52 protein-coding genes, 1 tRNA gene and 1 riboswitch are annotated in these 56,548 nt (G+C 67.7%); of the genes, 34 read left to right on the top strand and 19 right to left on the bottom strand.

Features of this window, described 5'->3' with window-relative positions; all coding sequences use genetic code 11:
• Positions 1-43 precede the first annotated feature (43 nt).
• A complete protein-coding gene (locus tag GGR25_RS24145) occupies positions 44-454 on the bottom strand; it encodes a DUF2000 domain-containing protein (RefSeq protein WP_183401463.1) in 411 nt (136 codons plus the stop codon).
• Positions 455-507: 53 nt separating this feature from the next.
• Between GGR25_RS24145 and GGR25_RS24140 the strand changes: the two genes are divergently transcribed.
• Entirely contained in the window at positions 508-1,323 is an 816-nt protein-coding gene (locus GGR25_RS24140; protein ID WP_183401462.1) for an AraC family transcriptional regulator, read from the top strand.
• 55 nt (positions 1,324-1,378) lie between these two features.
• On the opposite strand, the gene GGR25_RS24135 is transcribed toward GGR25_RS24140, so the two are convergent.
• The gene (locus GGR25_RS24135) at positions 1,379-1,780 is read right to left on the bottom strand and encodes a DUF1398 domain-containing protein (protein ID WP_183401461.1); all 402 of its coding nucleotides are present in this window, start codon (positions 1,778-1,780) and stop codon (positions 1,379-1,381) included.
• Between the two features lie 31 nt (positions 1,781-1,811).
• A complete protein-coding gene (locus GGR25_RS24130) occupies positions 1,812-2,162 on the bottom strand; it encodes a MarR family winged helix-turn-helix transcriptional regulator (RefSeq protein WP_343068162.1) in 351 nt (116 codons plus the stop codon).
• A 416-nt stretch (positions 2,163-2,578) separates the two neighbouring features.
• Here GGR25_RS24130 and GGR25_RS24125 point away from each other — a divergent pair, with 416 nt between their 5' ends.
• From GGR25_RS24125 to GGR25_RS24110, 4 genes are all read left to right on the top strand, one after another.
• Positions 2,579-2,791 carry a ParD-like family protein gene (locus GGR25_RS24125; RefSeq protein WP_183401483.1) on the top strand — a complete coding sequence of 71 codons (213 nt, stop codon included), beginning with the start codon at positions 2,579-2,581 and terminating at the stop codon, positions 2,789-2,791.
• Entirely contained in the window at positions 2,788-3,555 is a 768-nt protein-coding gene (gene map / locus GGR25_RS24120; protein WP_183401459.1) for a type I methionyl aminopeptidase, read from the top strand. The genes GGR25_RS24125 and map overlap by 4 nt, the downstream gene beginning before the upstream one ends.
• A gap of 68 nt (positions 3,556-3,623) precedes the next feature.
• Positions 3,624-4,544, top strand: coding sequence for a lipid kinase YegS (gene yegS / locus GGR25_RS24115; RefSeq protein WP_183401458.1), 921 nt, complete (start codon positions 3,624-3,626; stop codon positions 4,542-4,544).
• 11 nt (positions 4,545-4,555) lie between these two features.
• Complete coding sequence (locus GGR25_RS24110) at positions 4,556-5,098, top strand: gluconokinase (RefSeq protein WP_183401457.1); 543 nt, start codon at positions 4,556-4,558, stop codon at positions 5,096-5,098.
• A gap of 160 nt (positions 5,099-5,258) precedes the next feature.
• On the opposite strand, the gene GGR25_RS24105 is transcribed toward GGR25_RS24110, so the two are convergent.
• Positions 5,259-5,645, bottom strand: a complete 387-nt coding sequence (locus GGR25_RS24105) for an SgcJ/EcaC family oxidoreductase (RefSeq protein WP_183401456.1) — start codon at positions 5,643-5,645, stop codon at positions 5,259-5,261.
• A 160-nt stretch (positions 5,646-5,805) separates the two neighbouring features.
• On the opposite strand from GGR25_RS24105, the gene GGR25_RS24100 reads away from it, so the two are divergent.
• The 6 genes from GGR25_RS24100 (at position 5,806) to GGR25_RS24075 (ending at position 11,763) form a co-directional block, all read left to right on the top strand.
• Positions 5,806-6,198, top strand: coding sequence for a hypothetical protein (locus GGR25_RS24100; protein WP_210300101.1), 393 nt, complete (start codon positions 5,806-5,808; stop codon positions 6,196-6,198).
• A gap of 129 nt (positions 6,199-6,327) precedes the next feature.
• The gene (locus GGR25_RS24095) at positions 6,328-6,855 is read left to right on the top strand and encodes a YcnI family copper-binding membrane protein (protein WP_183401454.1); all 528 of its coding nucleotides are present in this window, start codon (positions 6,328-6,330) and stop codon (positions 6,853-6,855) included.
• 60 nt (positions 6,856-6,915) lie between these two features.
• Positions 6,916-8,544 (top strand): copper resistance CopC/CopD family protein, encoded by a 1,629-nt coding sequence (locus GGR25_RS24090; protein WP_246410306.1) that lies wholly within the window; start codon positions 6,916-6,918, stop codon positions 8,542-8,544.
• A 70-nt stretch (positions 8,545-8,614) separates the two neighbouring features.
• Positions 8,615-8,844: riboswitch (cobalamin riboswitch) on the top strand.
• A gap of 36 nt (positions 8,845-8,880) precedes the next feature.
• Positions 8,881-9,558 (top strand): energy-coupling factor ABC transporter permease, encoded by a 678-nt coding sequence (locus tag GGR25_RS24085; RefSeq protein WP_183401453.1) that lies wholly within the window; start codon positions 8,881-8,883, stop codon positions 9,556-9,558.
• 128 nt (positions 9,559-9,686) lie between these two features.
• Positions 9,687-10,157, top strand: coding sequence for a Cif family virulence factor (locus tag GGR25_RS24080; protein ID WP_183401452.1), 471 nt, complete (start codon positions 9,687-9,689; stop codon positions 10,155-10,157).
• Between the two features lie 22 nt (positions 10,158-10,179).
• The gene (locus tag GGR25_RS24075) at positions 10,180-11,763 is read left to right on the top strand and encodes a gamma-glutamyltransferase family protein (protein WP_183401451.1); all 1,584 of its coding nucleotides are present in this window, start codon (positions 10,180-10,182) and stop codon (positions 11,761-11,763) included.
• Here the strand turns inward: GGR25_RS24075 and GGR25_RS24070 are convergent.
• Positions 11,745-12,584: an IclR family transcriptional regulator gene (locus tag GGR25_RS24070; RefSeq protein ID WP_183401450.1), complete on the bottom strand. Its 840-nt coding sequence runs from the start codon at positions 12,582-12,584 to the stop codon at positions 11,745-11,747. The genes GGR25_RS24075 and GGR25_RS24070 overlap by 19 nt on opposite strands.
• Before the next feature lie 117 nt (positions 12,585-12,701).
• Here GGR25_RS24070 and GGR25_RS24065 point away from each other — a divergent pair, with 117 nt between their 5' ends.
• From GGR25_RS24065 to GGR25_RS24055, 3 genes are all read left to right on the top strand, one after another.
• Positions 12,702-13,382 carry an RraA family protein gene (locus GGR25_RS24065; protein WP_183401449.1) on the top strand — a complete coding sequence of 227 codons (681 nt, stop codon included), beginning with the start codon at positions 12,702-12,704 and terminating at the stop codon, positions 13,380-13,382.
• A gap of 405 nt (positions 13,383-13,787) precedes the next feature.
• Positions 13,788-14,693 (top strand): dihydrodipicolinate synthase family protein, encoded by a 906-nt coding sequence (locus tag GGR25_RS24060; protein WP_380147631.1) that lies wholly within the window; start codon positions 13,788-13,790, stop codon positions 14,691-14,693.
• Entirely contained in the window at positions 14,690-17,542 is a 2,853-nt protein-coding gene (locus GGR25_RS24055; RefSeq protein ID WP_183401447.1) for an FAD-dependent oxidoreductase, read from the top strand. Before GGR25_RS24060 ends, GGR25_RS24055 begins: the two co-directional genes overlap by 4 nt.
• 6 nt (positions 17,543-17,548) lie before the next feature.
• On the opposite strand, the gene GGR25_RS24050 is transcribed toward GGR25_RS24055, so the two are convergent.
• Positions 17,549-18,271: a GntR family transcriptional regulator gene (locus tag GGR25_RS24050; RefSeq protein ID WP_183401446.1), complete on the bottom strand. Its 723-nt coding sequence runs from the start codon at positions 18,269-18,271 to the stop codon at positions 17,549-17,551.
• A gap of 253 nt (positions 18,272-18,524) precedes the next feature.
• On the opposite strand from GGR25_RS24050, the gene GGR25_RS24045 reads away from it, so the two are divergent.
• From GGR25_RS24045 to GGR25_RS24005, 9 genes are all read left to right on the top strand, one after another.
• Positions 18,525-20,084 (top strand): ABC transporter substrate-binding protein, encoded by a 1,560-nt coding sequence (locus GGR25_RS24045; protein WP_183401445.1) that lies wholly within the window; start codon positions 18,525-18,527, stop codon positions 20,082-20,084.
• A 25-nt stretch (positions 20,085-20,109) separates the two neighbouring features.
• Positions 20,110-21,117 carry an ABC transporter permease gene (locus GGR25_RS24040; protein WP_183401444.1) on the top strand — a complete coding sequence of 336 codons (1,008 nt, stop codon included), beginning with the start codon at positions 20,110-20,112 and terminating at the stop codon, positions 21,115-21,117.
• 4 nt (positions 21,118-21,121) lie between these two features.
• Positions 21,122-21,952 carry an ABC transporter permease gene (locus GGR25_RS24035; protein ID WP_183401443.1) on the top strand — a complete coding sequence of 277 codons (831 nt, stop codon included), beginning with the start codon at positions 21,122-21,124 and terminating at the stop codon, positions 21,950-21,952.
• A 13-nt stretch (positions 21,953-21,965) separates the two neighbouring features.
• Positions 21,966-22,961: an ABC transporter ATP-binding protein gene (locus GGR25_RS24030; protein ID WP_183401442.1), complete on the top strand. Its 996-nt coding sequence runs from the start codon at positions 21,966-21,968 to the stop codon at positions 22,959-22,961.
• Complete coding sequence (locus GGR25_RS24025; protein WP_183401441.1) at positions 22,961-23,740, top strand: ABC transporter ATP-binding protein; 780 nt, start codon at positions 22,961-22,963, stop codon at positions 23,738-23,740. Before GGR25_RS24030 ends, GGR25_RS24025 begins: the two co-directional genes overlap by 1 nt.
• An 11-nt stretch (positions 23,741-23,751) precedes the next feature.
• The gene (locus tag GGR25_RS24020; RefSeq protein ID WP_183401440.1) at positions 23,752-25,788 is read left to right on the top strand and encodes a hydantoinase/oxoprolinase family protein; all 2,037 of its coding nucleotides are present in this window, start codon (positions 23,752-23,754) and stop codon (positions 25,786-25,788) included.
• A gap of 2 nt (positions 25,789-25,790) precedes the next feature.
• Entirely contained in the window at positions 25,791-27,467 is a 1,677-nt protein-coding gene (locus GGR25_RS24015; RefSeq protein ID WP_183401439.1) for a hydantoinase B/oxoprolinase family protein, read from the top strand.
• Positions 27,454-28,692 carry a metal-dependent hydrolase family protein gene (locus tag GGR25_RS24010; protein WP_183401438.1) on the top strand — a complete coding sequence of 413 codons (1,239 nt, stop codon included), beginning with the start codon at positions 27,454-27,456 and terminating at the stop codon, positions 28,690-28,692. Before GGR25_RS24015 ends, GGR25_RS24010 begins: the two co-directional genes overlap by 14 nt.
• A gap of 152 nt (positions 28,693-28,844) precedes the next feature.
• Positions 28,845-29,462 (top strand): DUF805 domain-containing protein, encoded by a 618-nt coding sequence (locus tag GGR25_RS24005; RefSeq protein WP_183401437.1) that lies wholly within the window; start codon positions 28,845-28,847, stop codon positions 29,460-29,462.
• A 16-nt stretch (positions 29,463-29,478) separates the two neighbouring features.
• Here the strand turns inward: GGR25_RS24005 and GGR25_RS24000 are convergent, their stop codons facing one another.
• Positions 29,479-30,222 (bottom strand): SDR family oxidoreductase, encoded by a 744-nt coding sequence (locus GGR25_RS24000; protein ID WP_183401436.1) that lies wholly within the window; start codon positions 30,220-30,222, stop codon positions 29,479-29,481.
• A 99-nt stretch (positions 30,223-30,321) separates the two neighbouring features.
• Here GGR25_RS24000 and GGR25_RS23995 point away from each other — a divergent pair, with 99 nt between their 5' ends.
• Positions 30,322-31,278 carry a cupin domain-containing protein gene (locus GGR25_RS23995; protein WP_183401482.1) on the top strand — a complete coding sequence of 319 codons (957 nt, stop codon included), beginning with the start codon at positions 30,322-30,324 and terminating at the stop codon, positions 31,276-31,278.
• 31 nt (positions 31,279-31,309) lie between these two features.
• On the opposite strand, the gene GGR25_RS23990 is transcribed toward GGR25_RS23995, so the two are convergent.
• Positions 31,310-32,305, bottom strand: coding sequence for an isopenicillin N synthase family dioxygenase (locus GGR25_RS23990; protein ID WP_183401435.1), 996 nt, complete (start codon positions 32,303-32,305; stop codon positions 31,310-31,312).
• 163 nt (positions 32,306-32,468) lie between these two features.
• Here GGR25_RS23990 and GGR25_RS23985 point away from each other — a divergent pair, with 163 nt between their 5' ends.
• A complete protein-coding gene (locus GGR25_RS23985) occupies positions 32,469-34,274 on the top strand; it encodes an ABC transporter substrate-binding protein (RefSeq protein WP_183401434.1) in 1,806 nt (601 codons plus the stop codon).
• A gap of 9 nt (positions 34,275-34,283) precedes the next feature.
• Here the strand turns inward: GGR25_RS23985 and GGR25_RS23980 are convergent, their stop codons facing one another.
• The 7 genes from GGR25_RS23980 to GGR25_RS23950 all read right to left on the bottom strand — a co-directional run bounded on the left by GGR25_RS23980 (position 34,284) and on the right by GGR25_RS23950 (position 44,208).
• Positions 34,284-36,605 carry a penicillin acylase family protein gene (locus GGR25_RS23980; RefSeq protein WP_183401433.1) on the bottom strand — a complete coding sequence of 774 codons (2,322 nt, stop codon included), beginning with the start codon at positions 36,603-36,605 and terminating at the stop codon, positions 34,284-34,286.
• 13 nt (positions 36,606-36,618) lie between these two features.
• Positions 36,619-37,488 carry a polysaccharide deacetylase family protein gene (locus GGR25_RS23975; protein ID WP_183401432.1) on the bottom strand — a complete coding sequence of 290 codons (870 nt, stop codon included), beginning with the start codon at positions 37,486-37,488 and terminating at the stop codon, positions 36,619-36,621.
• An 84-nt stretch (positions 37,489-37,572) separates the two neighbouring features.
• Positions 37,573-38,571: an ABC transporter permease gene (locus GGR25_RS23970; protein ID WP_210300100.1), complete on the bottom strand. Its 999-nt coding sequence runs from the start codon at positions 38,569-38,571 to the stop codon at positions 37,573-37,575.
• Positions 38,568-40,106 (bottom strand): sugar ABC transporter ATP-binding protein, encoded by a 1,539-nt coding sequence (locus tag GGR25_RS23965; protein WP_183401431.1) that lies wholly within the window; start codon positions 40,104-40,106, stop codon positions 38,568-38,570. Before GGR25_RS23965 ends, GGR25_RS23970 begins: the two co-directional genes overlap by 4 nt.
• A gap of 23 nt (positions 40,107-40,129) precedes the next feature.
• On the bottom strand, positions 40,130-41,182 hold the full coding sequence (locus GGR25_RS23960; protein WP_183401430.1) for a sugar ABC transporter substrate-binding protein: 1,053 nt from the start codon (positions 41,180-41,182) through the stop codon (positions 40,130-40,132).
• Positions 41,183-41,374: 192 nt separating this feature from the next.
• Positions 41,375-43,138: an ABC transporter substrate-binding protein gene (locus GGR25_RS23955; protein ID WP_183401429.1), complete on the bottom strand. Its 1,764-nt coding sequence runs from the start codon at positions 43,136-43,138 to the stop codon at positions 41,375-41,377.
• A gap of 485 nt (positions 43,139-43,623) precedes the next feature.
• On the bottom strand, positions 43,624-44,208 hold the full coding sequence (locus GGR25_RS23950) for a TetR/AcrR family transcriptional regulator (protein WP_183401428.1): 585 nt from the start codon (positions 44,206-44,208) through the stop codon (positions 43,624-43,626).
• 77 nt (positions 44,209-44,285) lie between these two features.
• On the opposite strand from GGR25_RS23950, the gene GGR25_RS23945 reads away from it, so the two are divergent.
• Positions 44,286-45,317, top strand: a complete 1,032-nt coding sequence (locus GGR25_RS23945; RefSeq protein WP_183401427.1) for an SDR family oxidoreductase — start codon at positions 44,286-44,288, stop codon at positions 45,315-45,317.
• A 232-nt stretch (positions 45,318-45,549) separates the two neighbouring features.
• Here GGR25_RS23945 and GGR25_RS23940 read toward each other — a convergent pair.
• Both GGR25_RS23940 and GGR25_RS23935 read right to left on the bottom strand, forming a co-directional pair.
• Positions 45,550-45,626 (bottom strand) — tRNA-Arg (locus GGR25_RS23940).
• 448 nt (positions 45,627-46,074) lie between these two features.
• Positions 46,075-47,535, bottom strand: a complete 1,461-nt coding sequence (locus GGR25_RS23935) for a sensor histidine kinase (protein ID WP_343068161.1) — start codon at positions 47,533-47,535, stop codon at positions 46,075-46,077.
• Positions 47,536-47,895: 360 nt separating this feature from the next.
• On the opposite strand from GGR25_RS23935, the gene rpmH reads away from it, so the two are divergent.
• The 4 genes from rpmH to yihA are packed head-to-tail and all read left to right on the top strand — an operon-like array spanning position 47,896 to position 51,320.
• The gene (rpmH, locus tag GGR25_RS23930; RefSeq protein WP_183401426.1) at positions 47,896-48,030 is read left to right on the top strand and encodes a 50S ribosomal protein L34; all 135 of its coding nucleotides are present in this window, start codon (positions 47,896-47,898) and stop codon (positions 48,028-48,030) included.
• Positions 48,031-48,073: 43 nt separating this feature from the next.
• Entirely contained in the window at positions 48,074-48,520 is a 447-nt protein-coding gene (gene rnpA, locus GGR25_RS23925) for a ribonuclease P protein component (protein WP_246410302.1), read from the top strand.
• Positions 48,510-50,654, top strand: coding sequence for a membrane protein insertase YidC (gene yidC, locus GGR25_RS23920; RefSeq protein WP_210300099.1), 2,145 nt, complete (start codon positions 48,510-48,512; stop codon positions 50,652-50,654). Before rnpA ends, yidC begins: the two co-directional genes overlap by 11 nt.
• A gap of 24 nt (positions 50,655-50,678) precedes the next feature.
• A complete protein-coding gene (yihA, locus tag GGR25_RS23915; RefSeq protein ID WP_183401425.1) occupies positions 50,679-51,320 on the top strand; it encodes a ribosome biogenesis GTP-binding protein YihA/YsxC in 642 nt (213 codons plus the stop codon).
• A 63-nt stretch (positions 51,321-51,383) separates the two neighbouring features.
• Here yihA and GGR25_RS23910 read toward each other — a convergent pair whose 3' ends face one another.
• Positions 51,384-51,749 (bottom strand): hypothetical protein, encoded by a 366-nt coding sequence (locus tag GGR25_RS23910; protein WP_183401424.1) that lies wholly within the window; start codon positions 51,747-51,749, stop codon positions 51,384-51,386.
• A gap of 10 nt (positions 51,750-51,759) precedes the next feature.
• Positions 51,760-52,356 (bottom strand): hypothetical protein, encoded by a 597-nt coding sequence (locus tag GGR25_RS23905; protein WP_183401423.1) that lies wholly within the window; start codon positions 52,354-52,356, stop codon positions 51,760-51,762.
• 272 nt (positions 52,357-52,628) lie between these two features.
• Here GGR25_RS23905 and argB point away from each other — a divergent pair, with 272 nt between their 5' ends.
• The 4 genes from argB to GGR25_RS23885 form a co-directional block, all read left to right on the top strand.
• Positions 52,629-53,534 carry an acetylglutamate kinase gene (gene argB / locus GGR25_RS23900; protein ID WP_211200363.1) on the top strand — a complete coding sequence of 302 codons (906 nt, stop codon included), beginning with the start codon at positions 52,629-52,631 and terminating at the stop codon, positions 53,532-53,534.
• A 10-nt stretch (positions 53,535-53,544) separates the two neighbouring features.
• Positions 53,545-54,282, top strand: coding sequence for a pyrimidine 5'-nucleotidase (locus GGR25_RS23895; protein WP_183401422.1), 738 nt, complete (start codon positions 53,545-53,547; stop codon positions 54,280-54,282).
• 212 nt (positions 54,283-54,494) lie between these two features.
• Entirely contained in the window at positions 54,495-56,057 is a 1,563-nt protein-coding gene (locus GGR25_RS23890) for a hypothetical protein (RefSeq protein ID WP_183401421.1), read from the top strand.
• Positions 56,058-56,162: 105 nt separating this feature from the next.
• Positions 56,163-56,548 (top strand): glycosyltransferase (locus tag GGR25_RS23885; RefSeq protein ID WP_183401420.1); only part of this gene is annotated, 386 nt, incomplete at its 3' end.

Genomic DNA, 56,548 nt, shown 5'->3' with positions numbered 1-56,548 from the left:
GTGCATGCCGATTTTGCGACGCACAATCGCCGCATTCCGACGGTCAGCCGAGACGCTTCAGCCCGTTGATGACCTTGTCGACGATCTTGCGCTCGCCATGCAGGCCGAGCCCGACCAGATCGAGCGCCGCAGCCGGGGTTGCGGCCACTTCGGCGCGGTTGTCGGCGTCGTGGGTGGTCTCGAACAGCGGCCGCGTAAAGATCGCGAAGCGCAGATCCCGCGAGACGGCGCGCTCATAAGTGCGCCGCATCGTGTCCGGCTCGGCGCCGAAGACGAAGACCGGCTCGCGGATGAGCGCGGTATAGGCGCGTCCCTCCGCATCGGCATAGGGCTCGCCGGCCATTTCGGGGAAGGCCTGGACGAGGCCGCCGGCGAGGAAGGCGGCGACATTGACCTTCTGCCAGGTCGGCAGGTCGGTCGCGAGGACGATGGCGGTTTTGGTGGCGTAGATCATGGCCGGGAGACTAGGATCGCCGAAGGCCCCGGTCTTGAACGTTTGTGCAGGCGATGGACGGCGACTTCATCCGCATCGATGCGCCCGAAGGCGGCGTCCAGAGGCTGGTCGCCGGCTTCCACGGCCACGCCTATGACCCGCATCGGCACGAGACCTATGCGATCGGCGTGACGCGGGCCGGCGCACAGGGCTTTCGCTATCGCGGCACCGGCCGGGTGAGCCATGCCGGACAGATCATGGTCCTGCACCCCGACGAGATGCATGACGGTCGCTCCGAGGCTGCCGAGGGCTTCGTCTACCATATGGTCTATATCGAGCCGGCGCTGGTGGCCGCGGCCGGCGGGATCGGCGGCCCCCTCCCCTTCGTGCCGGATGCCGTGCTGCGCGACGCCGCGATCACCACCCTCCTCGCCGAAATCTACGAGTCCTTCCCGGCGCCGCTCGAACCGCTGGAGCGCGACGCCTTCGTTGCCCGGCTCGCCGAACTGCTCCGTGCCCGCAGCGATTCGCACGCGCCCGAACGCGCGCGCGATCCCATCGCCAGCACGCGGCTGGCGCGCGTCATGGCCTTCATCCGCGAGTGCCACGCCGATCCGATCGTCTCGGAGGATCTGGAGCGCGTCGCAGGCCTCGACCGCTTCGAGATCGCGCGCCAGTTCCGCCGCGTGAACGGCACCTCGCCGCACCGCTACCTGATCGGCCGCCGGCTCGAGGCGGCGCGCGCGCGCATTCTGGACGGAGAGCCGCTGGCCGCGGTCGCGAACCGCACGGGCTTCGCCGACCAGAGCCACATGACGCGCCATTTCAAGGCGCGCTTCGGCATGACGCCGGGCCGCTTCGCCGCGCTCGCGGCGTCCGACGGCCGTTGAGAGCGTAACCCGAGATGGATCCGCTCCGCCGGCATCGGCCCGTCCGGATCTCTGCCTAGTTCGGAAAATGCTCGGTATGGGTCTCGCCGGAGCGGCCGAAATAGAGCACGCGTCGCCCGGAGATGGACACCAGATAGCCCGCGCATCCCGCGGCAGCGACCTTGTCGCAGAAGCCGACATAGCTGTAGCCGGCAAGCTGCTGCTGCGCCTCGCGGATGGCCTCCCGCACCCTGGCCGCATCGAAGAGCAAAGCAACGGGCACGGCGGACGCATGCATCGGCAGATCGGCGCTGTCGCCGTCCGGCAGGTAATAGGTCGTGGCCGCGCGGCGGAAGTCCACGAGATAGCCGTCGAAGCCGGCCTGCATCAGTTGCCCCACGACGGCCGGGAAAGTCATCGTCCCGCCCACTGCACCATCGAGACATGCGCGCGCCAGCGCGACCATGCGCTCGTCCATGTTGTTGCTCCCTGTTGGGTCCGTACGAAAATCAGTCGGTCGGCATCGCCGACAGGCCGCCGCGCTCGATCAGCAGCCGCAGCAGAGCCTCCAGATCGGCACGCTGGCCTGCAGAGAGGGGGCCGAAGAATTCCGCATCGTTGCGGTCCGCCAGTGCCGCCAGCACGGGCACCAGCCGAACGCCCTCGGCCGTCAGCGACAGGGTCTGGGCGCGACCGTCTCGGGGATCGGCCGTTCGCACGACAAGTCCCTTGCCAATCAGCCGCTCGGCCAGACGCGTGATGGCCCCACGCGTCATGCGCATCGTCTCGGCCACCCGGCTCGGCGGCATCGGATCGCGGCCATGCAGCGTCCGCAGCATGACCCATTCGGCGACGGTCACACCCTCCCCCGCGAGCTTGGCCGCAAAGGCATGGGACACATGATTGGAAACAGCGCGAAGCCAGAAACCGAGATGGCTCGAAAGCTCCGATGGCGGTCCTGCGTCCTGCATCACGCCCCCCTGGCGTCCATAAGGCGAATTATTTGATTGCCTAGTCAACTATATCCGTTTTGTTGCCTAGTCAACTATCGTCTTGTCGACAGGGCATGAGCCTGTTTCGGGATGCATCGGCGCCACCATCGGGCGCCCGCCCTCGCCGGGATCGAGTCATGGCGAGGCTTTCTTTGCGGCGTGCCTCGGCGCGGACAGGCGCGGGCGGAAAGCGGCCGACCGACATCGGCGGCTTGCCAAGTCGGCCGGACGGTCGCTATACGATCCGTATATGGTTCATATGCGATCCGCATGGAGAGAGCACGATGGGTATCGTCAGCATCGAGGACGACCTGCACGATCAGGTGCGCCGGGCGAGCCGGGTGTCGTTCCGGTCGATCAACGCGCAGGCGGCCTACTGGCTCAAGATCGGCATGCTCTGCGAGCTCAACCCGACCCTGAGCTTCGCCGAGATCATCGAACGCGAATTCAGCTCCGCCGGCGTTTCGGCGCCCTCGCTGGCCCCGATCGACGCATGACCAAGCAGCCTGCAGAACTGGCACTGCTGGCCGAATCCGGCCGCCTGCTCGCCTCCGTCTTCGCGCTGCTGGATCGGACGCCGCTTGCCGGCCTGTCGACGCTCGCGGTCGACGAGCTGGTGGAACGCTTCATCGTCGATGAGCTCGAGGCGCGGCCCGCGAGCAAGGGGCAATATGGCTATGGCTTCGTGCTGAATGCGTCGGTGAACGACGTCGTCTGCCACGGCGTCCCGTCGCGATCCGTCGTGCTTCGCGACGGCGACATCGTCAATTTCGACATCACGCTCGAAAAGAACGGCTACATCGCCGATTCCAGCAAAACCTATCTCGTCGGCGCGGTGAACCCGGCCGCCAAGCGGCTGGTGCAGGCGACCTATGAAGCGATGTGGCAGGGCATCCGCGCGGTCCGCCCCGGCGCGCATTTGGGCGATATCGGCTTTGCGATCGAACGGCACGCCAAGCGAAACGGCTATTCCGTCGTGCGCGAATATTGCGGCCACGGCATCGGGCGATCCATGCACGAGGAGCCGCAGATCCTGCATTTCGGCAAGCCCGGAACCGGCCTCACGCTGCGCGAGAGCATGGTGTTCACCATCGAGCCCATGCTCAATCGCGGCCGGCGGAGCGTGAAGACCGAGGCGGATGGCTGGACGGTCGTGACGCGGGACGGATCGCTCTCCGCCCAGTTCGAGCACACGGTCGCCGTCACCGCCTCCGGCGTCGCCGTGCTGACGCTGCGCCCCGACGAACGGGCACCGGCCTGAGCGGCGCCCGCCCCCCTTGAGCGCCGCCGCGTTCTCCCCTCCTATGGCCGGGAACATGGAGGGAATCGATGCGGCTGAGGCTGATCCTGCACGGCAAGGCGGCAGGCGATGCGCGGGTGCGCGCCGCGATCACGGCCGTCCGCGGCGACCGGCATGAGGTCGAGGTCCGCGTGACCTATGAGGCCGGCGATGCGACGCGCTTCGCCCGCGAGGCCACCGAGGCCGAGGGGCTGGACGCGATCGTGGCGGGCGGCGGCGACGGCACGGTCAACGAGGTGTTCGCGGCCGCCTTCCTCGCCAACCCGCCGCCGGGCCTGTCCTTCGGCGTGCTGCCGCTGGGCACGGCCAATGATTTCGCGCATTCGACGGGCATTCCGGTCGACGACCTGACCGCGGCGCTCCGCCTCGTCACGACCACGCCCGCCGTGCCGATCGATGTCGGTCTCCTGAACGGGCGCCCCTTCGTCAATCTCGTCTCGGGCGGCTTCGGCTCGCGCGTCACCGTCGAGACCGATCCGGATCTGAAGCGCCGGCTCGGCGGCTTCGCCTATGTCGTGACCGGCGTCGCGCGCTTCGCCGAGATCGCGTCCAGTCGCGGCCTGTTCCGAGCCGAGAATTTCGAATGGGAAGGCTCGTTCCTGGCGCTCGCCATCGGCAATGGCCGGCAGGCCGGCGGCGGCATCCCGCTCTGCCCGGCGGCGCGCCTCGACGATGGCGCGCTCGACCTGATGATCCTGCCGGACGTTCCGCCCGAGGCGCGCTTCGACGTGTTCACGCAGCTGCTGAGCCAAGGCGCGGCGGCGATCCAGAACCTTCAGGTGACGACGCGGAGTACCTGGATCGAGTATCATTCCGACGAGGATCTCTACGTCAATCTCGACGGCGAGCCGATCCGCACGCGCAAGTTCCGCGCCGAATGCCGCCCGCGCGCGCTGCCCGTGCATCTCGGGCAGCGTGATCTCCTTTGCGACCCCGCCGTCCCCGGATAGAGCCCGAACCCATGTCCGAAACGTCCCCCGTCCTGAAGCGCAACCTCATCGTCATGGGCGTCTCCGGCTCCGGCAAGACGACGGCCGGCGAGACCCTCGCCCGCCATTTCGGCGCGCCCTTCATCGAGGGCGACGCGCTGCATCCGGCGTCGAACGTCGCCAAGATGGCGGCCGGCACGCCGCTGACCGACGCGGACCGCCTGCCCTGGCTGGAAAAGATCGCCGAGCGGCTCGCCGAGGCCGATGACGGCCCGAATGGTGTGGTCGCCGCGTGCTCGTCGCTGAAGCGGACCTATCGCCGCATCCTGACCGCGAAGACGAAGCGTCGGACGAGCTTCGTCTTCCTCGACGGCTCGCGCGCTCTGCTCGCCCAGCGCATGGCGACGCGCAAGGGCCACTTCATGCCGGCCTCGCTGCTCGACAGCCAGCTCGCGACGCTGGAGAAACCCGGCGCCGACGAAGACGTCATCCGCATCGACCTCGACGGCGACATCGACGCGGAACTCGCCAGCGCGATCGCACGGATCGAGGCCGAGGACGCGGAGATCGCCTAGCGGCGGGCCGAATCGCTCTTCACCTCTCCCAGAGGGAGAGGTCGGACCGCAGGTCCGGGTGAGGGGTTACGGCCTCATCCGGAGAATTCCCTAACCCCTCACCCGCCGGCTGCGCCGTCGACCTCTCCCTCCGGGAGAGGTGAAGGCCTATCATCCCCCTTCACGCTCCGGTGCGGGGCGAGCCGTGGTGCTGCGCGATGCGCCAGTTGCCGCCGCTGCGCACCAGCAGCCATGTCATGCGATAGGGCATCGGCGCGTCGCCATCGACGAATTCGACATGGCCGGCCGTGCTCGCGACATCGGGCGTGATCATGGCGACGCGCGGCAGCGGATAGGCGACCACGCGCACGTTTGGACCGCGCCCCGAGAAATAGGTGCGGATCCGGTCGCGCCCGATCTGGAGTTCGTCGACCGAGCCGAACAGCACGGCATCCTTTTCATAGAGCGCCATATGCGCGTCGAGATCGCGGCTGTTGAAGGCGGCGATCCATTGCTCGAGCAGGCTTTCGATGGTTGGCGTGTTGGCGCTGATCGACGTCGTTGACATGGCATCCTCCCGTTTTTTCGCGAGCGTGCACGGCCCCGCATCGGCCGGCAAGCCCCCGATGCGCAGAAGCCCCGTTGGAGAAGTTGAGCCCGTCGTTCAGCATGGTCAAAGCGCGCGCGGGGTGCTAGTCGAGGACAGGGTTAGGAGACGGGGGACGGCCTTGAGGACCTGGCGGGCGAACGGCCGCGGGAGCTGGATGGCGCTGGTGGCGGCCTATGTGCTGCTGATCCAGGCGCTTTTTGGCGCCTTCGCGATCGGCGCGAGCGCGGGGCCCCTCATCGACCAGCCCGGCAGCGCCGTCCTCTGCGCCCCGCTCGGCGCGGAACCGGCTCCCGACGGCACGCCGCTGGCTCCCGGCCATCATTTGCCCGATTGCTGCCTGACCGGCTGCATGATGTTCGGCGCGGCCATCCTCCCGCCGCTCGGCGCCGGCGGCATCTTCGTCCCGGCCGAGATCGATGCCGCGCCGGCGCGCCCGGCCGCCATCGTCCTTTCCGTGCCGCCCCGGCGCGGGACGCCCATCCATCCGAGAGCTCCACCGGCCACGGCCTGAACCGCCGCGCCCCGCGCGCGCAGGACGACAGACCGATCCGGCGTCGTGCCCGGCCGAAGAGCCGCGCGCATGCGCCGGTCATGCCGGCCGCATCCATGCTGGCCGGCCCCCAAGCTCAAGGATTTCATCATGAAGACGATCAAGACGCTGCTTTTCGCCGCCACCGCCCTCGCGCTCGGCACGGCCGCCGCCTCGGCGCATGTGACGCTCGAAACGCAGGAAGCGCCGGTTCCCTCGACCTATAAGGCGGTGTTCCGCGTCGGACATGGCTGCGAGGGCAAGCCGACCATCAAGATCCGCGTCCAGATCCCGGAAGGCGTCATCGCGGTCAAGCCGCAGCCCAAGCCGGGCTGGACGATCGAGAAGGTCAAGGCCCCCTACGCCAAGTCCTATGACTATTACGGCACGCCGACGAGCGAGGGCGTGAAGGAGATCGTGTGGAGCGGCGGCAGCCTCGCCGACGACGAATATGACGAGTTCGTCCTCCGCGCCTATCTGACCGGCGATCTGAAGCCCGACACGGTGCTCTATTTCCCGGTCGTGCAGGAATGCCCGGATGGCGCGGCCGAGCGCTGGATCGAGATCCCGGCTGCCGGCAAGAGCGCCGACGACTACGAGACGCCCGCCCCGGGCGTGAAGCTCGTCCCGAAGAAGTAGTCGCTCGCCATTACGGGGCGCGCCGATCAGGCGCGCCCCTCTTCCCGGCCGGAGATGACCATGCGCCGCACCCCATTGCCGGCTTCTGCCCGGTGGCAGCCCCTTGCTGTCCTGATGCTCGTCCTCACCGCGACCGCGCTGCTGCTCGGCCTCGGCAGCCAGGCCCATGCCCATGCCGCGCTGGTCGATATCCAGCCGGCCGACGGCGCCGTGGTCGCCCATGCGCCGCAGGGCTTTTCGCTCAGTTTCAGCGAGCCGACATCGCCGCTCGTCCTGAAGCTCGTCCGTCCGGATGGATCGAGCACCGTGCTCGACCGCTACACGCTCCGCGACGCGACGCTCGACATCATTGCGCCCGCGGATCTCGGCACCGGCACCCATGTGCTGACCTGGCGCGTCATCTCCGAAGACGGGCACCCGGTCGGCGGCTCGTCGATCTTCTCGATCGGCGCACCGAGCGCCGGCGGCCTGGTCGCGCCGCAGGAGGCCGTCGACTGGCCGCTGCGCATCGCGATCTGGGCCGCGCGCACGCTGCTCTATGCCGGGCTGTTCATCGGCGTCGGCGGCGTCTTCTTCACGAGCTTCGTCGGCGGCGGCACACGGCCGGTCCAGCGCACGCACGCTGTGCTGATGCTCGCCGGCCTTGCGGCTGTCCTCCTCTCCGTCGGCCTGCAAGGCCTCGATGCGCTCGACCTGCCGCTCGGCTCGCTCGTCGCGGCGCTGCCATGGAAGACCGGGCTTGCGACCAGCTACGGGCTGACAGCGGAAATCGCGGCCGCCTCGCTCGTCGCCGGTCTCGCAGCACTGGCGGTCCCGCGCCAGATTGGCCGGCTCCTCACCGTTCTGGCCTTCATCGGCATCGGCCTCGCGCTTTCGGCGAGCGGCCATGCGAGCGCCGCCCATCCGCAATGGCTCACGCGCCCGGCCGTCTTCCTGCACGCCGTCGGCATCGCCTTCTGGGCCGGCGCGCTGCTGCCACTCGGGGTCGCCTTCGCCAGCCGCACGAGCGACGCCACACCGATGCTGCGCCGCTTCTCGCGCCTCATCCCGGTCGCGCTGCTGCCGCTCGTCGCCGCCGGGCTGCTCCTCGCCGCGATCCAGCTCGCGAGCCCTTCGGCGCTGTGGACGACCGCCTATGGCCGCGTGCTGCTCGCCAAGCTCGTGCTGCTCGCCGCCCTCTTCGCGCTCGCCGCCCTCAATCGCTTCCGCCTGACCGGGCCGGCGGAGGCAGGCGACGGCGTCGCGGCGGGCCGGCTGGCGCGCTCCATCCGCGTCGAGATCATTCTGGTCCTGGCGATCTTCGCCGTCGCGGCGGCCTGGCGTTTCACCCCGCCGCCGCGCGCGCTCGCCGAGGCGGCCGCCCGCCCCGCGGAACTGCACATCCACACCGAGAAGGCGATGGCGGAGGTGACCGTCAAGCCCGGCCATGTCGGTCCCGTCTCGGTCGGGATCGTCATCATGACCGGCGATTTCGGCCCGCTCGACGCCAAGGGGCTGACGCTGGTCGTCTCCAATCCGGCGGCCGGCATCGAGCCGATCCGCCGGACCGCGACCAAGGGCGCGGACGCCGTCTGGCGCGTGGGCAAGCTCGACCTGCCGCTGCCCGGCCGCTGGCAGATCCGCCTCGACATCCTCGTCTCGGATTTCGAGCTGGTGAAGATCGAAGACGCGATCGACATCCGGCCATGAAGGCGGAACGCTCTGGAGGTCACGGTGCACAAAGGGCAGTGCTTTGCTTGACAGGCGCCGTCCGGTATCGGCTCCTGTCGGCGTGCATGGTGTCCTGCGGCGCGGCGACGCGCCGAGGGATTAAACGGGAACGGGGAAGGACCATTTCGGTCCGAAGCCCCGACCGCCCCCGCGACTGTGAGCGGCGAGCGTCCATCCGATGCGCCACTGGAACGGCCCGTAAAAAGGGTTCGCTCCGGGAAGGCGGATGGCGCGCTGTGACCCGCGAGTCAGGAGACCGGCCAGGCACGAAGATGCAACCAAAATCCGTCGGGTGAGACGGCAAAGGAGACTTCCATGCATATCGAACCGGGCCTCGTATCGCCCGACAAGATCTGGCTGAGCTATGTGACCGGCGCGGCCGCAGCCGGCTACGGCCTCAAGCTGGCCGCCGACGCCGTGCGCGAGCGCGGCCTCGTCTCTCTGGTGACGCGCAGCGCACTCGCCACCGCGCTCGTGTTCTCGTTCTTCGAGATCCTGCCGCATGTTCCGGTCGGCGTCTCCGAGGTGCATCTTATCCTCGGCTCGACGCTGTTCCTGATCCTCGGCGTCGCGCCGGCGGCGATCGGCCTCGCGCTCGGCCTGCTGGTCCAGGGCCTGTTCTTCGCGCCCTTCGACCTGCCGCAATACGGCATGAACGTCACGACGCTGCTCGTGCCGCTGTTCGGCCTCTCGCTGCTGGCGACCAAGGTCATCGCGGCGGGCACGCCCTATGTCGAACTGAAATACCGCCAGGCGCTGGCGCTCTCGGCGACCTATCAGGCAGGCATCGTCGCCTGGGTGGCATTCTGGGCCTTCTACGGCCAGGGCTTCACCGCCGAGAACACGGCGGCGATCACCACCTTCGGCGGCGCCTATCTGCTCGTCATCCTGGTCGAGCCGCTCGTCGATCTCGCCGTGCTGGCCGCGGCCAAGACGCTCAACGGCCTCAAGGGCAGCTTCCTGGTCGAGCGCCGCCTGTTCGAGCACGCGTAACCCGCCTTCCGGCGGAGGGCCGATGCCCTCCGCCGATCACCCCGCTGCGGCCCCGACACTGGACGTGAAGCCGCAAACCCCGGATGCTGCACTGCACCGGAAATGACACGCCTTCAGGAGAGACGAGGATGACGACCCAGCACGTTGCGGGAACCAAGGTTCATGACGAGGACCTCGCGCTCGTCCGCGACTGGTTCACCGAGCTTGCCGGCTATGTCCGCGCCGTCGATTTCGCTCCGGCGCGCAAGCTCATGACCGAGGATCTCGTGATCTTCGGCACGATCAAGGATTTCGTGGAGAGCCAGCCCGAGGCCGAGGCGAACCAGTGGCGCCATGTCTGGCCCTCGATCGACGATTTCGTCTTCCGCGACGATATCCGCGCCTTCGTCTCGCCGGACCGGCTGTTCGCGGTCGGCCTCGCGATCTTCGATTCGACCGGCTACGACAAGGAAGGCGGCACCTTCTCGCGGCCCGGCCGCGCGACCATCTCGTTCGTGCGCGCCAAGGTCGGCGATCCCTTCGTCGCCAACCACACCCATATGTCGCTCTTCCCCGGAACGCCGCCGCTTTCCTACGCCAAGAAGCCGTCGAAGAGCTGACCCAGCGAGGATTGAGCCGACCATGGACGTCTCCCTGCCCTACGCCTCGCAGCGCTCGCCGGTCCTCGGCGACAACATGGTCGCGACCTCGCAGCCGCTCGCCGCGCAGGCCGGCCTCGCCATGCTGGCGCAGGGCGGCAACGCCATCGACGCCGCGATCGCGACCGCGATGGCGCTCACCGTCGTCGAGCCGACCGGCTGCGGCCTCGGCAGCGATGCCTTCGCGATCCTGTGGGACGGCGAGGAACTGCACGGGCTGAACGCCTCCGGCCGCGCGCCTGCGGCCTGGACGGCCGAGCGCTTCGCCGGCGGCAAGATGCCCGAGCGCGGCTGGGAGAGCGTGACTGTGCCGGGCGCCGTCTCGGCCTGGATCGCGCTGTGGCGCCGCTTCGGCTCGCTGCCGCTCGCGACGATCGCCGCGCCCGCTATTGGCTATGCCCGCAACGGCTTTCCCGTCTCGCCGATCATCGCCGTGCTCTGGGACAAGGCGGCGCAACTGCTCGCCCGCGAGCCCGGTTTCGCCGAAGCCTTCCTGCCCGAGGGCCGCGCCCCGCGCGCCGGTGAGCGCTTCCGCCTGCCCGCGCTCGCGGCGAGCCTCGAGGCGATCGTCGAGACCGAAGGCGAGAGCTTCTATCGCGGCGCGCTGGCCGAGACGATCGCCGCGCATGCTGATGCGCATGGCGGCGCGCTCGGCGCCGAGGATCTCGGTACGCATGGCGCCGACTGGGTCGGCACCATCGCCATTCCCTTCGCCGGCGCGACCGTCCACGAGATCCCGCCGAACGGCCAGGGCATCGTGACGCTGATGTCGCTCGGCATGCTGGAGCGCGTCGGCATCGGCGACGCGCCGGTCGACGATCCGCGCACGCTCCATCTCGCCATCGAGGCGACCAAGCTCGCGCTCGCCGATGCGGCACGCCATGTTGCCGACGCCGACCACATGGCGTTCCCGCATGGCGACCTGCTGGACGACGGCTATCTGACCGAACGGGCGAAACAGGTGCATCGCAGCCGCGCCGGCGATCCCGGCCACGGCACGCCCAAGCCCGGCGGCACGGTCTATCTCGCCGCCGCCGACGCGGCCGGGCGGATGGTCTCGTTCATCCAGTCCAACTATATGGGCTTCGGCTCGGGCGTCGTCGTGCCCGGCACCGGCATCAGCCTGCAGAACCGCGGTGCGGGCTTCTCGCTCGAGGCCGGCCATGCCAATCGCGTGGCGCCCAAGAAGCGCCCGTTCCACACCATCATCCCCGGCTTCGCGCTCGACGCCGCCGGGCAGCCGCTCTCGGCCTTCGGCGTCATGGGCGGGCCGATGCAGGCGCAGGGCCATACCCAGATGATGCTGCGCATGCTCGCCTATGGCCAGAACCCGCAAGCCGCTGCCGATGCGCCGCGCTGGCGCGTGATCGGCGGGCGCAAGGTCGCCGTCGAGGCAAGCTTCGATCCCGCGCTCGCCGAGGCGCTGCGCGGCATGGGGCACGAAATCGTCGTCGAGCCGCCGGACGCCGTCTTCGCTTTCGGCGGCGCGCAGATCATCTCCCGCCTCGGCGACAGCTATGTCGCCGGCTCCGACCCGCGCAAGGACGGTCAGGCCGTCGCGTTCTGACGCCGCGCCCCGCGCCGGGAGGGCTCTATCTCCGCACCGGGATCGTCGGTTTCACTCCGCGCCATGCGCTGCGTGATCGCGCGGGCGGCCTCGACCACCGCCTGCGGGATGTCGAGGCCCAGGCGATCCGTCAGCCGCGCGGTCGGTACGGAGACGCTGATTGCGGCGACGGGCTGCCCGTCGCCCGCGAAGATCGGCGCCGCATAGCAGACGCAGCCGATCTCGTTCTCCTCATCGTCGATCGCGTAGCCGAAGCGCCGCGTCTCCGCGAGCGCGATATCGAGCGCCCGCCGCGTGACGAGCGTATGGGCTGTGAAGCGCTGCAGTTCCGCGTTCAGATAATCCGGCACCCGCTCGCGCGGCACGAAGGCGAGGATGGCCTTGCCGACCGCCGTACAATGGAAGCACTCGCTGTCCCCCTCTTCCGAGCGGAAGCGAAGCGGCTTCGCCGTCTCCTTGATGCGGATATAGCGAAGGCGCTTCCCGTTCGGCACGGCAAGGTTCACCGTCTCGCCGAACCGCGCGCCGAGCGCGTCGACATGGCGCTCCGCGATCGCGAGCAGCGGCCGATCCGGGCCGGCATCGCGCCCGAGCGCGGCGGCCGCCGGCCCGATCTCATAGAGCCCCGGCCGGATCATCTCGGCAAAGCCGAGCAGGACCAGCGTCTTCAGATGGCGGAACGCCGTTGTGCGGCTCGTCCCCGTCATCGCCGCGAGCTCGGCGGCAGCAAGCGGCCCGCCGGCCCGCGCCAAAGCCTCCAGGATGCGGAGCGCGGCGATCACCGGCTTGACGCCATAGCGATGAGGATCGGCATCCGCCATTTCGTGTCGTGAACCCGCCTGTTCTTGTCGGGGAACCGGATACGCCTAAGGTCGGACAGACGCAACGAAGGCGCCGGCGAACCGATCCGAACCGGCGCAGCCAATGGAGACGAGAACATGAGCGATGCGACGCGCGACGATCTGGCGGACCTCTTCGCCGGCTGCCGGGCCGAACTCTATTCGGCCGTGATCGCCGACACGCTGGACAGCTTCGGCTATCGCCGGCAGGTGCTGCCGCGCGCGCTCCGCCCGCTCGACGAGTCCCTTATCCTGTGCGGGCGCATCCGCGTCGGCGTGTTCATGCCGATCTTCCATGACGACGAGACCGTCAATGTCTACGAGAACGAGATCCGCCTGGTCGACGATCTCAAGGTCGACGACGTGCCGGTGCTCATCTGCCACGGCAATCTCGACATCGCGCCCTGGGGTGAATTGCTGACGACGCGCGCCATGCAGCTGAACGCGGCGGGCTGCGTCACGGATGGCTGCGTGCGCGATGTGGCGCGCATCCGCGCGGCGCGGTTTCCCCTCTTCTGCGGCGGCTTCAATCCGTCCGACACCAAGTATCGCGGCAAGCTGATGTGGCTCGACGTGCCCGGCAAGATCGGCAATGTCGAGATCGAAAGCGGCGACATGATCTTCGGCGATGTCGACGGCATCGTCGCCGTGCCACAGGCCATCGCGCGTCAGGTCGTCGCGGCGGCGCTCGACAAGGTCCGCGCCGAAAACAAGGTCCGCGACGCCCTGCTCTCCGGCATGTCGCTGGCAGAGGCCTTCGAAACCTTCGCCGTGCTCTGAGGGAGCGATTGCGGCTGTCTTTCGCGTTCGTTGGAGGCTTCCTCTGCGAAAGGCTGATTTTCAGGCGTCTACCCATTCTCCGGCGTCATCCCGGCGGAAGCCGGGATCCATACAGCAGAGGCTTATGACGATGGGCGCCTCAGGCTGAATGGATCCCGGCTTCCGCCGGGATGACGGCAATTTGGACCGAGGCCGAATCCATAATCTCAGGAGGCAGGCACCTTCCTTCAGCAAACGAATCCCCAACGGAACAGGCAACGACGACCCGACCCGCTGGTCCCTTTCGCCCGCATCGCCGCTCTTGTGCGGTGCGGGAAGCGGCTTGCATTCGTGTCGTATACCATGAAGTATGTTCGGTATACCGAAAGGGCGCTAAGGACGCGCTCTGGTTCAGGAGAAGACCGGATCATGACGGAACTGCGCGGCACCTATACGGTGATGGTGACGGCGTATGACGCGGCGGGATCGGTCGATCTCGGCGCGATGGCGCGCTTCACCGATTGGCAGGTGCGCGAAGGCATTCACGGTCTCATCCCGCTCGGCTCGACGGGCGAGTTCCTCTCCATGACCGCGGAGGAGCGGCGCGCGATCGCGAAATGCGTGATCGACACCGCCGCCGGCCGCGTGCCGGTGCTGATCGGCGCCGGCGCCGAGCGGACCGAGGACGTGATCGACAACTGCCGCATGGCTGCCGAGCTCGGTGCGGACGGCGTCATGATCATTCCGCCGTTCTATTCGACGCCGACCCATGACGAGCTGCTGCGCCATTATGAGCGCATCGCCGCGGCGACCGATTTGCCGATTATGCTCTACAACAATCCCGCGACGGCCAATGTCGACCTGACGCCGCCGCTGGTGGCGCGCCTCGCCGAGATCGAGCATGTCGATTACATCAAGGAATCGACGATGGACGTGACGCGCGTGCGCGACATCATCGATCTCTGCGGCGACAAGATGGGCGTGTTCGGCGGCATCATGGGCTTCGAAAGCTTCGTCAACGGCGCAATCGGCTGGGTCGCGGTCGGCTCCAACATCATGCCGGCGGCCTTCGCCCGCCTGTTCACGCTGACTGCCGACGACAAGGACTATGACGCGGCGCGGGCGCTCTATCGCGAGATCCTGCCGATCATCCGCCTCGTCGGCGGCCATCGCTATGTCTCGGCGACCAAGGCCGCGCTCGCCATCATGGGCCTTCCCATGGGCGAGCCGCGCGCCCCGCGCCTGCCGCTGCCCGAGGCCGACCGGCCGGAACTGCACGCTGCGCTGAAGGCCGTGGGGCTGATGCCGGAACGCATCCCCGCCCTCGCATGAGCGTGCGCTTCCTCTGGAACGGCCGACCGGTCGAGGCGCGTCCCGGCGACAGCATCGCCGCCGCGCTGACGGAGGCGGGCGAGCGCCAGCTCGGCGCGGACCGCGCCGGGCGCGAGCGTTCGTTGTTCTGTGGCATGGGCGTCTGCCAGGACTGCCTCGTGACCATCGACGGCGTTCCGAGCCGGCAGGCCTGCATGACGGTCGTCGCTCCGGGCATGGATGTCCGCCGGCAGGACGATGCGGCGATCGTGCCGCGGGTCCTGCCCGAGCCGCGGCCGCGGATCGCCGACGCGCAGATCGACCTCGCGATCGTCGGCGGCGGCCCGGCGGGTCTGAACGCGGCGCTCGCCGCCGCGGCGGCCGGGCTTTCGGTGCTGGTGATCGACGAGCGCGGCGAGACGGGCGGCCAATATTATAAGCCCCGCACGACCGGCTATCGCGGCGAAGCGCCGCCCGACGCGCAGCACCGGCGCGGCAGCGCGCTGCGGGCAAAGGCCGAGGCGGCCGGGATAGCGCTGCGGCTCGGCGAGATGGTGTGGTTCGCGCGGCGCGAGACGGACGGGCGCTTCGATATCCGCACCAGCGGCCCGCGCGGCATCGCGCGCATCCTCGCCCGCGCGCTCATCATCGCCACCGGCGCCTATGAGATGCCGACACCGGTGCCCGGCTGGACGCTGCCCGGCGTCATGACGATCGGCGCCGCGCAGACGCTGGTCCGCAAATATGGCACCGCGCCCCGCGGCCGAATCCTGATCGCCGGGCACGGCCCGCTCGGCCTGCAGCTCGCCGCCGAGATCACGCGGATCGGCGGCACCGTCGCGGCCGTGGCGGAGCGCGCGACGCTGGCCGATCCGCTCGCGCTCGCGCGCGCCACATTCGCCGATCCCCGCCTCGTCGCCGACGGCGTCGCCTATGCCGCCGGCCTGATGCGCCACGGCGCGCCACTGATGCGTGGCTGGGAACTCGCTGCGGTCGAGGGCGAGACGCAGGCCGAAGCCGCCATCCTCCGCCGCATCAAGGACGGGGCACGCCGCCGCATCGCCGCCGACACGATCTGCATCGGCGAAGGCTTCGCGCCGCAGACCGAGCTTGCACGGCTGCTGGACGTGCCGATGACGCTCGATCCGCGCGGCATCGCGGTGCCGGAGCGCGACCAGACTGGCGCGACGGATATCGACGGCGTCTGGATCATCGGCGATGCCGGCGGCCTCGGTGGCGCGCGGCTCGCGGAGGCGCAGGGCCTGCTCGCCGGGGAGGCGGCGGCCGCAAGGCTCGGCCGGACGCCGGCCCCCGCCCCCGGCGCGACGGAACGGCTGCACAAGGCGGCAGCCTTCCAGAAGCAGCTTTGGCGGCTCTACGACGCGCCGCCGCGCGCGGCCCCCGAGGACGAGACGGTGGTCTGCCGCTGCGAGGGCGTGCACGCCTCCGACGTGCGCGAGGCGATCGCTGCCGGCGCGCGCGATCCCGGCGCGATCAAGCGGGCGACGCGGCTCGGCATGGGGCGCTGCCAGGGGCGCTATTGCCTCGCCACCGCGATGCGCCTGCTCGCCGAGGCGGGCGAGAAGATCTCGGCCGACATGCTGTTCGCGCCGCAGCTTCCGGCGAAGCCCGTGCCCGTCGCGGCGCTCGCCGACGAGAAGGCCGAATGGAGCGGGCATCGCGAGAGCCATCCGGGCGCCCGCCCCTCTTCGCCGCGCACGGAGCCGCTCGGCGCCACGCGGGTCGACCTCGCCATCATCGGCGCCGGTATTACCGGGCTTTCCGCCGCCTTGTTCGCTGCCCAGAAGGGCGCGCGCGTCGTGGTGCTCGATCGCGGTCGCATCGCCGCCGAGGCCTCGGGCGGCAATGCCGGCAGCCTGCATCTCCAGCTCCTCTCCTGGGATTTCGGCGGCAAGGCGGTCGGCGGCGGCGATCTCCAGCTCCGCACCCTGCCGCTGCAACAGGAATCGATCGCGCTCTGGGGCGCGCTCGAAGCCGAACTGGGCGCCGATTTCGAAATGGCGGTGACGGGCGGGCTGATGGTCGCCGAAAGCCATGACCAGATCCGCTTCCTCGAGGCCAAGGCCGCGGCCGAGGCGCGGGTCGGTATCACCACCGAGGTGATCGACGCCCGGCGGATCCGGGCGATCGCGCCGTCGATATCCGAACGCATGGTCGCCGCCGCCTGGTGCCCAGGTGAGGGAAAGATCAATCCGCTCGCCGCGTCGAATGCGGTGGCAAACGCCGCACGTGCGGCGGGCGTCATCATCGAGGAATTGACGCCCGCGACCGGTCTCATGGCAGAGGGTGACGGCTACCGGATCGCGACGCCGCGCGGGACGCTTCTGGGGGATCGTGTGCTCATCGCGGCCGGCGGCTGGTCGGCGGCGTTCGGCGCCATGCTCGGCGCGCCGATCCCCGTGCGCGGCGCGCCCTTGCAGATGGTGGTGACCGAGCCGACGGCGCCGATCCTGCCCTGCCTCGTGGCCCATGCCGACCGTCACCTCACCATGAAGCAGACCGCCGATTCCACGATCCTGATCGGCGGGGCCTGGACTGCGCGCACCAGCGCGGCGGGCCAGCCGCTGGTGCTGCCGGAGAGCCTCGAAGGCAATGTCTGGGTGGCGGCACGCACCGTTCCGGCGGTCTCGGGCCTTCGCGTCGTGCGCAGCTGGGCCGCGATGAACATCGACATCGACGGTGCGCCGCTGATCGGCGCCCTGCCCGGCCATCCCCGCGTCACCGTCGCGGCCACGGCAAACGGCTTCACGCTCGGACCGCTGATGGGCCGCGAGGCCGCGCATCTCGCGCTCGGCGGCAATACGCGCGACGGTCTGGAGGCGTTCGGCTTCGCCCGCTTCGGGGCGTGAGGACGGTCAGATGACCGTGTCGATCGCGAACTGGAACAGCGACTTGATGTGATCCGACATCGCCTTGCGCGCCCCAGCCGCATCGCGATGCTCGATCTTGTCGAGGATCACCTCGTGCTGGCGCGCATCCGGCTCCAGCCGCTCGGCGAGCCGCTCGATCTCGAACAGCTTGGTGGTGACGCGCAGCGACTTGACGATGTTGCCCACGACCTGGTTGCCGCAATAGTCGGCGACGATGTCGTGGACCTCCTTGTCGGAGGCCCAATGCGCCTCCTGGTCATAGTGGTCGCTCGCCTTCAGCCGCTTCAGCGTCGCCTTGGCTGCGGCGATCTTCTCGGCCGGGGCGAGATCGACGCACATGCCCGCCGCCGCGGCCTCGATGATCTCGCGCGCCTTGAGGCTCTGGAGATATTCCTTCAGGTCGACCTTGCGCACGAAGAACGACTTCGTGTTCGACTTGATCAGCAGGCCTTCGAGCTCGAGGCGCTGCAGCGCCTGGCGCACCGGCGTGCGCGATATGCCGAGATAGGCGGCGAGGTTCTGCTCGACCACCACCTCGCCGGCCTGCAGCTCCTTCTTCTCGATGAGCCGCGCGATCTCGCCATAGGCCAGCGCCGCCAGGTTCTTCGAGGCCGCCCGGGTCGCGAAGGCCACCGGCTCGACGCCGGCGTGTCTTTCGTCATCCGCCCGCGTGGCCGGCGCGTCGACCTCTTCGATCCGTGTAACCATGGCGTTGCAATCCATTCCCGTCGCAATTTCTGCCTAGTGCATCAGCCGTCAAATGTCCACGGCGTAGACCCTTGAAATTCCGTCACTTTCCCGCGCCGATCCACGCCACACGCCCGGGCTTCTCACCGTGTCCGGCGGCTCCCGCCACCCCGCTCCGGTGTACCGCATCGCAGCAAGAAAGGCGTTGACAGCATGCCCTCGGATGCTAGCATCGGATACAGTCGGTATACAGAAAAAATCCAGAGGGTCGTCAATGCGCTTCAAATCCGGACTTATTCCGCTCTGTGCCGTCCTGCTCGCCAGCGTCGCCGTGCCGACGATGGCCCTTGCTGCGCCCACGGGAACGCTGGTCATCGCCGAGAACGAGACGCCGGAGAATCTCGATCCGGCCAACGCCACCAACTCGACGGTCGACGAGCTTCTGCTCGGCGCCTATGACCCGCTGGTCCAGTTCTCCGCCGGAGCCACCGAGGTCACGCCGCGGCTCGCCAAGAGCTGGGAGATTTCGCCGGACGGGCTCACCTACACCTTCAAGCTGCGCGACGACGTGCTCTTCCATGACGGCAGCAAGCTGACCGCCGAGGACGTCAAGTTCACGCTCGACCGCCTCAAGGCCGCGGCTGCCAATGTGCTCAACGATATGGGCCCCTATGCCTCGGCCGAGGTGGTGGACCCGACCACGGTCAAGCTGCACCTCTCGGCGCCGTTCGGCCCGTTCCTCTCGGCGCTGTCGCGCATCTATGTCGTCAACAAGGCACTGGTCGAACCGCATATGGGCGACGACCATGCCCGCCAGTGGCTGTCGGTGAACGAGGCCGGCTCCGGCCCCTACATGATCACCGCCTACAACCCGACCGAGTCGGTGACGCTGAAGGCGTTCGACAAATATTGGGGCGGCTGGGACGGCAATCACGTCGCGGAAGTCGTCTTCCGCTACATCACCGAGCCCTCGACGCAGCTCAGCCTGCTGAAGAGCGGCGAGGTGCACATCGCCCCGGACATCACGGTCGAGGACAAGATCGCGCTCAAGACCGAGCCCGGCTTCGTCGTCGATGTCGGCGCGGCGGCGACGCCGCTCTTCTTCGATTTCAACACGGCTTCGAAGGGCCCGACCGGCAACAAGAAGTTCCGCGAGATGCTGTCGAAGACCTTCGATCGCCAGCTCCACCTCGACCAGGTCCTGATGGGCTTCGGCGCGCTGCCGGACGGCCCGCTGCCCGCCAACTGGATGGGCCACGAGGCTGGCACCGAGCAGGCCTTCGACCTCGAGGCGGCCAAGAAGATGGTCGAGGAGAATGGCTGGAAGGGCACGACGCTGACCGTGCGCTATCTCCCGGCGATCCTCGAGGAGAAGGCGGCTGTCGAGCAGCTCCAGTCGAACCTCGCCGAGATCGGCATCACGCTGAACGCCGAGGGCATGACCTGGCCGGCGCAGGCGGCGACGCTGCAGAAGGTCGAGACGACCGCCGACATCAACATGATCTATTCCTTCCCGGTCTTCCCGGACCCGCACGCCATCCTCAACGCGACCTTCAACGGCGCGCTCACCGGCGCCAAGGGCGGATACAACTGGGCGCAATATTCCAATCCGGACGTCGATGCGCTGCTCAACGAGGCGGCGTCCTCCTCCGATAGCGCCAAGCGGGCCGAGCTCTACAAGAAGGCGCAGAAGCTGATCGGCGAGGACTATGTCGTCATCACCGTCTCCAATCCGGGCTCGGTCGTCGCGCTGTCGGACAAGGTCGAGGGCTACAAGTACAATGTCGCCCATCACCAGACCTTCAACTACATGGATATCGGTCTGAAGCCGTAAGAACAGACGGGTTCAGGGACAGGTTATGGCTTACGTCGCACAGCGGATCGTTTTCTCGATCCTGTCCCTGTTCGTCCTGCTGTTCATCACCTTCCTGCTCAGCCACGTCGTGGCGGGTGACCCCGCGATCGTGGCGGCAGGGCCGAATGCCGGCGCGGCGAAGATCGCGCTGCTGCGCGAGCAGATGGGCCTCGACAAGCCGCTGCTGACGCAGTTCGCGATCTATTGCGGCCAGATCCTGCAAGGCGATCTCGGCACGTCCTGGTTCACGCGCCAGCCGATCGCCTCCGATGTCCTGCGCGAGCTTCCGCCCTCGCTGGAGCTCGTCTTCATCGCCATGCTGATCAACCTCGCCGTCTCGCTGCCACTCGGCCTCCTGACGGCGCGCTATGCCGGCAGCCGCTTCGACGATCTGGTCCGGCTCGGCGTGATGGCGGGCGCGGGCCTGCCGGTGTTCTGGATCGCGATCATCCTGCAGCAGATCGTCGCCGGCCGCTGGCAGCTCCTGCCGACCGCAGGACGGCTCGGCTTCGCCAATCGCGAATTCTCCGGCGCCACGGGCTTCTATCTCTTCGACAGCCTCGCCGCCGGCAATATGAACGTCTTTCTCGATACGCTCGCCCATCTCGTGCTGCCGGCCTTCGCGCTCTCGCTGCTGTTCACGGCGGTCGGCGTGCGCATCACGCGTACCGCGATGATCGGCGAGTTCCGCAAGGACTATGTGACGCTCGCCCGCGCCAAGGGCGCTAGCGAGCCGCGCATCATGTTCCGCCACGTCTTTGCCAATGGTGCGACCCCCGCGCTCACCGTGTTCGGCATGCAGTTCGGCTGGATGCTGGGCGCGACCGTTCTGGTCGAGGAGATCTTCGGCCGGCCGGGCATCGGCCGCTATGCCGTCAAGGCGGTCACCCAATCCGACATCCATGCCGTGGTGGCGGTCGTGTTCGTCGTCGGCGTCGTCTTCCTCCTCGCCAATCTCCTGGTCGATATCGCGCTCTACGTGCTGAGCCCGCGCAAGCAGCAGAGGGCCTGAGGCGATGCTACGACTTCTCACGCTTCCCAAAACCAATATCGAGCGCGCGGCGGTCATCCTCGCGCTCATCGTCATTCTCGTTGCGATCATCGGCCCGTTCGTGACGCCCTATGACCCGATGCAGATCAGCTTCCGCTCCAAGCTGCTGGCGCCCTCCTCGATGCACTGGTTCGGGACGGACGGCTCGGGCCGCGACGTGCTGAGCCGGCTGCTCCATGGCGCGCAGCTCACCCTGTCGGCGACCTTCTTCGTGCTGATCGCGGGCGTGGTGATCGGCTGCACGATCGGCATTTTCTCCGCCTTCGTCGGCGGCGCGGCCGACAATGCGCTGATGCGCCTCGCCGATATCTGGCTCGGCTTTCCGCCGCTCATCCTGGCGCTCGGCTTCGCCTCCGCGCTCGGCGCCAGCCTCCAGGCGGCGATCTGGGCGCTCGTCTTTTCCTGGTGGCCGAACTATGCCCGCCTGTCGCGCATGGTGACGGCCGACATCCTGTCGCAGAAGTTCATCGCCTCGGCCGACGCGCTCGGCGTGCCGCTGCATCGCAAGGTGTTCCGCTACGTGATCCCGAACGCCTTCGACGTGCTGATCGTGCAGGTGACGCTCGACATCTCGGCGGTCATGCTCGCCATTTCCGGCCTCTCCTTCATCGGCGTCGGCGCGCAGATTCCGCAGCCCGAATGGGGCGCGATGATCGCGGATGGACGCTCCTATGTGGCGAATGGCTGGTGGATCGTGCTGGCGCCCGGCGTCGCGATCTTCCTGACCGCCCTCGCCTTCAACGTGATCGGTGACATGCTCCGCCGCGAGCTCGACCCGACCTCCCGCCGGCGATGAGGGGAGGACGCGGATGACACACCCGACGCTTGCCCCCGAGGAGCCGCTGCTCAAGGTCGAGGATGCCACCATCGCTCTGCGGGTCGGCGGCCGCACCATGGTGAGCGGCGTCTCCTTCGCCGTGAACCGGCGCGAGGTGTTCGGCGTGGTCGGCGAGAGCGGCTCCGGCAAGACGCTGCTGACGCGCACCCTCTTCGGCCTTCAGGACGATGCCCGCCTCACCGCCGGCCGCGTGACCTTCGAGGGGCGGACGCTGCCGCTCGAAGGCTATGGCGCGGCCGTGCGGGGGTTGCTCGGACACGCCATCGGCTATGTGCCGCAGGATCCTTTCTCCTCGCTCAATCCGAGCATGCGCATCGGCAAGCAGATCACCGAGGCAATCTATCTTGCCAAGGGCTGGCCGATGGGCGCGGAGCGCACGCGCGAGGCGGCGATCGCGCTGATGGCCGAGGTCGGCATCCCCGAGCCGGCGCTGGCCTTCGACCAGTATCCCGACCAGTTCTCCGGCGGCATGCGCCAGCGCATCGTGTTCGCGATCGCGCTGTCGCAAGAGCCCAAGCTGCTCGTCGCCGACGAGCCGACAACCGCGCTCGACGCGATCACGCAGCGCCGCGTCATCGAGATGATGCTGGATCGGAGCCGCCGCCACGGCCTCGCCGTGATCCTGATCAGCCACAATCTCGAACTCCTGCGCCAGAGCGTCGGCCGCATCGCAGTGCTCTATGGCGGCCAGTTGCTCAACATCGTGCCGGCCGCCGATGTCGGCACGCACGCAGCCCATCCCTATACCGAGGCGCTGTTCGCCTGCATCCCGACACGAGAGAAGGCGCTCGCCGACATCCGCTCGATCCCGGGCGAACCGGTCGGCGCCGGCTTCGGCACGAGCGGCTGCGCCTTCGCCTCGCGCTGCGCCTATGCCGAGCCGGTCTGCCTGACCGCGCCGCTCCCGCTCAATGCCGGCATCACCAGCGGCTTCAGCGCCTGCCTGCTCGGACGAGGCGCGCAGTGATGGCCGGCGCGGAACCCCTCGTCGCGCTCGAAGGCGTCGCCAAGAGCTTCGCCCGCCGCCTCCTGGTGCAGAACCGCTCCTTTGCGCTGTCCGGCATCGACATCACCATCAATCGCGGCGAGGTCGTCGGCATTCTCGGCGAATCCGGATCGGGCAAATCGACCGTCGCCAACATCATCACGCGCCTCACCGGCTATGATTCCGGCCGCTATCTCTTCAAGGGTCGCGACGTCGCCACGCTGACGCGGAAGGAAAGCTTCGCCTTCAAGTCCGACGTGCAGATCGTGTTCCAGGATCCCTATGGCAGCCTCAACCCGCGCGCGACGGTGCAAAGCTCCGTCATGGAGAGCCTGCTGCTGCACAAACGCGAACTCGGCAAGGCGGAGCGCATCGCGCGCGCCGGCCAGTTGCTCGAGGAAGTCGGGCTCAACGCGGCCTGGGGCGACCGCTATCCGCATGAATTCTCCGGCGGCCAGCGCCAGCGCGTCGCGATCGCGCGCGCCCTCGCCGTCGAGCCGGAACTCCTCGTCTGCGACGAGCCGCTCTCCTCGCTCGACGTGTCGATCCAGGCGCAGATCCTCGAACTCTTCGTGCGGATGATCCGCGAGCGCAACCTGACGATCGTCTTCATCTCGCACGACGTGAACGTGGTGCGCCTCCTCTGCGACCGCGTCTACGTCATGAACCAGGGCCGGATCGTCGAACAGGGACAAGCGCGGGACGTGCTGAGCCGACCGCAGAACGAATACACGGCCCGCCTTCTGGAAGCCGTCTACTGATTGAGGCAGACATGAGCAGATACAAGCTGGCCATCGATATCGGCGGCACCTTCATCGACGTCGTGCTGTTCGACGCGGAGAAGAAGCTGCTCCGCGCCTTCAAGCTGCCGACCACGCCGCATGATCCGGCGGAAGGCGTCGTCGCGGCCGTCGGCAAGCTCGGCGTGCCGGCGGAGGCGATTTCCGATTTCGTGCACGGCACGACGCTCGGCCTCAACGCGATCCTGGAGCGCAAGGGCGCCAAGGTCGGCATCATCACCAATGCCGGCTTTCGCGACATCTTCGAGATCGGCCGCGGCGCGCTCGATTTCGTCAACATGTACCGCTTCGACTATTGCCCGCCGCCGCCGATCGTCGAGCGGCGCAACATCGCCGGCGTCGGCGGTCGCATGGATTTCGAGGGCAACGCGGTCGAGCCGCTGGATGGCGCGGCCGTCGTCGCGGCGGCGAAGGCGCTGTTCGAGGTGGAAGGCTGCGAGGCGATCGCCATCAGCTTCCTGCATTCCTATGCCAATTCGGCGCATGAGCGCGAAGCGGTCGAGCTGATCCGCGCGCAGCATCCGGACGGCATCGTCTCGGCCGGCGCGCTGCTCGCCAATGAATATCGCGAATATGAGCGCACCAGCACGGCGGTGCTCGACGCCTATATCAAGCCGGTCCTCAAGAACTATCTCGGCCGCGTCTCCGCCGGCATCGAGGCGAAGGGCTTTGCGGGCCAGAAATTCGTCATGAACTCCTCCGGCGGCGCGCTGACCTTCAGTCTCGCCGAAGCCGAGCCGATCGCGACCGTGCTCTCCGGCCCGGCCGGCGGCGTCTCCGGCGCGCTGCATGTCGCCCGCGAGACGGGCCGGCGCAACGTCCTCTCCGTCGATGTCGGCGGCACCAGCCTCGATGCCTGCCTCATCGTCGATTTCGAGCCGACCGACGTCTTCGAGGCGCGGATCGAGAACCTGCCGATCCTGCAGCCGATCTATGACCTCCGGACGCTCGGCGCGGGCGGCGGCTCGATCGCCTGGATCGACAACAAGCTGCTGCGCGTCGGACCGGAAAGCGCCGGCGCCGTGCCGGGCCCGGCCTGCTATGGCCGCGGCGGCACGCAGGCGACCGTCACCGACGCCGCCGTCATCCTCGGCTATATCGACACCGGCAATTTCATGGGCGGCGCGATGAATGTCGCGCAGGACCTCGCCGCCAATGCCATCCGCGAGACCATCGCCGATCCGCTCGGCATATCCGTGGAGGAGGCCGCGCGCTCGATCTTCTCGGTGCTGATCTCGCGCACCGCCTCCTCGATCAAGGAAATGATGCTCGAGCGCGGGCTCGATCCGGCCGAATTCTCCATGCTCGGCTTCGGCGGCTGCGGCCCGCTGCTCGGGCCGATGCTGCAGAACGAGCTCGAAATGGCCGAACTCGTGATCCCGCCCCTCCCCTCGGTCTTCTCGGCCTGGGGCATGCTGGCGAGCGACCTCTCCTTCTCCGATTCCGTCTCCGTGCTCGCGACGATCTCGGACGCATCGCTGACGCGCCTCGCCGCGGTCGCGGAGGATCTGAAGACGCGCAGCACCGCCGAACTCGCCGCCAAGGTCGGCCGCGCCATCGACCCGGCCGTCGCCTTTACGACGCGCATCCGCTTCATCGGCCAGGAGCATACGCTCTCGGTGCCCTATGCGATCAGCGATACGCCAGCCGCCCTGTTCGAGCGCTTCTCGCAATTGCATCTCGACCGCTTCGGCCATTCCTTCGACAGCGAAGCGGAGATCGTCTCGCTGATGGTGAAGCTCGTCGTCACCGCGGAAAAGCCGGACCTTGCTACGCGGATCGGCACGTCGATGGATCTCGCCGACTCGGCGCCGCACCGCATGTTCGACCAGGCGAGTGGCGCCCATGTCGACTGCCTCAAGATGAACCGGAACGCACTCGAAGCGGGGCAGAGCTATCCGGGGCCGCTCCTCGTCGTCGACGAGGGCTCCTCGCTCGCGATCCACGGCAACCAGACCCTTATCGTCGATCCCTACGGCATGCTGTCCGTACGCCGCGTGGAGGCTTGATCATGACCATCAGCAAGGCCGCGGAAATCGAGATCATCTCCGCTCTGTTCTTCTCGGCGGCGGAGCAGATGCGCCGCACGCTCGTGCGCACCGCCTTCAACGCCGTGATCTACGAGGTGCTCGATTTCGGCATCTCGATCGCCGATGCCGAGGGGCGCATGGTGGCGGAGGCCGCGGGAATCACCTCTTTCATCGGCGGCAATGACTATGCGCTGAAGATGCTGCTCCAGAACATGGAGATCGCCTCGCTCCGCCCCGGTGACGTGGTGATCCTCAACTATCCCTACTGGAACTCGGCGCATATGTCGGACGCGCTTCTCATGGCGCCCGTCTTCCTCGGCGGCGACAGCCCCGACATGTATCTGTGCGTCAGGGCGCACTGGCTCGATCTCGGCGCCAAGGATCCGGGCTATGTGATCGACTCGACCAATATCCACCAGGAGGGGCTGATCCTTCCGGGCGTGCGCATCATCAAGGAAGGCAAGCTCGACGCCGACCTCTGGAAAGTGATGGAGGCGAATTCGCGCCTGCCCGAGGCGATCCGCGGCGATTTCGGCGCGCAGGTCGCCTGCCTCAGGACCGGCGAGAAATGCGTGCGCGACATCTATGCGAAGTTCGGCAAGGCGCGCGTGCTCGCCGCGATCGAGGCCTTCTTCGCCCATGCGCATGAGAAGACCCGCACAGCGCTGAAAGATCTGCCCAAGGGCTCCTGGTCGGCCGAGGAATGGCTCGACGATGACGGCGTCAGCTCGGACATGATCAAGATGGCGGTCGACGTGACCATCACCGAGGATCGTTTCAGCGTCGACTATAACCGCTCGGCCCCGATGGTCGCCGGACCGGTCAACGTGCCCTATGGCGCGACGATCTCCATGGCGAAGACCTATTTCAAGTTCCTGACCTCGCCGGACAGCCCGAGCAATCACGGCAACTTCATGGCACTCGACGTGAAGGCCGATCCCGGCAATCTCTTCCACGCCGTCTACCCGTCCTCGACCTATATGCCGTGGACGCACATGGTCGCCTTCGAGCTGATCGCCAAGGCGCTGGCGCCGGCGCTCGACTGGCTGCCGGCGGCTTCCGGCGGCGACGAGCCGGGCTTCATGGCCATGGGCCGGCATCACCGCACCGGCAAATATTACGTCATCTCCAACAATGAGGGCATCGGCTGGGGCGCGACGCGGGACCATGATGGCGCGACAGCGCTGCAGCACCCCTCGACCAGCACGGTGCGCAACACGCCGATCGAGGTGCTGGAGCGGCAGGCCAATCTCTTCCATGAAGGGCTGGAACTCGTCCCGAACTCCGGCGGCGCGGGCCGCCATCGTGGCGGGCTCGGCGTGCGGCGGCAGATCCGCATGGTCGGCGACACCGAGATCATCTCGATGAAGAAGAAGGCGAAGACCGGCGGCTGGGGCCTGGAGGGCGGCGCGCCGTCGGCGGTCCAGAATCATATGGTTCTCTGGCCGGGCGAGGACCGCGAAAAGAAGGTCGGCATGTATCGCGCGCATCTGAAGGCGGGCGAGCGCTTCGTCAATTTCAGCGCCGGCGGCTCCGGCTGGGGCAATCCGGCGGAGCGCGATGCCGCGGCGCTCGCCCATGACGTCGCCAACGGCTATGTCGATCCGGCCGCGCCTGCGATCGAGCCCGTGGAGGCCGAGACCTATGCCAAAGACTGAATACGTCATCACCGACGCGAAGATCGTCGATGTCGTCGCCGGAGCGATCATCGAGGGCAAGGCCGTCGTCATTTCCGGCGGCAAGATCGCGCGCCTGGCCGATGATCGGCTGATCGATCCCGCGCTGCCGCGCACCTCGCTCGGCGGGCGCTATCTCTCGCCGGGCCTGATCGACTGCCACGCCCATTGCTATATCGGCCAGTTCTCGGACGGCCGCTCGGTGCTGCCGTCGGAAATGACGGCGCGCGCCGGCGTCCATCTCGCCGGCATGCTGATGCGCGGCTTCACCACCGTGCGCGATGCCGGCGGCGCCGATTACGGCCACAAGGCCGCGCTGGAAAAGGGTCTCTTCAAGGGGCCGCGCCTCTTCGTCGCCGGCCGCGTCCTGTCGCAGACCGGCGGCCATGGCGACCATCGCGGCCGCGCCGAGACGTGCAACTGCCAGGAAGCGCTGGGCGGGCTCACCTGTGTCTGCGACGGTGTCGACGAGGTGCGCAAGGCCGTGCGCGAGAACATCCGCCAGGGCGTCGACCACATCAAGATCATGGCCGGCGGCGGCGTTTCCTCGCCGGGCGACAAGCTGGTCCATCCGCAATATTCGCTGGAGGAAATCTCCGCGATCGTGGAAGAGGCCGAGCGGGTCGGCCGCTATGTCATGGCCCATGTCTATAGCGACATCGGCATGCGCCGCGCCGTCGAATGCGGCGTGCGCTCGATCGAGCACGGCAATTTCATCTCGCCCGATACGGCGCGGGTGATGCGCGAGCGGAACGCGCATCTCGTGCCGACGCTGATCACCTATGAGGCCGACGCGAAATACGGCCCGAGCTTCGGCTTCACGCAGGAGAACCTCGACAAGAATGCCGAGGTGCTGGCGACCGGCCTCAAATCGCTGGAAATCGCGCTCTCGGCCGGCGTCAATGTCGGCTACGGCACGGATCTCTGCTGGTCGCCCAAGACCTATCAGGGCGACGGGCTGCTGATCCACGAGAAGGTCTGCGGCGCCGCCGAGGCGCTCCGCCACGCGACGATCAACAATGCGAGGGTGGTGCGGATGGAGGGCCTGATCGGCGAGATCAGCGAAGGTGCCTTCGCCGATCTCCTGGTCGTCGAGGCCAATCCGCTCGACAGCCTCGCCTGCTTCGCGCAGCACGAAAACCGCGTCGTCGCCGTGCTGCAGTCCGGCGCGGCCGTGCGCGACGACCGGGCCCTGTTCGCGGCCTAGCCGCGTCTCACCGACCCGCAAGGCAGGCGGCGCGCCGCGCGACGGCAACGCCTGCCTTACGAACCCACAACTGTGGTTGCAGGAGTGCACGCCCGCACGCTATCGCTTGCTCGGGGGCGCAAAGCGATGACAGAGCGCCGAAGGGGGCATCGGTGCGGATCGTTGAATCCATCAGCTTCAATCTGCGGAACCTGCTGAATTTCAGGGGGCGCGAGCCGCGCGGACGCTTCTGGCCTTATGCGGGGCTCGTCATCGCCCTGACCGTGGTGGCGGGCTACATGGTCATGCTGCCGGAATTCACCGCCAGCCTGGCGCGGATGCAGGAATTCGCGCTGGCGCATCCCGACCAGGCCACCATCGAGACCTCCGGCGGCGGCTATTCCATCTCCATTCGCGGCTTTCACCCCGAGCTGATGCCGGACATCGGCGCCATGTTGCCGGGTCTCGGTCTCGTGGCCGTCGCGGCGATCGTCCTGCTCGCCGCATCGGTCGCGCGGCGCTTGCACGATCGTGGGCGGACGGGCTGGTGGGGCCTGCTGCCGCTGCCCTTCCTGGCGGCAGGCCTCCTCATGATCGCGAGAATTTTCGAGCTCCAGACCTTCGATCCGGTGCTCTTCGCGGTGCTTATGGTCAACAACCTGATCTATCTCGGGGCGGACCTTTTTCTCGTGGCCCAACTCGCGGGCGAGCGGCAGGTCGGGGACAATCGCTACGGCCCCGATCCCGCCATCCCGCCCGTGCCGCTCCCCCCGAATCCGCCCGGCGCCTGACGGCCCCGCCCGCCGATCAGGCGGCGCGCGCCAGCGCCACCGCGTCGGGGCCGGCCGGAAAGTGCAGCTGGCCGGTGAGGTCGTTCGCGGCGCGCCACACGGCCTCGGCGACATCGCTCTCCTTCGTCACCAAAGGCGGATGCGCGAAGGCGGCGAAGATCGGATCGGCAAAGGGCGCATAGGCCGCCGGGATGAGGTCCGCGATATTGATGTCCGTATTGTGCGCGAAGCGCGTCGTCGGCGCATAGCCGGGCTCGACCAGCTTCACGCGGGCGCCGAAATAGCCGAGCTCATGCGCCAGCGAGCCGGTGAAGCCCTCGATCGCCTGCTTGCTGGCGGTATAGGCGGCGGCGAGCGGCATCGGCGTCAGCGTCACGCTGGACGTCACATTGACGATCACGCCGGACCGCTGCGCGCGAAACTGCGGGATCACGGCCTGCGTCATCGCCATGACGCCGAAGGTGTTGGTCTCGAAGAGCTTCCGCACCTGCGCCATCGGCGTCGCCTCGAACGCACCGACCGTGCCGATGCCGGCATTGTTGACGAGCACGTCGATCGGTCCCGCCGCTGCCAGCGCTGCCGCGATGCTGTCGGCGCTGGTCACGTCGAGCGCCAGAACGCGCAGCCGCTCCGAGCGTGGCAGCACATCTTCGCGCGGCGTGCGCATGGTGGCGATCACGTTCCAGCCCTGGTCCAGGAAATGGCGGGCGGTCTCGAGGCCGTAGCCGGACGAGCAGCCGGTGATGAGGACGGTCTTCATGGCGGGTTCCTGTCGCTGGTGATTGACAGGAACAGGATAGGGCGTGATGATCGGACTATCAGCGATCTCAAGTCCATAATTCATTGGCGATAGTCCGAAATTCCAGACCCCCTCGCCCAGGTGATCGACCTCCTTCGGCCGCGCACCGTCTTCTCCAAAGGGATCAGCGGCGCCGGGCGCTGGGCCGTCAGCTATGACGCCTTCGGCCATCCCGGCTTCTGTGCCGTGATCGAGGGACGCTGCCGCCTCGCCGTCGCCGGAGAGGCGCCGATCGTCCTCGAGCAAGGCGACTTCGTCCTCCTGCCCGCGACGCCGGCTTTCACGATGTCGGGCTCCGAGCCGGCCAGGGCGAGGCGGATCGATCCGCGCGCGGCGCAGACGGCGGATGGCGAAGTGCGCCACGGCAATCCCGACGGCCCGGCGGATGTGCGCCTCCGCGGTGGCTATTTCGTCTTCGATTCCCCCGATGCGGCGCTGATCGTGTCGCTCCTGCCGGCGCTGATTCACATCCATGGCGACGAACGGCTCGCCATGCTGGTGCGCCTCTTCGGCGAGGAGGCGAGCGCAGGACGGGCGGGCCGCGACCTTGTGCTCACGCGCCTGGTCGAGGTGCTGCTGATCGAGTCGCTGCGCGCGACGCCGGGCGGCGATGCCCCGCCGGGGCTGCTGCGGGGGCTCGCGGACGAACGCATCGCCGCGGCGCTGCGGCTGATGCATGGCGATCCCGAACGTCCCTGGACGGTGGAAGAACTCGCGCGGCAGGCGAGCCTGTCGCGCTCGGCCTTCTTCGATCGCTTCACGCGGCTGGTCGGGCTGAGGCCGATGGAATATCTGCTCGCCTGGCGCATGGCGCTCGCCAAGGACCTGCTGCGCGGCGGCGCCCTGGCGCTGGACGAAGTCGCAAGGCGCGTCGGCTACGGCTCGGCCAGCACCTTCAGCACCGCCTTCAGCCGCCAGGTCGGCCAGCCCCCCGGCCGCTTCGCACGCGGTGCGGGCGAGTCGCGGCCTGCCACCGGCAGGGCGATCGAACGGACGGAGATGGCGCACCCGGCCTAATCGGCTGTCGAACGGCAACGCGCCCGCAAGGTCAGGGCCCTTCCTTGCGATAGGTGTAGTTGCTGACCAGATGGCGCTCGAGGACGGCGCCGTAGGTGACCGGCTCGTAGCGCGGCGGGTTGTCGGGCGAGGTGCAGCTCGGCATGCAGTCAACCGGCACATCGACGTCCGTGTCGAAGAAATAGGGGCAGGAATAGCGATGGCCGGCCGAATTGTGCACGACGCGATGCGGCGTCGACTGCCAGCGGCCGTTGGTCCAGCGGGCGAGGACATCGGCGACATTGACGACGAAAGCGCCGGGAACCGGTGGCGCCGAAATCCAGCCGCCGCCACGCTTGCGCACCTCGAGGCCGCCATGGCCGTCCTGGGCCAGCAGCGTCAGGAAGCCGAAATCGGTATGCGGCGCGATACCGAAGGCGTCGGTATGCGCGTTGGCCGGGCGCGGAGGATAGTGAAGGAGACGCAGGAAGGTGGTGGGTCGGGCAAAATAGGCATCGAAATAGCGATCGGGCAGATCCAGCGCGATCTCGAACGTGCGCAGCAGGCGCATCGAGAACGCCTCCATCGCCGCCTGATATTCGAGCACCGTCTCGCGGAAGCCCGGCACGTCGGCCGGCCACTGGTTCGGGCCATGCACCGAATGGCCCCAGCGCGGATCGTCCGGGCCGATATCGTGCATGAACATGTAGGATTCGCTGAAGTTCGGCTTCGTCACCTCGGCGACCGAGGAGTCCGCGACCGTCTCGGAGTCGGGCGCCATATAGCCGCGATGATAGGCATTCATCGCGATCTCCTGCTTCCGTTCCATCGGCTGGGCATGGAACCGGCGCGACATCTCGAACAGGCGGGCCACCAGCGCGGGATCGACACCGGTATTGGTGAAATAGCAGAAGCCGACGGAACAGAACGCCGCGTCGATGGATTTGGCGATGGTGCGTTCCACGGCCGCGTCGTCCTGCCAGCCGGTGAAATCGATGATGGGAAGGGTTGCCTCGGCGCCGTCGCCCGGTCCTTGCGCGCTGTTCATCGTGCTCTCCTGTTGCTCCATCGAGGGCGCACCATTCCAGCCACCGAACGGGCGGACCATAAGTAAGCCGACCGACGAATGCGGCCGCCGCCGCGCCGTGAATGGTCCATCCCTTGCATCGCTCTCCCGGCCCAGCCCACCCCACAGGCGAGGACAAGGATCGATGGCCACCGTCGCAGGAGAGGATGCCCCGCCGCGGGCGAGGACCCGTTCGGCGCGATCACGGCAACGGGCCTCGCTGGAGGGGATAGCGCCGGCGATCGCCGAAGTGACGCTGCGCGGCGCGATCGAGCCCGTCGACGAGCCGGGCGGCGCCCGCCTCCTGTCGGAGCATCCGTTCCTGGTGCAGCAGGCCGTCGCCCTACTGGAATCGAACCGGGACAGGCTGCGCTTCGTCTTCGTTCCCGCCGGCAGTCCTTGGATCGCAGTCGATCTTTCCGTTCTCGAAGGGCATGACGGGCTGATGCGCGCGCGGGCCCTGCTGAGGCCGATCGCTCCGCCTTCCGGCCTGACCGTCCGCGAACTGGATGTGCTGACGCTGGTAGCGAGCGGCTACAGCAACCAGGGCATCGCCGAGCTGCTGGCCACGAGCCTGCGCACCGTCACCACCCATATGGAGCGGATCCTGGCGAAGTTCGGCCAGGCGAGCCGCGCCGCGCTGGCCGGCATCGCGGCGGAATCCGGACTGCTGCGCCTGCCGCTGCCGGGCGGCGCGCGCGCCCGGTCGCCGCTGACCGTCGATCCCGACCACCGCCCATCGCATAAGGGCGCCGCCGAGCGCCGCCGCTCCGCCTCCCCGCCCCCGGTCCTGATCGGCGCGCCGCTGTCGCTGAACGGCTTTTCGAGCGCCGATGCGCACGAGATGCTGAACGGCGCCCGACTCGCCGTCGCGGAAGTGAACCAGCGCGGCGGCGTCGGCGGCCGGAGGCTGGAGCTCGTCGTAGCCGAGTGCGACGTGAATGACGCCGCGTCCGTCGAGGCAGCGATCGCAAACCTCATCGATGCCGATGTGGACGCCGTGGCGGGCGGCTATTCCTGCGCCGAGGCGCGCGTGCAGGATCTGATGGCCGACTATGGGGCGCCCTATCTGCACTGCGTCACCATGGAGGCGATGGTCGAGCGGGTGCGCCAGGATCCGCAGAGGCTGCGCAACATCTTCCAGACCGGCCCGACGGACATCCATTACGGCCCGCAATGCGTGAGCTTCCTGAGCGACCTGCGGGACCGCGGCGCATGGCGGCCGCGCAATCGCCGCCTCGTCGTCCTGCAGCCGAGCTGGTCGATGATGGATATCGGCCTCGGCACGATGGAGGAGCGCGCCGATCGCACGGGCTGGTCGATCGAGCACATCACCGGCCTGCCGCTCACCGGAGCCGACTGGAGCGCCATTCTCGGGCGGATCGCCCGCATCGATCCGGCGGCGATCCTTCTCGCCAATTATTTCCCGGAGGAGAGCATCGCCTTCCAGCGGGCCTTCCTGGCCGATCCGCTCGACAGCCTCGTCTACACGCTCTACGGCCCCTCGGTGCCGCTCTATCGCGAAACGCTCGGCGCCGACGCCGACGGGGTGATCTGGGCGACATCGACCGGCACCTATGCCGATCCGATCGCGCTCGGCTTTGCCGAACGCTATCGGGCGCTGCATGGCGCCCTGCCCGGCCGGGCCCATGCCGGCCTTTCCTATGACCGCATTCACCTGCTCTGCAGCGCCTGGGCCCGCGCCGGCGGAACGCGGCGCTTCGACGAGGTTGCCCGCGAGATCCGCCAGCTGGTTCACCGGGGCGTCAGCGGCACCTATGCGCTCGGAAACAGCGGCCAATGCGGCGTGTCCTATCCCGACGCGACGCGCGATCCCTCCTTCGCGCAGGCCCATCTCGTCTTCCAGATCCAAGGGGGACGGCACGCGATCCTCGGCCCGCATCCCTATGCCGATGGCGCATTCCGGCTGCCACCCTGGTTCGAGGCTTGAAGCCGGGCTTCAGCCCGGCGCGAGATCGATTCGGAACAGCGCCGCGGCCTCGATCGCCTCACGGCTGTAGAGCAGCGGATGATAGCCGCCGGCGGCCCAGATCGGGGCGAGATCGCCATAGTGCGGCGAACGCGGATCGCCCGACTGGCCCGGCGTGTTGATGAACACGCTCCGGTCCCAGTCGCCGACATCGACGACGATGCGGAACGAGGCGCCGATGGTCAAACGGAAATCGCCCGGCCGATAGCTCATATTCATCGGCGAGGAATCGCTGCCGCCGACGCCGAACGGCCCGATGTCGAAATCCGGCTTCAAGTCAGGCCGGACCGCGCCGACCGGGTGCTCGAACAGCGCCTTGTGCAGCGCGCACCATGACCAGGCGGCGGTGTCGGGACCGAGCAGCGCCGCGACATCCGCGACGGCAGCGCCGAGCGTGTCGAGCAGGAGCGTCTCCCGGTGGACGGACGAACCGTCGAAGACCTCCAGAGCATCGAGCATGCCGGCAGGATCCCCGGCCGCGAAGAGCGGCCGCAGTGCCGGATCGGGAACGGCGCGCGCGATCATGGCGGGGCGCAGATGCCGGCTCCACCAGACCTCGAACAGGGCCGCTGGGCCGCTCCCGGCCGCGAGGACATGATCCCACGCCGCCAGCAGGCCGAGCGCGGTGCGCTCCGCATCGGTGCGGCCCGCGAGACCTTCGATCAGCTGGCCGAGCCGCTGCGCCGGCATCGAGAAGGCGTCGGTCTGCAGCGCCATCGAATCGGCGAGCGTGTGATGCCCCGCCTTCGTGAAGGCATGCGCAATCCGCTGCGCGCGCGACGGCTCCAGCCACTCATAGCCGATCGGATTGTCCCGCGGCCAATCCGCCGGCAGGTTCATCTCGTTCGCGGTGGCAAAGTGGCCGACGTCCGGATTGAGGCACCAGGGGAGTTCGGCTTCGAAGCCCGCCCATTCGAACCGCCCGTCGCCCGGCACGGGGAGCAGGCCGTCCCAGTTCGGGCGAACCGGACTGAACCCGGCGACGACCCAGCCGACATCGCCGTTGGTATCGGCATAGACCTGATTGGTCGCCGGCACCGACCAGCCGGCCATGCCGGCGCGAAACTCCTCAAAGCGCGTCGTCCGCATCGTCGCGATCGAACGAAAATAGGGTGCGGCGCCCGGCTCGAACCACACGCTGCGGATCGCGACGGCGAGCCGCCGCTCCGGGTACTCGGCGACGATCGCGCCGTGCCGGGTGAATTTCAGCACCGCCGGCACTTCGCCATGGCCGGCGGTCTCGATCGTCTCGCCAATGACCCGCATCCGCTCCCAGCCCGCACCATAGCGATAGAGCTCGGGATCGTCGGGATGCGTCTCGTAGACATAGACGTCCTCCTGGTCATGACCGAAGAACAGAGTCAGACCGAAGGCAGCCGTACCGTTATGGCCGATGCACAGGCCCGGCAGCGCCGGCTCGCCCGCGCCGATGCCGTCGAACTCCGGCGCGGAGAGGTGCACGACATAGCGCAGGGACGGCAGCGCGTGCATGCGGTGCGGATCATTGGCGAGGATCGGGCGGCCGGTCTCGGTGCGGCTGCCATGCACGACCCAGTTGTTCGAGCCCTCGCCGGCCGACTGGCGGATGACGGTGCCGATCGCCGTCACCTGGCGCCAGCGCGCCGCCTCGTCCAGCGTCGCGCTCAACCGCTCCGGCGCGAAGCTCGCCGGGGCGAGCGCGAGCTTGAAGACGTCGAGGCAATCGATCGGCAGCGGCTCGACCGGCCCGTCGAGGTCCGCCAACGGGTCATGCGGCGGTTCGAGCTTCTGGCGCAGGGTATCGGCCCGTGCATCGAGCTTCGCCAGCACATTGGAGCGGATCACCTCGGAGAGCGCGTTGCGCATCAGCGAATGGCTGCGCACGCGCACGACGTCGCTGGCCGCCCAGCGGGCCGGCCGCACACCCATCGCGGCGAATTCAGGCGGCAGGCGACCCGGCTCCCGCTCGCAAAGGGCGACATAGGCGTTGATGCCGGCGACGAAGCGCGTGCAGATCGCCTCCGCATCGGGGCTGTAGGCGGCCCACTCGGCCGCCATGTCGCCCCGATAGAGGAACAGCCGCGCCGCGCGATCCTGCTCGAGATAGCCGGGACCATAGTCGGCCGCGAGCAGGCCGAGCCCGCGCTTGCGCCAAAGATCCAGCTGCCAGAGCCGGTCGCGCGCCGCGTTGAAGCCCTGGACGAAGAAGAGGTCGTCGAGGTTCTCGGCCCGGATATGCGGCACGCCGTACCGATCGACAGTGATCGAGGCTGGCGCGGCGAGCCCGGCGACCTTCATCGTTTCGTCCTGCATCGCATCCATCCCGTCAGGCGGCGGCGTCCGCCGGCAGGCACGGCGACTTGCCCACCCGCCACTTCACGACATAGTCCGCGCAGGTGGAGAAGGTCACGCCCGGCTTGTCCTTCACATGCTCGATCAGGCCTTCGAGCAGGAGCATGCGCGCGCCGCGTCCGATCACCTGCGGATGCATGGTCACGTTGAGGACGCCCGTGCCGATCTTATCGTAGAGATAGTCGAACTCGTCGATCCAGCTTTGCAGCAGCTCGCGCGGGCTCTTGAAGCCGGGAATGAGGTTGTTCGGCAGCACGACATATTCGAAGTGCGGAAAATCATCGAGCAGCCACGAGACCGGCAGTTCGACGAGGTCGACCGGCGTGCCGAACTTCCACGGCTCCGTCGTCGACCATGCGTCGCCCACACGGCACCAATAGGGCTCGTATTCCGAGCCCATCAGCGAGCTCTCATAGTCGAAGCCGAATTCGAGCAGCAGCGGGATGGTGTTCGGGCTGTTGTCCCAGGCCGGCGAGCGATAGCCCGTCGGGCGGATGCCGACGACCTTGTCCAGCGCCTCGAAGCCCTTTTCCATGATCCAGCGCTCCTGGTCCGGCGTGGTCGTCGCCGGATTCTCGTGCACGAAGCCATGGTGGCCGATTTCGTGGCCGGCCGCGGCAATCGCCTCGACCGTGCCCGGAAAGGCGAGCGCCGTATGGCCGGGCACGAAGAAGGTCGACTTGATCCCGTAGGATTCGAGCAGCGCCAGGATCCGGCGCACGCCCTGCGGCCCGAACTCGCCGCGCGAGATCATGCTCGGCGATTGCGCGGCGAAGGTCCCGATCCACAGCGAATAGGCGTCATAGTCGAATGTGAGCGTCACATGGACGTCTTTTGCGGTCATGGCGGAGCGCCTCCTCTGGGGTTTTCGGGACGAGTGGGACCGTCCGGTCAGGACCGGCTCGGCTGGCGTCGCAAAGGTGTTGCTTCAGACCCGGCGCGAGCGGGCGAAGACGTCGAGCGCCACGGCGCCGACGACGATCGCCCCCTTGGTCACGAGCTGATAATTGGTTGAAATAGCGAGAGAATCGAAGACGTTCGTCAAAGTCGCGATGATGAGCAGGCCGACCGCCGTGCGCCACATCGCGCCCTCACCGCCCATCAGCGAGGTTCCGCCGATGACGACGATGGCAATCGAGTCGAGCGCGATCGCGCCGCCCATGTCGGCCTGCCCGACACCCAAGCGCGACGACAGGATCATGCCGGCAAGGCCAGAGCAGACGGCGCTGATGACATAGGTCGATCCGCGCAGCAGATCGACCGGCATGCCGGACAGACGCGCGGCCTCGGCATTGCCGCCGATCGCGTAGATCGAACGGCCATAGACGGATTTCACCAGCACGAAGCCGCCGATCAGGAAGGTGGCGAGCAGCAGCCAGATCGAGATCGGCCAGCCGAGCCAGCTCTCGGTGCCGAGCGTCCCGAAATTGAAATCCATCGGCGTCTGCGGGGCCGAATTGGAGAAGATATAGGCGGCACCGCCGAAGACCGAGCCGGTGCCGAGCGTCGCCACGAAGGCGTTGACCTTGAGCCGGGTGACGATGAAGCCGTTGATGACGCCGCAGACGAGCGAGACGATGAGCACCATCGCCGCCGCCCCGAACGGCCCGGCCGCATCGTATCGATTGGCGAACACGACGGCCCCGAGCGCGAACAGCGCGCCGACGGAGAGATCGAAACCGCCGCCGATGATGACGAAGGTCATCCCCACCGCCACGATGCCGACGGGCGCATTCTGGCTTAGGAGGTTCGACAGATTGTTCACGTCGAAGAAGCGCGGATAGACGATCGCCGCGACGACGACGACGGCAATCAGCGCCCAGACCATGCCGTATTGCAGCAGCGCGATCTGCAGAACCCGGGCCGGCGTCAGCGACGCGCGCTTGGCGGCTGCCTCGGAAGACGATGGATGCGTGGTGGCGCTCATTGCGATTCCGTCTTGAACGCGGCGTGGAGGATGCCGTCGACCGTCACGAGTTCGCCCTCGCCGCCGAGGCTGGCGACGTGGCGGCCCTCCGAGAGCACGATCACGCGGTCACTGATCGCGACGACCTCTTCGAGTTCGGAGGAGACGACGATGATGGAGAGGCCGTCATCGGCGAGGCGACGAAGCGTCGCCAGGATCTCCTCCTTCGCGCCGACATCGATGCCGCGGGTCGGCTCGTCGACCATGAGCAGCTTCGGCCGCTCATAGTGCCATTTCGAAAGCAGGATCTTCTGCTGGTTGCCGCCGGAGAGATTGCGCACGGTGGCGCCGAGACGGTCCACCGCGAAGCCGAACTCCCTGACGACGCCGTCGATTCTCGCCTGCATCAGCCGTTTCGAGACGACGCCGTAGCGCGAGACCTTGCGATAATTCGTCAGCGCGACGTTCTCGATCGCGGAGAGGCCGAGCACCAGGCCCTGATGCTTGCGATCCTCGGGAACGAGCGCGATGCCGGCGCGGAGCGCCTGGCGCGGGGTACGTGGCCAGGGAACCGCCTGTCCCTCGATCGTCAACTCGCCCGTGCTCTGCGGCTCCAGCCCGGCAAGGCAGCGCAGAAGCGATGTCCGCCCCGATCCGACCAGCCCGCCGACGCCGAGCACCTCTCCGGGCCTCACCTCAAGCGAGATATCCGAGAGCGCTCCGGCCAGCGAGACGCCCCGCGCAGCCAGAAGCGGCGCCTCTCCAACCGGCCGCGCCCGGCGCGCGCGAGGCAACGCCGGAGCGATATCGTGCCCGATCATCGCCCGTACCAGCGAGGCCTTGTCCCAGTCGGCACACGGCGCGGCTGCGACCACCTGACCGTCGCGGAACACAGTGACCGTGTCGGCGAGACCCAGCACCTCTTCGAGATTATGGCTGACGAACATCATCGTCTTGCCGCTGTCGCGGAGCTGTCGCATCACGCGGAAGAGCGCATCGCGCTCGGGCGGCGCGAGCGCCGTGGTCGGCTCGTCGAAGAGCAGGAGCCGCGCGTCGGACTGGACGCCGCGCATGATCTCCAGCATCTGCTGGTCCGCAATCGAGAGGCGGCCGGCCGGCAGATGACCGGGAATAGTGACGCCGAGACGGGCGCAGAGCTCGCCGTAGCGGGCCTCCATCGCCCGCTCGGACAGGAGACCGCCCCTCGAAAAGGGCTGGCCCAGAAAGACATTGGCCCGTGCCGTCAGCGCCGGGACGATCGTCAGCTCCTGATAGATCGCCGCGATGCCGAGCCGCCGGGCCTGCCGCGGCGCGCCGAAGACATGCGGCGCGCCGAGCACGGAGACCGAGCCGGCCGAGGGAACAACCCGGCCGGCAATGACGCCGAGAAAGGTCGACTTGCCCGCCCCGTTCTCGCCAACCAGGGCATGGATGCGGCCGGCTTCCAGCACGACATCCACGCCCTTGAGCGCGAGCGTGCCGCCATAGCGCTTCTCGACGCCATGCGCATCGATGGCGATGCCGGCTGGCAGTGCGGTGGCGGCAGGAGCAGACATCGGGCTCGCCCTCGGCGCTGCGATCAGAACTCGGACTTGCTGGTCGCCAGATTGTCCTTCGTGACCTCGGCGGTCTCGAGCGGGGTGAAGCGCGGCACGTCCTCGCCCTTCCAGGCCTTCGCCAGCGCCTCGACGCCCTTGTACATCTCGGTATAGGGGGTGAGCATGCGCGTGGCGGTGATCTGGTCCGCCTTCAGCGCTTCGAACGCCCAGCCATTGCCGCCGTAATCATAGATCTTGAGCTTGCCGCCCATGCCGGCCTGCTTGACCGCCGCGATGGCGCCGCGCGTCATGTCCGAATAGTTGGAAACGAGGATCGTCAGATCCGGATTGGCCTGCAGTAGCGGCAGGATCTTCTGGTTGCCCTGCAGCACCGAATAGTCGGTGCGGGCGACGCCGACGATCTCGAACTCGGGGAACTGCTTCTTCACGTCCTCGATGGCGAGATCGGTGTTGATCGTGTTGGCGTTGAGGTCGGGACCGGTGATCACGGCGACCTTCTGCTTGCCGGGATTGGTCTTGGCGATATCCAGGATCCAGTCACGGAACGCGGCGCGGCCTTGCGAACCGCCGATAAAGGTCAGCGTACCCGATGTCCAAAGCGCCTCGCCCTCCTCCGAGGCCTTGCCACAGAGCGGTCCGTTCGCGACGGCGACGAGCACGTTCTTCTCCATCGCATCCTTGGAGAGGATCGCGCAGGCCTGATTGCCGTCGTTCATCTCCGCGAGGATGGCGTTGTACTGGCCGCCGGTGATCGCGTTCTGCGCCTGGTTGAACTGTGTCGCCGGGTCCCAGTTGGCGTCGAACACATCGACCGTGACGCCATATTTCTCGGCCGCGTCCTTCGCGCCCTTGATGCCGGCCTGGAGATAGAGGTTGTTGGTCGCCGCGCTCAGGAAGGCGATCTTGAGCGGCGCGCAGCCGCCCTGCACACTCTTCCCCTCGCCGAGGTCGATCGCATGCGGCTTGCAGTCCTCCGCAGCGGCCGGGGCCGCGCCGGCGAGCAGCGAGGCGGCGAGCGCGGCACCGAACAGGGCGGGTGCGGCGAGGCGGGGCTTGAAGATCAGGTCCATCATTCTCTCCTCGGCGCGGGAGCGCCCTCATCGACGGGAAGCTCAACGGGCGATCCGGCATGCGACCCGGCGCCGCCGCTCGGAAGCGGGACGGAGGAACGCCGGTCCGGATCGTTCGGGGTCGATGTTAGGGAGACGGTCTCGACGGCAGCAATAAGTAAAGGTGCGTACGAAATGGACGTGCCGTAAATCTGATCAGACGGCCGTTTCGAACCATGGCGGATCGGCGAGCGGGGTATCGCCATAGGGGAGCGGCGCGAGAATGCGCTGCCGTCCGCCCTGGATCTGGAAGACGAGATGCGCCTGGCTGATCGAGGGATCCTGCGTATTGTCCGGGAAGGCGAGCCCGACCTGGCCCGAAGTGCCGAAATAATACGCTCCGTTGACGCCGCGATGCACGATGGATCGCAGATCGGCGGCGACGCGGCCGAAGGCGCGGGAATTGCCGACGCGGGCCCAGGAATTCGCCAGCATGTTCACGCGGTCATAGGCGATCGAAGCATGCGACCGGCCCGGATTGGCGCCGAAATTCGCACGGTAGCGCTCCACGAAACTGCGGCCGATACCGTCGCCGTAGAGCCCGGTCGTCGTGGCCCAGACGACCCCTTCCGCATCCGCACCGAGCTCGCGGCGGAAGGACGGGATCGACGGCGCGTAGAGCATATAGACGAAGGACCGCAGCGGATCGGCCAGGAAGGCGCGCTGGAAGGCGATGCTCTCCTCGGGGAAATAATAGGCCAGCATGATCACCGCGGGATCGCGGTCGTGCAGTCGCCGCACGACGGCCGGCCAGTCGATGTTCTTGAGCGGGAGATCGTTGACGAGTTCCACCGTCCAGCCGGCCTCGCCGAGGATGCGCTCCATCGCCACCACGCCGACATCCATGCCCGGCCAGTTCGGCTGCAGCACGACCACGCGCCGATTGCGGAAGCGGCCCGGAGCCCGCATTTCCGTCTCGATCAGATAGCGCGCCATGCCCGGCCCGTAGTGGATGTCGCTCGGGCAGACCTGGAAGATATTGCCGAGTCGGACGGGATCGCGCCGCACCCGCTCGACGACGCTCTCCATCGTCGTGGCATGCAGATAGGGGCAGCCATACTCGGCCAGCATGTCCTGCACGGCGATCTCGGCGCAGGAATAGCCCGCCGCCACCGCATCGACTTCCGCCTCGATCAGGGACCGATGCGCCGCGACGACCGATTGCGGATCCGAGACGTCGCAATCTTGCGTGATGAGTTGCAGCTCGCGCCCGCCGATGCCGCCGCGTCCGTTGATCTCGCGGATGGCGAGCTCCGCGCCCTTCAGCATCTCCTGCGCATCGTCGGCGGCCATGCCGCTCAGCGACAAGGGCGCGCCGAGCAGGATCGGCCGGCGGACGCTGGCCGACTGATACTGGAGCGGGCGCGACGCGTGGTCGTGGGCGAGGCCACGCGCGGCCCGTTCGACCTTCCCGATCTGGAGCGGCAGCAGCTCGGTTCCGCCTGGCGCCGGCAGGCGCAGCAGCCCGAGATCGACCGCCATCCCCGCGGCGCCGGCGCGCGTCCAGTTGCCCGTCTTGGCGAAGACGTTCTCGACATGCTTGGTGATAGTGCGCAGGCTCGCGGCAAGGCGCGTCGCGATATCGGGATTGCCGAGCCCGACGGCGAGGAGCGTGAGCACGTCCAGTTCGCGCACCGTCAGGCCGAAGGGCGGTTCGATGGGCTCGACGGTGACCAGCGCTTGCAGCCCGCTCGCCTGCCCGTCCCCCGCTTCGATGCGGACCTCGTACCAGTCCCGCGCCTCGATCCACACGAAGCGGATCATCGCGCACCGGGCTTCGAGACAGCCCCGTGCATAAGCCACGAGCTCCGGGCGGGCGCCGACGAAGCGCACGCCGCGGGAGCTGTCGACCTCCTCCAGCCGCCCGTCCCGATCGACCAGCACCCGGCCGCCGGGACGCCGGCTCGCCGTCGCCGACAAGCCCGCCGGCCCGCGCCCGGAGCGGCGCGCAGACTTCAGGGAGTGCTTCGGAGACGGGGCCGGCTGAAGCTGGGCGATTGTCGGCCTCAGGGCTGCGGGGTGAGCGGGAAGCCGACGATGGCGAAACCCTGCCCCGTTCGTCAAGCACGCACCCCGCGCCATAGCGGGGAAAGCAACCATCGCTCTGGCAGACGGCCGGGCCTGCGGATCGACGGCGCAATGCACGACGCCGAAAAGACCATCAATCAGGGCCGGCCGCGCACCAATGCCATGGATTGTCTAGAATGAAATGGATGGCGCGCCACAGAGGATGAACCCGGGCACCGCTATGTCACTGCAGGTGCTTTATGATTTCTGGGTGGCGATGCTGTCTTGCCAGCCCTGGTGGGTCGATGATCGAGACCTACGTGTTTCTCTTGCGATGTAAGCAGGACGTATTGATCAGCCGCACCGCCGGCGGGTGTCGCGCAGATGTCTGCGTCCGATCAGACTTCCTTCACGAGGCGCTCGAATAGCGGGGTGAGCAGGTTCTCCAGAACCTTGGGATCGGAATCAGCCAAGGCGCTAAGACCGATCGCCTGCCGCATCATCTGAAAGCCGGCGACAAGAGAAAGGATCAGGGCGGCGCGCTGCTCGACGTTCTCCCCTTCCAGCATGGCCGCAACCGTCTTTTGAGGGGCGCACTCGATAACGTCGCGACCGATCTGCGCAGCGCGGACGCTCGATGCAGAGTTCAACAATATCAGAAAGCCGTCGAGCGGTTTGGCGCCGGGCTCGGTAATCTGCACCAGGGCCTGTGCTATCGCTGCGCCTGGATGTTCGTCCTTCAAGACGCCTTCCGTGGCGATGATGGGTGCGGAGTTGGCCGCCGCGATGGCCTCGGCAAAGAGCTGTTCCTTGCCGCCAAAATAGCGGCGCACCAGCATCGCGGTGACGCCAGCCCCGGCGGCAATTTCCCGCAGGCCGGCACCATCATATCCCGAGCGGGCGAAGACCTCGCGGGCCGAGGCCAGGATTGCCGCCCGTGTGGCGGCGGCGTCGCGTTTTCGTGATCGGGTCTCACTTGTCATTTTATAACTCTACGATCGTAGACTTGTCCGTTCGATCTGAGTATACACTCGTAGACTTCTATCGCAACGGAGCGCAGATGAGCCAGACGGTTGTGGTGACAGGTGGAACGGGGTTCATAGCCCAGTATTGCATCTTGGCGCTGCTGGACGCCGGCTATCGCGTACGGAGCACCGTCCGCTCGCTGGCGCGGGAAGCGGAAGTGCGTGGTCATCTCAAGGTGGCCGGCGCGGAACCGGGCGATCGGCTCTCATTCGTCGTCGCCGATCTCACGGCCGACGCCGGCTGGGCGGAAGCGACCGCCGGATGCGCCTATGTGATCCACGGGGCCTCGCCGACCCCGACAGGCGATCAGACGCGCGAAGATGAGTGGATCAGGCCAGCGGTGGATGGCAATCTGCGGGTGCTTCGCGCGGCTCGCGGTGCCGGCGTCAAACGCGTGGTGCTGACATCGGCCTTCGGCGCGATCTGCGCCGGGCACGGGCCAATGAATCGGCCCTTCAACGAGACCGACTGGAGCGACCTGACGGCCAAGAATATCTGGCCCTATCAGAAATCCAAGACCTTGGCAGAGCGGGCCGCCTGGGACTTCATTGCCCATGAAGGACGGGGCCTGGAACTCTCTGCTGTCAATCCGGTCACAGTGCTGGGGCCGGTGCTTGGCGCCGACTACTCGCATTCCATTCGCCTGATCAAGAACATCATGGATGGACAGCCGGGAAACCCGAAAATCAATTCGGGCTTTGTCGACGTGCGGGATGTGGCAGACCTGCATTTGCGCGCCATGACCCAGGCGGCAGCCAAGGGCGAGCGGTTCCTTGCCATTGCCGGTGAAAGCATGTGGCTGGCCGATGTGGCCAAGGTACTGAAGGAACGTATGGGACCGGCAGGCAGCAAGATATCCACCCGGGCCCTGCCCAACGCGGTCGTGCGTCTGGGCGCGCTCAAGGACCCGGCGTTGCGAGGCGCCGTGCCGCTGTTGGGCCTCAATCTGAATGCCACCAGCGAAAAGGCCATGCGCCTGCTTGGCTGGACGGCGCGGCCGCGCGAAGAGGCCATTGTCGCCACCGCTGAAAGCCTGATCCGGTTGGGGCTGCTGGCGGACAGCTGACCGCCACGTCGCCCAAGCACGCCCTGCTCGGAAGACGCGGCCACTATCTGCGTACTGCCAGCGTCCGTTGCTGCTTCATTGAGGTTCCGAGGTCAGGCAGGCGGAAGGACCTCCACCAGAATCGCGCGCTGACTAAACCGACGGGACCGCATTAACGCGCGCAATTGCAAACGTCCAAGCATGCCTGCGTTCGAGCAGGAATGTAACGCAGTTCGGATCTTGTCCCGTGAAATGGCGCGCCCGAAGAGATTCGAACTCCTGACCCCCAGATTCGTAGTCTGGTGCTCTATCCAGCTGAGCTACGGGCGCCTGCCGTTTCGTCGACCGGTTCGCGGCGGGGCCGCTTGCGGTCTTCGCTGGTCACCCGCTCGGGCGACGGCGGCGTATAGCTATCCGCTCGCTTTCCCGATTGCAAGCGCGGAAATGCCCTTCGCCGTCGCAGTGGATAACCCCGGCGCCGGGCGGCATCGGAGCGCTGGCTGCCGGGAGGATCGCGGCCTCCTTTGCAAGGCGCGGAGCACGGATCGTCGCCAAGGACCTGAAATGCGGCGAGGCTGGTCAGGCGAGCACGGCATCCGTTCGGCGTCCTCTGAGCCCAACCCGTGGCGAGCTCCCTCGCATCCCCGGCCGTGCGATTGTCTGTCGGTGGAAGCGTCATCGGACGAGGCGCGCTTCGTCGGACCGGCTTCCGCCCGGCCCCGCCCTCTCCCGCCACGGGGATCGACCCGCGCCCCGCGACCTTCCGCCTCTCCGCGCCTCAGCCGGACTGGACCCGCGAACGCTGGGCGCGGTCGAAAGCGACGGGGCGATCGGGAATCACCAGTTCGAACACGGCGCCCGGCCCGTCCTCGACCAGGGCGATCTGGCCGCCATGAGCGCGCACGATCTCCGCGGCGATGGCGAGGCCGAGGCCGGTGCCGCCCGGCCGCACGCCGCCCTGGAACGCCTGGAAGAGGCTCGCCTTCGCCTTTTCCGGCACGCCCGGGCCGGTGTCGCGCACGCGCACCACCGCGACGCTGCCCTGCCGCTCCGCCTCGATGGTCAGGCGGCGGATCACGGCCGGGTCGTCGTCGCCTTCCATCGCCTGCATGGCGTTGCGGGCGAGATTGAGCAGCACGCGATAGAGCTGGTCGGGATCGGAATCGATCTCGAAGCCGCCCGGCACCTCGATGACGCAGGCGATCGTTGCATGATTGTCGAGGCCGAGCACCTCGATGACGTCGCGCGCCACGCGGGTGAGCGCGACCAGCCGGCGCGCCGGCTCGCGCTCGCGCGCCCGGCCATAGGCGAGCGTCGTCTGACAATAATCGATCGCCCGGCCGAGCGTCGCGATCAGCTTGGGCGCGAATCGCTGCACCGCCGGGTCGGGCAGCGCGGCGATGCGGTCGGAGAAGAGCTGCGCGGCCGCCAGCATGTTGCGGAGGTCGTGATTGACCTTGGACACGGCGAGGCCGAGATCGGCGAGATGGCGCTTTTCGGCCAGCATGTCCGAGAGCTGGCGCTGCATGGCGGAAAGCTCGTGCTCGGCAACGCCGATCTCGTCGGCGCGGCCGCTCGGCGCCACAATCCGGCTCTTGTCCTCCGGATCCTCCGAGAATCGCACCATGGCGGCGGAGAGCGAACGCATGGGCCGCACGAACAGCCGCTGCAGCGCGATATAGATCGGCACGGCGGCGAGCAGCGAGATCGCGGCGGAGAGCACCAGGATGCTGCCGGCGAAACGCAGCAGCGCGGCGCGCAGCGGCCGATCGCTGATGACGAGTTCGAGGCTCTGCCCGTCATGCGGCGGTCCGAGCACGCGCAGCGTGCGCGGTTCGAAGGCGGTGAGCGTGCGGAATGCCGCGGCGATCGAGCTCAGCGTGTCGGACTGCGCGAGATCCACCGTGTCGTCGACGGCGGAGGGCATGTCCGAAGCGGCGAGCAGGCGAGTCGCCGGGCCCGTATGCAGCACGATTGCGGTCGCGCCGACATAGCGCAGCAATTCGTCCTGAGTCGCGCGCGATACGTCGCGCCATGCCTCCGAATCGAGCAGGACGCTCGCCGCCTGCGCCGTCGTCAGCCGGTCCTCGAGAAAGCGGAGGCGGAAGGTGGCGAGCGAGGGAATGAAGCCGGCGACGCCGGTCGCCATGACGAAGAGAATCGTCAGCATGATCAGCTTCACGGACAGGCTGGGGCCGATGCGCCGCGCCTCGCGCGCCGCATTGCGGGGCGCCGACACGCCCGCTTCCGCCTTTTCGTCCGCGCTCAAAGGCTCGCCCCGTGGCTTGGAACCTGTCTTCTATATCGTGCCGGGCCGGCCGATCGTCAAATCCTGGGGGATTTTCGCCCTCCGAGGCGGCCGATCCGCCCTGCCCTGCGTCGGCAGGTCGCGCAATACGGGGCGGTTGACGAGGATGCCGCGTTGACGCCGCGTTGACTTGGCGGGGGCCAGTTCGTATAAGCCGGCCCGACGAGAGCACGCTTTGCGCATGCCGGGTCCTTTGCATGCGTTGGCATGGCCGGATCCGCGCCTGGGCTCGCTCCTCCGAACGTTGACAACACCAAGAAGATCGAGGGCCGCCCCGGGCGGTGACGACCCATGAAGCGTACTTACCAGCCGAGCAAGCTCGTTCGCACCCGCCGCCACGGTTTCCGCGCCCGCATGGCGACGGTCGGCGGCCGCAAGGTGATCAAGGCCCGCCGCGCGCAGGGCCGCAAGCGGCTTTCGGCCTGACCCCATCCGGAACAGGGCCGGCCAGCGCCTGGAAGGGCTCGCCATGGATCGGATCGAGACCATGGAACGCTTGAAGAGGCGCACGGAGTTTCTGACTGTCGCCGGAGGGACGAAAGCCCCCCGGCACGGCTTTGTGCTGCAGCGCGGCCGGACCAAAGGTCCCGGCGTTGCGCGATTCGGCTTTACCGTGACGAAGAAGACCGGCAACTCGCCCGAGCGGAACCGCATCCGCCGGCGGCTGCGCGAAGTGGTGCGGCTCGCCGCGCCCGATCACGCCGAGCCCGGTTTCGACTATGTGCTGATCGGACGGCGCGCTGCGCTGACGACGCCCTTTCCCTCCCTGATCGGCGACCTTATCTCCGGCCTCGACGCGCTGCGCTCGGGAACGGAGCGCCGTGCGTCGTCCGCCCCGCGGGGCACGCCGCAATCCGCCCGCACCACCGCGGGACCGAGCGCCCCCACCCCGAGAGACGCGTCCGATGACCGATAATCGCAACCTGATCCTCGCCATCGCCCTGTCGATCGCGATCGTGTTCGGCTGGCAGTTCTTCGTAGCCGGCCCGCGGATGGAGAAGGCGAAGCAGGAACAGGCCGTCGCGACGCAGACGACGGCGCCCGGCACGGCGGCTCCCGCCGCGGGCACCGCCGCCACCACGGCGGATGGCGCGGTCCCGGCGGCGACCAGCGGCGCGACACCGGCCCAGCCGGCGGCTGCCGCCTCGATGACCCGCGAGGCCGCGCTCGCCGCCACGCCGCGCGTGCCGATCAATACGCGCTCGGTCAGCGGCTCGATCAACCTGAAGGGCGGCCGTCTCGACGACCTGCGCCTCAACGACTATCGCGTCACCGTCGACCCCAACAGCCCGACGATCATCCTGCTTTCGCCCGCCGAGGCCCCGGACGGCTATTTCGCCGAGCCGGGCTGGATCGCGCCCGCGGGCGTCTCGGTGCCCGGCCCCGATACGGTCTGGAGCGCGCCCGCCGGCGCGACGCTGACGCCGACGAACCCGGTCGAGCTCACCTGGGACAATGGCGCGGGTCTCACCTTCACCCGCACGTTCCAGATCGACCCGAGCTACATGTTCACCGTGCGCGACAAGGTGACGAACGCGTCGGGCCAGGCGGTGACGCTCTCGCCCTATGGCCGCGTGACGCGCCTCGGCGAGCCGGTCGTGGGTGGCTATTACATCCTGCATGAAGGCCTGATCGGCTGGATGGGCGACCATCACCTGCAGGAAGTCGCCTACAAGAAGCTGCGCGGCGAGCCGCCGCAGAGCTTCACGGGCGTTGTCGGCGGCTGGCTCGGCATCACCGACAAATATTGGGCGACCACGATCATTCCGCGCGGCGGCAAGCCGGTCGACGTCGAGTTCAAGCATGTCGATGGCGCGGTGCCGCTCTATCAGAGCGATTTCAAGGGCGAGGCGGTGACGCTGGCGCCCGGCGCCAGCACCGAGGCCGAGAACCTCGTCTTCGCCGGCGCCAAGCAGGTGTCGATCCTCGACGGCTATCGCGACGATCTGAAGATCGACCGCTTCGACCTGCTGATCGACTGGGGCTGGTTCTGGTTCTTCACCAAGCCGCTGTTCTACCTGATGGACTATTTCTACAAGTTCTTCGGGAATTTCGGCATCGCGATCCTGATGGTCACGGTGCTGGTCAAGGCCATCTTCTTCCCGCTCGCCAACAAGTCGTACAAGTCGATGAGCGCGATGAAGAAGGTGCAGCCCGAGATGGCGGCCATTCGCGAGCGCTTCCCCGACGACAAGGTGAAGCAGCAGCAGGAGCTGATGGCGCTCTACAAGCGCGAGAAGATCAATCCGCTCGCCGGCTGCTGGCCGGTGGCGATCCAGATTCCCGTGTTCTTCTCGCTCTACAAGGTGATCTTCATCACCATCGAGATGCGGCACGCGCCGTTCTTCGGCTGGATCCACGATCTTTCCGCGCCGGATCCGACCAGCGTGTTCACGCTGTTCGGCGCGATCCCGTGGACGCCGCCGCATCTGCTCATGATCGGCATCTGGCCGATCATCATGGGCATCACCATGTGGGTCCAGATGCGCCTCAACCCCGCCCCGGCGGATCCGGCGCAGCAGATGATCTTCAACTGGATGCCGGTGATCTTCACCTTCATGCTCGGCTCGTTCCCGGCCGGCCTGGTGATCTACTGGTCCTGGAACAATACGCTGTCGATCGCCCAGCAATATGTGATCATGCGGCGCCAGGGGGTCGATGTGAACCTCCTCGGCAACATCATGGACACGTTCCGCAAGAAGCCGAAACCGGCGGATGGCGCGGGCAACGACAACGCCAAGAACGGCAGCCCGAAGCCGGCCGCGGCGATCGCCAAGCCGGCTGCCAAGGCGGCGCCCAAGGCCGTCGAGCAGAAGGCCGAGCCCAAGGCAGCTGCGCCGCAGAAGACGGCCGCTCAGAAGCGCAGCGCCGCCAAGGCCGCCGCGGCCAAGGCTACGGCCGCCAATGACGCGGCCCCGAAGACGGCCGCCAATGACGTGGTGGCCACGAACGAAGAAGCCCCGAAGGCTGCGGAGACGCCCGCGCCTGCGAACGACGTGGCGCCCGGCGGGGATGATCCCTCCGGCTCGCCCTCGGACGCGAAGACCTGAGCGGCGACGGCCGCGAGACGAGCGATGCCCGAGATATCACCCGAGGAGCTCGACCGGATCGAAGCCGGCCGACTCTTCTTCGCCAAGGCCTGGAACTTCGTGCTGAGCGCCCCGACCATCGAGGCGCTGCCGCCGATCGGCGATGTCGAGATCGCCTTTGCCGGCCGCTCCAATGTCGGCAAATCGTCGCTCATCAACGCGCTGACGGGACGCAATGGCCTCGCGCGGACGTCGAACACGCCGGGCCGCACGCAGGAGCTGAACTTCTTCACCTCCGGCGACGGCATCTCCATCGTCGACATGCCCGGCTATGGCTATGCGGAAGCGCCGAAGAAGCTGGTCGAATCCTGGAACAAGCTGATCCGGGCCTATCTGCGTGGTCGCGTCAGCCTGCGCCGCGTCTATGTGCTGATCGATTCGCGCCACGGGCTGAAAGCCAATGATGCGGTGACGCTCGATCTGCTCGACGAGATGGCCGTCTCCTACCAGATCGTGCTGACCAAGGCCGACAAGCTGAAGACCGGCGAACTCGAGCGCGTCACGGACGAGACCGCCAAGAAGATCGCGCGCCGCCCGGCGGCCCACCCGGTCCTCCTCGCCACGTCATCCTCGACCGGCCTCGGCATGGACCTCCTGCGCGCCGAAATCGTCTCGCTGGCGGTGTAGCAAGCCGCCGACCGATCCGACGCAGCAGCCTTCGCGCGGGAATATCCGCGAAGCCGGCGCTCGCTAGAGCTTCGGCAAGGGCAGCGCACCCAGCCCCGCGCCGGTCAGCGCCTTGTCGATCGCGTCCCACAGGACTTTGACGACGGCATTCCAGACCTTCTCGACGGTGAGGATGGTCAGCGCCGCAACGTCGTGCGCGAGCGACTTCACGTCCTCCGCCAGATAGCCCAGCCATTTGTGCTGGAACTCGGGATCGTCCTTGAGGGCGCCCTTCACGACGCTTTCGGCGATCCAGGCGGCTTGCTGTGACAGCATCTTCCCCTGCGTTTCGACAAGGGACTGGATCGTCGACCAGCCGCCTTTCGCCTGAGTTCGAATGGCCTTGATCACCGCGTCGGTCGTCGCTTGGACGTCGAAGTCGATCGTCATGGTCTGTCTCCTAGCGATTGAGCGCTGCCTCGAACACCAGAACGCGGTTCATGTAGATCTCGTATCGGTTCTTGAAGCCGGCAACGAGATAGGCGGGCAGCCGGCCGCTCTTGTGGCTGTCCCGCATATCGGTAAGCAGCGCGACGATGACGCCCAGATTGTGCGGCGTCGGGTTCACGCACGCCGTCGGATCATCAGCGCAGATCTTCTTCAACGACCCCTGCGCGGCGAGGCGTACGCCCATCGGCGGCGCGCCGCGGGCATCCGCGGCGAGGCGAGCGGCGGAAAAACCGCCGATCAACGCGTCATAGGTCGCGCTGGAGGTCTTGAAATTGGCCGCCGTTCCGCCGCCAGAAACCTTCGCGAACAGCGTTTCCGCCTTCACGTTGAGCTCGGTCACCGTCTTGTAGAGATCCGCGTCGAAGGCCGGCGAAAGCTGGATCGTGCAGCCGGCGACCGCGACCAGCAGCAGGAGCGCCGTCAGCGCCGCGAAACGCGCCCGGATGAGTGCCGCCTGGCGGCTGGCGAAGTGGATCGCCGATCGGACGGGAGACTGGGGCTCTGCTTCGCGCCCGCCTCCCCCGGCTTTTGCCAAGCCGGTCGACAAGGCGTGATCCGAGATCGATTGGTGCCCGCGCATTGCATCCCCCCGCAACTGCAGCGTCTACCTGCGACAGGCACTATATCTTTACGTGTATAATTGTCTATCAACTACTTTTAGGTGCATAACGGCAGCGCTTCGACCTGCGGGACGGCGCAGTCGGTGCCATATTTCGAAGGATCCGCGCGGCGCCCGGCGGGCGGTCGTCATTGTTCCGCCATGCGATAATCGCTATAGAGCGCTGCCCAAGGGTGACCGCTCCATATCGAGACCGCTCCATGACCGAGACCGAAATCGAGGCCGGCACCGATCCGGTGCTCACCGCGCGCCTGATCGCCACCGCCCTCCCCTATATGCTGCGCTATGACGAGAAGACCGTCGTGGTGAAGTTCGGCGGCAATGCGATGGGCTCGGAGGAGCTGGGCAAGGCCTTCGCCGAGGATGTGACCCTGCTGAAGCTCGCCGGCATCAACCCGGTGGTCGTGCATGGCGGCGGTCCGCAGATCAACGCCATGCTCTCGCGCCTCGGCATCAAGTCCGAATGGGCCGCCGGCATGCGCATCACCGACAAGGCGACCGTCGAGGTCGTCGAGATGGTGCTCGCCGGCTCGATCAACAAGGAGATCGTGCAGACGATCACCGAGGCGGGCGGCCGCGCGATCGGCCTCACCGGCAAGGACGGCAACATGGTCACGGTCACGCGCCTGACGCGCAAGGTCGTGGACCCCGATTCGAACATCGAGAAGATCATCGACCTCGGCTTCGTCGGCGAGCCGAAGACCGTGCGCACCGAGGTGCTCGAGGTGCTGGCGAAATCCGAGATCATCCCCGTGCTGGCGCCGGTCTGCGCGGGCGAGGACGGCGAGACCTACAACGTCAACGCCGATACCTTCGCGGGCGCCATCGCCGGCGCGCTGCATGCCTCGCGCCTGCTCTTCCTCACCGACGTGCCCGGCGTGATGGATCGCGACAAGCAGATCATCAAGGAGCTGACCGTCGCCGAGGCCAAGGCGATGATCGCCGATGGCACGATCTCCGGCGGCATGATCCCCAAGGTCGAAACCTGCATCGAGGCGCTCGACCGCGGCGTCGAGGGCGTCGTCATCCTCGACGGCAAGACGCCGCATGCCGTGCTGCTCGAGCTCTTCACCGAGCACGGCGCCGGCACGCTGATCAAGCGCTGAGCGAGGCGGGATGAGCGCGCACACGCCCGAGACGATCGCCGACCGGCCGGATTTCTCCCGCTTTGCGGGCGTGCGCAACTGGATCTTCGATCTCGACAACACGCTCTACCCACGCCACACGAACCTGTTTGCGCAGGTCGACCGGCGCATCCGCGAATATGTCGAGCGGCTGCTGAGCCTGCCGTCCGAGGATGCCCAGCTGCTGCAGCGCGACTATTACCGCCGCTACGGCACGACTCTTCGCGGCCTCATCGTCGAGCATGGCATCACGCCCGACGATTTCCTCGAATATGTCCACGACATCGACCATTCGCCGGTGCAGCCCGACCCGCGCCTCGCGGCGGCGATCGAGCGCCTGCCCGGACGCCGCTTCATCCTGACCAACGGCTCGCGCACCCATGCCGAGAAGGTCATGGCCCGCCTCGGCCTGGGGCCGCAGTTCGAGGACATCTTCGACATCGTCCGCGCCGACCTGCTGCCGAAGCCACATCCGGATACCTATGCCCGCTTCGTCGCCGAGACCGGCATCGACCCGACGGTTTCGGCCATGTTCGAGGATCTCGCGCGCAATCTCGAAGTGCCGAAGGCGCTTGGCATGGCGACGGTGCTGATCGTCCCGAACGGTACCGAGGAAATCCTCGCCGAAGCCTGGGAAACCGAAGGCAGCGAAGGCGCCCATATCGACCATCTGACGGACGATCTCGGCGTGTTCCTGGAGGCGGTGCTGCGCGGTATTCCAACGGCCTGACGCCGGCCCCACCGACCATTGGCGGCGGATCACTGATCGGGATCACCTCGCCGATCGGGACGCACGCTGCCGCGGCCGGCCTCCGCGGCACGGGCTTGCGATCGCCCGGACGAACACATCGGCGCCACAATCGCTCAGCATAGCAGACACATCTGGGGCACAGATCCGACGTCGGCAACGGCGTCATTCCGACCTGCGCAAAGAGGCCGTCCGTGTCCCAGTGGTTCAGGCATGCCGCCCTGTCGGCTGCCGTTCTGATTCTCTGCTGCATCCTTGTGTTCTATTTTTACTGCGCCGAGGTCCGCCTCGACGGCGTGTTCAATTCCGACCTGCTGATCCTTCCGCAGATCAACTGGAGCATGGCGACCCGCGCCTGGGGCTGGTTCACGCAGCAGCAGGCACGCCTCATCGGCGTGTTTCCGGACCAGTTCGTCTATCACGGTCTTGCAGGGCTTGGACTGGACGTGCGGGCGGCCATTCCGCTGCAGATGGCGCTGACGCTCTTCGCCGAAATCCTGCTCGCCGCGCTCATCATCGCCCGCCTGGCGCCCGCCCGTTTTGCCCACCGCATGATCGCGTCGGCGGTTGTCTTCATCGGCGCACCCATAGCCCTGGCGTTCGTTGTGCCCTGGGCGCCCTATCGCGATCTCGCCATGCCGATGAACCATTCGGGCGCGTTCGTCCTGTCGCTCACGCTGGCGCTGCGCCTCGAAGCCCGCCCCCGCGACCCGTGGACCATCGGCCTCGTCCTTATCGGCTGCTTCTCCGATACGCTCTTCCTGCTGACGGGCGTCGTCCCGCTGGTCGTCGCCCGTGCGGCCGTCGACTTCCCGCCTTTGCCCAGGCCGCGCGCGGCGCTGAAGGCGCTGCCGGTACTCGTGGCGGCGATGATCGGCCTGCTGGCACAGAAGCTCGTCTTCCATGAGGGCAACGTCTCGGTTTCGCTGCCGGCGGTGCTACGGTCCTGGGGGACCTTCCTGCGCGATCTGGTCGCGGAGCCGCAGCTCGCCTTCTTCGTGGCGGTCGGGCCCGCAACGATGTTGCTCGTGCTGCGCGCGCTCCGGCGCATGCCTCGCGCAGACCGGCGCGGGCGGCTCATGCTGCTCTTCGCGCTCGGCTCGATGGCGATGTCGCTCGCCGCACTGATGAGTTTCTACGTCGACGTTCCGAGCTTGCGCTACGCCTGGCCGCTGATCGGCTGGCCGCTCGTCCTGCTCGCCTTCCTGCTGGCCGTCCGGATCGATGGCGGCGGACTCGTCTTTGCGGGGCTGGCCGGGGTGATCTCCGCCGTCATTCTGGTCGTGCAGACGGGACAGGCGCCCCCTGTCCTCGCCTGGCGCGCGCCGGATGAGCTCTGCGTCTCCAAGCTTGTCCAGGAGGAAGGTCTCGATGCCGGCCTGGCGGATTTCTGGCATGCGCGGCGGCTGGTCGTTTCCAGCGATTATGCGCTGAAGATCGAACAGATCACTGGAGAGGGCTCCGCCTATCTATGGGGCAACGATCCCTATTGGTTCTTCCATGATTGGCGCCGTCCCGACGGCACAGCGCACTACGACTACATCCTGACCGCCGGCCTCGACAGCGCCGCCATCCTCTCAGCATTCGGCAAGCCCGATCTGATCCGGCCGTGCCCGACAACCGACGTCTGGATCTGGCGGAACCGTGACCATGTCGGTCCGATCATGGCGGCACGCTCGCAGGACGCGATGGCGCATGTCCGGCCCCGTGAGAGCGGGACCATGCCGGCCGCTTCCGGACCCCTCCGGACACCCTGAGCGCGAGCCGACCACCAGCCGCGCGGCGCAGCACCCGCACCCGGATCGCTGCTGCGGACAGCCGTGGCACAGAAATATCCTCGAGCATTCTCCTGAAGGCCCTCAATGAACCAGCCGCTGATGGAAGTCCGTCCCGCCGATCTCGTGCCCGAGCTCAGCGTCGTCATCCCGACCTTCAACGAGTGCGGCAATGTCGCGCCGCTGGTCGAGCGCCTCGCGGCCGCGCTCGAGGGGCTTTCCTGGGAGGCAATCTTCGTCGATGACGATTCGCCCGATCGCACCATCGACGCCGTCCACGAGATCGGCGCCCGCGACGGCCGCGTGCGGGCCATCCTCCGCGTTGGCCGCCGCGGCCTCGCCGGCGCCTGCATCGAGGGCATGCTTTCGGCGCGCGCACCCGTCGTCGCCGTGATCGACGCCGATCTGCAGCATGACGAGAAGGCCCTGCCGTCCATGCTGGACGCGATCCGCGCCGGCGCCGACCTCGTCGT

The organism is Kaistia hirudinis, assembly GCF_014196455.1.
In the GTDB taxonomy this organism is placed as follows: domain Bacteria; phylum Pseudomonadota; class Alphaproteobacteria; order Rhizobiales; family Kaistiaceae; genus Kaistia; species Kaistia hirudinis.
Note: the sequence above shows the minus strand (reverse complement) of the source record. Positions and strands in the feature narration are given on the sequence as shown.

Bases quoted from the DNA above. Each gene is read 5' to 3' on its own strand.
- GGR25_RS23910 (WP_183401424.1), bottom strand. From the start codon at position 51,749: ATGACGATCGACTTCGACGTCCAAGCGACGACCGACGCGGTGATCAAG.
- GGR25_RS23980 (WP_183401433.1), bottom strand. From the start codon at position 36,605: ATGCAGGACGAAACGATGAAGGTCGCCGGGCTCGCCGCGCCAGCCTCG.
- GGR25_RS24090 (WP_246410306.1), top strand. From the start codon at position 6,916: ATGCGCCGCACCCCATTGCCGGCTTCTGCCCGGTGGCAGCCCCTTGCT.
- GGR25_RS23985 (WP_183401434.1), top strand. From the start codon at position 32,469: ATGGCCACCGTCGCAGGAGAGGATGCCCCGCCGCGGGCGAGGACCCGT.
- GGR25_RS24015 (WP_183401439.1), top strand. From the start codon at position 25,791: ATGACCATCAGCAAGGCCGCGGAAATCGAGATCATCTCCGCTCTGTTC.
- GGR25_RS24110 (WP_183401457.1), top strand. From the start codon at position 4,556: ATGTCCGAAACGTCCCCCGTCCTGAAGCGCAACCTCATCGTCATGGGC.
- GGR25_RS24035 (WP_183401443.1), top strand. From the start codon at position 21,122: ATGCTACGACTTCTCACGCTTCCCAAAACCAATATCGAGCGCGCGGCG.
- rpmH (WP_183401426.1), top strand. From the start codon at position 47,896: ATGAAGCGTACTTACCAGCCGAGCAAGCTCGTTCGCACCCGCCGCCAC.
- GGR25_RS24085 (WP_183401453.1), top strand. From the start codon at position 8,881: ATGCATATCGAACCGGGCCTCGTATCGCCCGACAAGATCTGGCTGAGC.
- yihA (WP_183401425.1), top strand. From the start codon at position 50,679: ATGCCCGAGATATCACCCGAGGAGCTCGACCGGATCGAAGCCGGCCGA.
- GGR25_RS24025 (WP_183401441.1), top strand. From the start codon at position 22,961: ATGGCCGGCGCGGAACCCCTCGTCGCGCTCGAAGGCGTCGCCAAGAGC.
- GGR25_RS24095 (WP_183401454.1), top strand. From the start codon at position 6,328: ATGAAGACGATCAAGACGCTGCTTTTCGCCGCCACCGCCCTCGCGCTC.
- GGR25_RS24050 (WP_183401446.1), bottom strand. From the start codon at position 18,271: ATGGTTACACGGATCGAAGAGGTCGACGCGCCGGCCACGCGGGCGGAT.
- GGR25_RS23945 (WP_183401427.1), top strand. From the start codon at position 44,286: ATGAGCCAGACGGTTGTGGTGACAGGTGGAACGGGGTTCATAGCCCAG.
- GGR25_RS24010 (WP_183401438.1), top strand. From the start codon at position 27,454: ATGCCAAAGACTGAATACGTCATCACCGACGCGAAGATCGTCGATGTC.
- argB (WP_211200363.1), top strand. From the start codon at position 52,629: ATGACCGAGACCGAAATCGAGGCCGGCACCGATCCGGTGCTCACCGCG.
- GGR25_RS23960 (WP_183401430.1), bottom strand. From the start codon at position 41,182: ATGATGGACCTGATCTTCAAGCCCCGCCTCGCCGCACCCGCCCTGTTC.
- GGR25_RS24030 (WP_183401442.1), top strand. From the start codon at position 21,966: ATGACACACCCGACGCTTGCCCCCGAGGAGCCGCTGCTCAAGGTCGAG.
- GGR25_RS24065 (WP_183401449.1), top strand. From the start codon at position 12,702: ATGAGCGATGCGACGCGCGACGATCTGGCGGACCTCTTCGCCGGCTGC.
- GGR25_RS24020 (WP_183401440.1), top strand. From the start codon at position 23,752: ATGAGCAGATACAAGCTGGCCATCGATATCGGCGGCACCTTCATCGAC.
- GGR25_RS24045 (WP_183401445.1), top strand. From the start codon at position 18,525: ATGCGCTTCAAATCCGGACTTATTCCGCTCTGTGCCGTCCTGCTCGCC.
- GGR25_RS24080 (WP_183401452.1), top strand. From the start codon at position 9,687: ATGACGACCCAGCACGTTGCGGGAACCAAGGTTCATGACGAGGACCTC.
- GGR25_RS24040 (WP_183401444.1), top strand. From the start codon at position 20,110: ATGGCTTACGTCGCACAGCGGATCGTTTTCTCGATCCTGTCCCTGTTC.
- GGR25_RS24125 (WP_183401483.1), top strand. From the start codon at position 2,579: ATGGGTATCGTCAGCATCGAGGACGACCTGCACGATCAGGTGCGCCGG.
- GGR25_RS24140 (WP_183401462.1), top strand. From the start codon at position 508: ATGGACGGCGACTTCATCCGCATCGATGCGCCCGAAGGCGGCGTCCAG.
- GGR25_RS24075 (WP_183401451.1), top strand. From the start codon at position 10,180: ATGGACGTCTCCCTGCCCTACGCCTCGCAGCGCTCGCCGGTCCTCGGC.
- GGR25_RS23950 (WP_183401428.1), bottom strand. From the start codon at position 44,208: ATGACAAGTGAGACCCGATCACGAAAACGCGACGCCGCCGCCACACGG.
- rnpA (WP_246410302.1), top strand. From the start codon at position 48,074: ATGGATCGGATCGAGACCATGGAACGCTTGAAGAGGCGCACGGAGTTT.
- GGR25_RS23965 (WP_183401431.1), bottom strand. From the start codon at position 40,106: ATGTCTGCTCCTGCCGCCACCGCACTGCCAGCCGGCATCGCCATCGAT.
- GGR25_RS23990 (WP_183401435.1), bottom strand. From the start codon at position 32,305: ATGAACAGCGCGCAAGGACCGGGCGACGGCGCCGAGGCAACCCTTCCC.
- GGR25_RS24135 (WP_183401461.1), bottom strand. From the start codon at position 1,780: ATGGACGAGCGCATGGTCGCGCTGGCGCGCGCATGTCTCGATGGTGCA.
- GGR25_RS24145 (WP_183401463.1), bottom strand. From the start codon at position 454: ATGATCTACGCCACCAAAACCGCCATCGTCCTCGCGACCGACCTGCCG.
- GGR25_RS23975 (WP_183401432.1), bottom strand. From the start codon at position 37,488: ATGACCGCAAAAGACGTCCATGTGACGCTCACATTCGACTATGACGCC.
- GGR25_RS24105 (WP_183401456.1), bottom strand. From the start codon at position 5,645: ATGTCAACGACGTCGATCAGCGCCAACACGCCAACCATCGAAAGCCTG.
- yegS (WP_183401458.1), top strand. From the start codon at position 3,624: ATGCGGCTGAGGCTGATCCTGCACGGCAAGGCGGCAGGCGATGCGCGG.
- GGR25_RS24055 (WP_183401447.1), top strand. From the start codon at position 14,690: ATGAGCGTGCGCTTCCTCTGGAACGGCCGACCGGTCGAGGCGCGTCCC.
- GGR25_RS24000 (WP_183401436.1), bottom strand. From the start codon at position 30,222: ATGAAGACCGTCCTCATCACCGGCTGCTCGTCCGGCTACGGCCTCGAG.
- yidC (WP_210300099.1), top strand. From the start codon at position 48,510: ATGACCGATAATCGCAACCTGATCCTCGCCATCGCCCTGTCGATCGCG.
- GGR25_RS23895 (WP_183401422.1), top strand. From the start codon at position 53,545: ATGAGCGCGCACACGCCCGAGACGATCGCCGACCGGCCGGATTTCTCC.
- GGR25_RS23970 (WP_210300100.1), bottom strand. From the start codon at position 38,571: ATGAGCGCCACCACGCATCCATCGTCTTCCGAGGCAGCCGCCAAGCGC.
- GGR25_RS24070 (WP_183401450.1), bottom strand. From the start codon at position 12,584: ATGGCGGATGCCGATCCTCATCGCTATGGCGTCAAGCCGGTGATCGCC.
- map (WP_183401459.1), top strand. From the start codon at position 2,788: ATGACCAAGCAGCCTGCAGAACTGGCACTGCTGGCCGAATCCGGCCGC.